This is a genomic window from Allorhizobium ampelinum S4 (assembly GCF_000016285.1).
GTDB classification, from domain to species: Bacteria; Pseudomonadota; Alphaproteobacteria; order Rhizobiales; family Rhizobiaceae; genus Allorhizobium; species Allorhizobium ampelinum.
On sequence record NC_011989.1, the window covers coordinates 3,610,542 to 3,668,212 of the forward strand.

Annotated in this window: 47 protein-coding genes and 2 pseudogenes (2 of these 49 cut by a window edge); 23 read left to right on the top strand and 26 right to left on the bottom strand. The window is 59.1% G+C overall.

The features are described 5' to 3' along the window. A protein-coding gene (locus AVI_RS16980; protein WP_015917523.1) for an RsmB/NOP family class I SAM-dependent RNA methyltransferase crosses the window boundary here: on the bottom strand, positions 1-1,193 show its 5' portion. 289 nt of this gene lie to the left of the window's left edge; only the first 1,193 of its 1,482 coding nucleotides appear in the window; it begins with the start codon at positions 1,191-1,193; its stop codon lies beyond the left edge, outside the window. Next, positions 1,184-2,212, bottom strand: a complete 1,029-nt coding sequence (gene htpX, locus AVI_RS16985) for a zinc metalloprotease HtpX (RefSeq protein ID WP_015917524.1) — start codon at positions 2,210-2,212, stop codon at positions 1,184-1,186. Before htpX ends, AVI_RS16980 begins: the two co-directional genes overlap by 10 nt. 109 nt (positions 2,213-2,321) lie before the next feature. Here htpX and AVI_RS16990 point away from each other — a divergent pair, with 109 nt between their 5' ends. The 6 genes from AVI_RS16990 (at position 2,322) to AVI_RS17015 (ending at position 7,998) form a co-directional block, all read left to right on the top strand. Beyond that, on the top strand, positions 2,322-2,552 hold the full coding sequence (locus AVI_RS16990) for a DUF1674 domain-containing protein (RefSeq protein WP_015917525.1): 231 nt from the start codon (positions 2,322-2,324) through the stop codon (positions 2,550-2,552). 194 nt (positions 2,553-2,746) lie between these two features. Then, a complete protein-coding gene (locus AVI_RS16995; protein WP_015917526.1) occupies positions 2,747-2,974 on the top strand; it encodes a hypothetical protein in 228 nt (75 codons plus the stop codon). Positions 2,975-3,257: 283 nt separating this feature from the next. After that, positions 3,258-4,733, top strand: a complete 1,476-nt coding sequence (locus tag AVI_RS17000; RefSeq protein WP_015917527.1) for a murein hydrolase activator EnvC family protein — start codon at positions 3,258-3,260, stop codon at positions 4,731-4,733. After that, complete coding sequence (locus tag AVI_RS17005) at positions 4,723-6,057, top strand: S41 family peptidase (RefSeq protein WP_015917528.1); 1,335 nt, start codon at positions 4,723-4,725, stop codon at positions 6,055-6,057. The genes AVI_RS17000 and AVI_RS17005 overlap by 11 nt, the downstream gene beginning before the upstream one ends. 183 nt (positions 6,058-6,240) lie before the next feature. Then, positions 6,241-7,431, top strand: a complete 1,191-nt coding sequence (locus tag AVI_RS17010; protein WP_234895250.1) for a divergent polysaccharide deacetylase family protein — start codon at positions 6,241-6,243, stop codon at positions 7,429-7,431. Positions 7,432-7,470: 39 nt separating this feature from the next. Beyond that, entirely contained in the window at positions 7,471-7,998 is a 528-nt protein-coding gene (locus AVI_RS17015; RefSeq protein WP_015917530.1) for an RNA pyrophosphohydrolase, read from the top strand. 6 nt (positions 7,999-8,004) lie between these two features. On the opposite strand, the gene AVI_RS17020 is transcribed toward AVI_RS17015, so the two are convergent. Beyond that, positions 8,005-8,763, bottom strand: a complete 759-nt coding sequence (locus tag AVI_RS17020; protein ID WP_015917531.1) for a ParA family protein — start codon at positions 8,761-8,763, stop codon at positions 8,005-8,007. A 278-nt stretch (positions 8,764-9,041) separates the two neighbouring features. On the opposite strand from AVI_RS17020, the gene AVI_RS17025 reads away from it, so the two are divergent. The 4 genes from AVI_RS17025 to AVI_RS17040 all read left to right on the top strand — a co-directional run bounded on the left by AVI_RS17025 (position 9,042) and on the right by AVI_RS17040 (position 11,636). After that, the gene (locus AVI_RS17025; protein ID WP_041697252.1) at positions 9,042-9,368 is read left to right on the top strand and encodes a PadR family transcriptional regulator; all 327 of its coding nucleotides are present in this window, start codon (positions 9,042-9,044) and stop codon (positions 9,366-9,368) included. After that, a complete protein-coding gene (locus AVI_RS17030) occupies positions 9,365-9,937 on the top strand; it encodes a DUF1700 domain-containing protein (protein WP_015917533.1) in 573 nt (190 codons plus the stop codon). Before AVI_RS17025 ends, AVI_RS17030 begins: the two co-directional genes overlap by 4 nt. A gap of 33 nt (positions 9,938-9,970) precedes the next feature. Further along, positions 9,971-10,678 (top strand): GIN domain-containing protein, encoded by a 708-nt coding sequence (locus AVI_RS17035; protein ID WP_015917534.1) that lies wholly within the window; start codon positions 9,971-9,973, stop codon positions 10,676-10,678. 454 nt (positions 10,679-11,132) lie between these two features. Then, entirely contained in the window at positions 11,133-11,636 is a 504-nt protein-coding gene (locus AVI_RS17040; RefSeq protein WP_139192599.1) for a hypothetical protein, read from the top strand. A gap of 374 nt (positions 11,637-12,010) precedes the next feature. Here AVI_RS17040 and AVI_RS17045 read toward each other — a convergent pair whose 3' ends face one another. From AVI_RS17045 to putA, 14 genes and pseudogenes are all read right to left on the bottom strand, one after another. Beyond that, positions 12,011-13,105: a protein-glutamate methylesterase/protein-glutamine glutaminase gene (locus AVI_RS17045; RefSeq protein WP_015917536.1), complete on the bottom strand. Its 1,095-nt coding sequence runs from the start codon at positions 13,103-13,105 to the stop codon at positions 12,011-12,013. Between the two features lie 7 nt (positions 13,106-13,112). Continuing rightward, positions 13,113-13,964 (bottom strand): CheR family methyltransferase, encoded by an 852-nt coding sequence (locus tag AVI_RS17050; protein WP_049777252.1) that lies wholly within the window; start codon positions 13,962-13,964, stop codon positions 13,113-13,115. 26 nt (positions 13,965-13,990) lie between these two features. Further along, positions 13,991-14,485: a chemotaxis protein CheW gene (locus tag AVI_RS17055; RefSeq protein WP_015917538.1), complete on the bottom strand. Its 495-nt coding sequence runs from the start codon at positions 14,483-14,485 to the stop codon at positions 13,991-13,993. 1 nt (position 14,486) lies between these two features. Further along, on the bottom strand, positions 14,487-16,307 hold the full coding sequence (locus tag AVI_RS17060; RefSeq protein WP_015917539.1) for a methyl-accepting chemotaxis protein: 1,821 nt from the start codon (positions 16,305-16,307) through the stop codon (positions 14,487-14,489). Between the two features lie 85 nt (positions 16,308-16,392). Beyond that, positions 16,393-17,715 (bottom strand): annotated as a pseudogene (locus AVI_RS17065) (methyl-accepting chemotaxis protein); the annotation flags it as partial. Positions 17,716-17,838: 123 nt separating this feature from the next. Then, positions 17,839-18,330 (bottom strand): annotated as a pseudogene (locus tag AVI_RS31835) (MCP four helix bundle domain-containing protein); the annotation flags it as partial. A gap of 144 nt (positions 18,331-18,474) precedes the next feature. Beyond that, positions 18,475-20,169: a methyl-accepting chemotaxis protein gene (locus AVI_RS17070; RefSeq protein WP_015917541.1), complete on the bottom strand. Its 1,695-nt coding sequence runs from the start codon at positions 20,167-20,169 to the stop codon at positions 18,475-18,477. 8 nt (positions 20,170-20,177) lie between these two features. Continuing rightward, positions 20,178-20,705 (bottom strand): chemotaxis protein CheW, encoded by a 528-nt coding sequence (locus AVI_RS17075; RefSeq protein ID WP_015917542.1) that lies wholly within the window; start codon positions 20,703-20,705, stop codon positions 20,178-20,180. After that, complete coding sequence (locus tag AVI_RS17080) at positions 20,702-22,759, bottom strand: chemotaxis protein CheA (RefSeq protein WP_015917543.1); 2,058 nt, start codon at positions 22,757-22,759, stop codon at positions 20,702-20,704. Before AVI_RS17080 ends, AVI_RS17075 begins: the two co-directional genes overlap by 4 nt. Beyond that, the gene (locus AVI_RS17085) at positions 22,756-23,124 is read right to left on the bottom strand and encodes a response regulator (protein WP_015917544.1); all 369 of its coding nucleotides are present in this window, start codon (positions 23,122-23,124) and stop codon (positions 22,756-22,758) included. The genes AVI_RS17080 and AVI_RS17085 overlap by 4 nt, the downstream gene beginning before the upstream one ends. A gap of 4 nt (positions 23,125-23,128) precedes the next feature. Beyond that, positions 23,129-23,455 (bottom strand): STAS domain-containing protein, encoded by a 327-nt coding sequence (locus AVI_RS17090; protein ID WP_015917545.1) that lies wholly within the window; start codon positions 23,453-23,455, stop codon positions 23,129-23,131. After that, on the bottom strand, positions 23,452-24,600 hold the full coding sequence (locus tag AVI_RS17095) for an HD domain-containing phosphohydrolase (RefSeq protein WP_015917546.1): 1,149 nt from the start codon (positions 24,598-24,600) through the stop codon (positions 23,452-23,454). The genes AVI_RS17090 and AVI_RS17095 overlap by 4 nt, the downstream gene beginning before the upstream one ends. A gap of 429 nt (positions 24,601-25,029) precedes the next feature. Further along, the gene (locus AVI_RS17100; RefSeq protein WP_041698284.1) at positions 25,030-26,250 is read right to left on the bottom strand and encodes a TIGR03862 family flavoprotein; all 1,221 of its coding nucleotides are present in this window, start codon (positions 26,248-26,250) and stop codon (positions 25,030-25,032) included. 67 nt (positions 26,251-26,317) lie between these two features. Then, positions 26,318-30,037, bottom strand: coding sequence for a trifunctional transcriptional regulator/proline dehydrogenase/L-glutamate gamma-semialdehyde dehydrogenase (putA, locus tag AVI_RS17105; RefSeq protein WP_041697258.1), 3,720 nt, complete (start codon positions 30,035-30,037; stop codon positions 26,318-26,320). A 142-nt stretch (positions 30,038-30,179) separates the two neighbouring features. Here putA and AVI_RS17110 point away from each other — a divergent pair, with 142 nt between their 5' ends. Beyond that, positions 30,180-30,641: an Lrp/AsnC family transcriptional regulator gene (locus tag AVI_RS17110; protein ID WP_417883650.1), complete on the top strand. Its 462-nt coding sequence runs from the start codon at positions 30,180-30,182 to the stop codon at positions 30,639-30,641. A gap of 130 nt (positions 30,642-30,771) precedes the next feature. Here AVI_RS17110 and AVI_RS31175 read toward each other — a convergent pair whose 3' ends face one another. Continuing rightward, a complete protein-coding gene (locus AVI_RS31175) occupies positions 30,772-30,936 on the bottom strand; it encodes a hypothetical protein (protein ID WP_085946601.1) in 165 nt (54 codons plus the stop codon). 298 nt (positions 30,937-31,234) lie between these two features. On the opposite strand from AVI_RS31175, the gene AVI_RS17115 reads away from it, so the two are divergent. Continuing rightward, the gene (locus AVI_RS17115) at positions 31,235-31,834 is read left to right on the top strand and encodes an IMPACT family protein (protein ID WP_015917551.1); all 600 of its coding nucleotides are present in this window, start codon (positions 31,235-31,237) and stop codon (positions 31,832-31,834) included. Between the two features lie 10 nt (positions 31,835-31,844). Here AVI_RS17115 and AVI_RS17120 read toward each other — a convergent pair whose 3' ends face one another. From AVI_RS17120 to AVI_RS17130, 3 genes are all read right to left on the bottom strand, one after another. After that, a complete protein-coding gene (locus tag AVI_RS17120; RefSeq protein WP_015917552.1) occupies positions 31,845-32,633 on the bottom strand; it encodes an SDR family NAD(P)-dependent oxidoreductase in 789 nt (262 codons plus the stop codon). Between the two features lie 11 nt (positions 32,634-32,644). Further along, positions 32,645-34,012 (bottom strand): aminotransferase class I/II-fold pyridoxal phosphate-dependent enzyme, encoded by a 1,368-nt coding sequence (locus AVI_RS17125; RefSeq protein WP_015917553.1) that lies wholly within the window; start codon positions 34,010-34,012, stop codon positions 32,645-32,647. A 114-nt stretch (positions 34,013-34,126) separates the two neighbouring features. Then, positions 34,127-41,698 (bottom strand): type I polyketide synthase, encoded by a 7,572-nt coding sequence (locus AVI_RS17130; RefSeq protein ID WP_015917554.1) that lies wholly within the window; start codon positions 41,696-41,698, stop codon positions 34,127-34,129. 529 nt (positions 41,699-42,227) lie between these two features. Between AVI_RS17130 and AVI_RS17140 the strand changes: the two genes are divergently transcribed. The 3 genes from AVI_RS17140 to AVI_RS17150 all read left to right on the top strand — a co-directional run bounded on the left by AVI_RS17140 (position 42,228) and on the right by AVI_RS17150 (position 45,492). After that, positions 42,228-43,382: an MFS transporter gene (locus AVI_RS17140; RefSeq protein ID WP_015917555.1), complete on the top strand. Its 1,155-nt coding sequence runs from the start codon at positions 42,228-42,230 to the stop codon at positions 43,380-43,382. 87 nt (positions 43,383-43,469) lie between these two features. After that, complete coding sequence (gene ispG / locus AVI_RS17145; RefSeq protein ID WP_015917556.1) at positions 43,470-44,720, top strand: flavodoxin-dependent (E)-4-hydroxy-3-methylbut-2-enyl-diphosphate synthase; 1,251 nt, start codon at positions 43,470-43,472, stop codon at positions 44,718-44,720. 106 nt (positions 44,721-44,826) lie between these two features. Continuing rightward, entirely contained in the window at positions 44,827-45,492 is a 666-nt protein-coding gene (locus tag AVI_RS17150) for a YiaD family glycine zipper/OmpA-like lipoprotein (RefSeq protein WP_015917557.1), read from the top strand. 90 nt (positions 45,493-45,582) lie between these two features. Here AVI_RS17150 and AVI_RS17155 read toward each other — a convergent pair whose 3' ends face one another. Both AVI_RS17155 and AVI_RS17160 read right to left on the bottom strand, forming a co-directional pair. Next, positions 45,583-46,221 carry a LysE family translocator gene (locus tag AVI_RS17155; RefSeq protein WP_015917558.1) on the bottom strand — a complete coding sequence of 213 codons (639 nt, stop codon included), beginning with the start codon at positions 46,219-46,221 and terminating at the stop codon, positions 45,583-45,585. 88 nt (positions 46,222-46,309) lie between these two features. Next, positions 46,310-47,206, bottom strand: coding sequence for a polyprenyl synthetase family protein (locus tag AVI_RS17160; protein WP_041697267.1), 897 nt, complete (start codon positions 47,204-47,206; stop codon positions 46,310-46,312). A 286-nt stretch (positions 47,207-47,492) separates the two neighbouring features. Between AVI_RS17160 and mtgA the strand changes: the two genes are divergently transcribed. The 3 genes from mtgA to rpmF all read left to right on the top strand — a co-directional run bounded on the left by mtgA (position 47,493) and on the right by rpmF (position 49,278). Further along, positions 47,493-48,161: a monofunctional biosynthetic peptidoglycan transglycosylase gene (gene mtgA / locus AVI_RS17165; protein ID WP_156753161.1), complete on the top strand. Its 669-nt coding sequence runs from the start codon at positions 47,493-47,495 to the stop codon at positions 48,159-48,161. Positions 48,162-48,234: 73 nt separating this feature from the next. Next, positions 48,235-48,894 (top strand): glutathione S-transferase family protein, encoded by a 660-nt coding sequence (locus AVI_RS17170; protein ID WP_015917561.1) that lies wholly within the window; start codon positions 48,235-48,237, stop codon positions 48,892-48,894. Between the two features lie 198 nt (positions 48,895-49,092). Beyond that, positions 49,093-49,278 (top strand): 50S ribosomal protein L32, encoded by a 186-nt coding sequence (gene rpmF, locus AVI_RS17175; protein ID WP_007604390.1) that lies wholly within the window; start codon positions 49,093-49,095, stop codon positions 49,276-49,278. A gap of 159 nt (positions 49,279-49,437) precedes the next feature. Here the strand turns inward: rpmF and phaR are convergent, their stop codons facing one another. Continuing rightward, entirely contained in the window at positions 49,438-50,013 is a 576-nt protein-coding gene (gene phaR / locus AVI_RS17180) for a polyhydroxyalkanoate synthesis repressor PhaR (RefSeq protein ID WP_015917562.1), read from the bottom strand. A 239-nt stretch (positions 50,014-50,252) separates the two neighbouring features. On the opposite strand from phaR, the gene AVI_RS17185 reads away from it, so the two are divergent. Together AVI_RS17185 and phbB are read left to right on the top strand one after the other, a co-directional pair. Then, positions 50,253-51,434: an acetyl-CoA C-acetyltransferase gene (locus AVI_RS17185; protein ID WP_041697271.1), complete on the top strand. Its 1,182-nt coding sequence runs from the start codon at positions 50,253-50,255 to the stop codon at positions 51,432-51,434. 346 nt (positions 51,435-51,780) lie between these two features. Continuing rightward, on the top strand, positions 51,781-52,506 hold the full coding sequence (gene phbB / locus AVI_RS17190) for a beta-ketoacyl-ACP reductase (RefSeq protein WP_015917564.1): 726 nt from the start codon (positions 51,781-51,783) through the stop codon (positions 52,504-52,506). A gap of 95 nt (positions 52,507-52,601) precedes the next feature. Here phbB and AVI_RS17195 read toward each other — a convergent pair whose 3' ends face one another. Then, positions 52,602-52,859 carry a YMGG-like glycine zipper-containing protein gene (locus AVI_RS17195; RefSeq protein ID WP_041697274.1) on the bottom strand — a complete coding sequence of 86 codons (258 nt, stop codon included), beginning with the start codon at positions 52,857-52,859 and terminating at the stop codon, positions 52,602-52,604. 34 nt (positions 52,860-52,893) lie between these two features. Further along, a complete protein-coding gene (locus tag AVI_RS29700) occupies positions 52,894-53,049 on the bottom strand; it encodes a DUF3309 family protein (protein WP_015917565.1) in 156 nt (51 codons plus the stop codon). 463 nt (positions 53,050-53,512) lie between these two features. Here AVI_RS29700 and AVI_RS17200 point away from each other — a divergent pair, with 463 nt between their 5' ends. The 3 genes from AVI_RS17200 to fdxA all read left to right on the top strand — a co-directional run. Then, the gene (locus tag AVI_RS17200) at positions 53,513-56,656 is read left to right on the top strand and encodes a helicase-related protein (protein WP_015917566.1); all 3,144 of its coding nucleotides are present in this window, start codon (positions 53,513-53,515) and stop codon (positions 56,654-56,656) included. A gap of 3 nt (positions 56,657-56,659) precedes the next feature. After that, complete coding sequence (locus tag AVI_RS17205; RefSeq protein WP_015917567.1) at positions 56,660-57,061, top strand: RNA-binding S4 domain-containing protein; 402 nt, start codon at positions 56,660-56,662, stop codon at positions 57,059-57,061. A 353-nt stretch (positions 57,062-57,414) separates the two neighbouring features. After that, positions 57,415-57,671: the 5' portion of a ferredoxin FdxA gene (gene fdxA / locus AVI_RS17210; RefSeq protein WP_041697276.1), read on the top strand. Its footprint extends 82 nt past the window's final position; only the first 257 of its 339 coding nucleotides appear in the window; the start codon lies at positions 57,415-57,417; its stop codon lies off the right edge, out of view.

Genomic DNA, 57,671 nt, shown 5'->3' on the forward strand with positions numbered 1-57,671 from the left:
CGCAGCAACCGTTCCTGCACACCCGCCAGCTTGACGATATCCTGCGGCCCCTTGGTATAAAACACATCGGGGTGCCGGCGCGTCGTGCCGGTGGAAGAACAGGGGGCATCCAGCAGCACGGCGTCAAAGCCCGGATGATCCTCGCCCAGATTGAACTCCATCAGGTCCTGATGAACCAGTTGCGCTGAAAACCCCAGCCGTTGCAGGTTGCCATTCAGGCGCTTCAGCCGGTTGGCCGATTGTTCGACCGCCGTCACCACCGCGCCCGCGGCAGCCAATTGCGCCGTCTTGCCTCCGGGCGCGGCACAGAGGTCCACGGCCCGCTTGCCTTCAAGGGACCCGAACATCCGCACGGGAAGGGCAGCCGCCGCGTCCTGAACCCACCAGGCCCCCTCTTCAAAGCCGGGAAGCGCTGAAACCGCTCCGGCAAAGCTTGCCAGCCGGATGCTGCCAGTCGGCAACACCACTCCATTGAGCTTTTCGGCCCACACTGCCGGATCGGCCTTGACGGTCAGGTCGATGGCAGCCGGGGTCAATTGGGCCTGTGCAATCCGCCGCGCTTCCTCCTCCCCATAGACTGCGATCAACCGTTCGAAGAACCAGTCGGGCATGCAGATGACATCTTCGACATCCGCCAAAAGTGCCTGCTTTTCACGGCCCAGCCTACGCAAAACCGCATTGACCAGCTTGGCGAACCGGCGGCTGCGCGGATCGCGATTGGCCTGTTCGACGGCTAGATCGACAGCGGAATGGTCGGGGACATCAAGGTAGACCATTTGCGCGGCGGCAACGATCAGCGAATGATAAAGCGCGCGCGCACCGTCGGGCAAAGGCGCGTCCAGCAGCCGGGCCAGCATGGCCTCGATGCGGGGCAGAAAGCGTAAGGAGGTGTTGAGAATGGCGCGCACCAGGCCACGATCGGCCTCCGACAGGGCGGCATAGGCGGGATTGCCATGGTCGCCGTCCATCATGCCATCCAGCGAGGTCTTGCGGTCGATCACCGCAGCCAGAAGACGGCTCGCGGCCATGCGCGCTTCCAGACCGGGCTTGTCGTCATGCACCTGCCTGCGGGGTCTGTCGGACTTCTGCCTGGATTGGCCATCCTGTTTGCCAGGGGTCCCAAGGCTGGACTCCCGATGGCCGGAGGATGATTTATCGGTTGGAGATTTGCCGCGTCTTTCGTTCAATTCCATGGTCCCTTCGGGGCGTCATTATCCTTGCCGCGTCGTCCGATTTTGGGAACGGAGCGCGTGCTTGCGCCTCCCTTAACACCCCAGGGATCATCCGTCGATCTTTCCGCACTGCTGCCCCAAGGGCCTGAAGCCGCAGGCTTGCTGTGCTGCGGGCGATAGACGTTTGCCTGACGCCCACCCATCTCCTGCGCCAAAGCTTGCAGCGCCGCGATCCGGTTGCTGGTATCGGGATGGGTGGAAAACAGGCTGTCCATCTTCTGGCCCGACAAGGGATTGATGATGAACATATGGGCTGTGGCCGGATTGCGCTCGGCCTGATAATTGGGCTGGTGAGCGCCAGCGATTTTTGCCAGCGCCGAAGCCAGCCATAGCGGATTGCCGCAGATTTCCGCGCCACGCCGGTCAGCGGCATATTCGCGGGTTCGGCTGATGGCCATCTGTACCAGCATGGCGGCAAAGGGCGCGACAATCATCGCCACAAGCGGACCGATAATGCCACCACCATTGCCGTTTTCGTCGCGGCGACCGCCGAAGAAGAAGGCAAAATTGCCCAGCATCGAAATCGCCCCGGCCAGCGTCGCGGTGATCGTCATGGTCAGCGTATCCCGGTGTTCGACATGGGCAAGCTCATGGGCCATCACGCCCGCCACTTCTTCCGGTGTCAACGCCTGCAACAAGCCGGTCGAGGCGGCAACGGCAGCGTTTTGCGGATTGCGGCCTGTGGCAAAGGCATTGGGCTGCGGATTGTCGAAAATATAGACCTTGGGCATCGGCAGCCCGGCATTTTGGGTGAGACCACGGACAATCTCATAAAATTCCGGCGCATTGCGCGGATCGACCTCCTGAGCGTGATAGGCCGACAACACCATTCGGTCGGAATTCCAATAGGAAAACAGGTTCATCGCCCCAGCGATGACCAGCGCGATCATCATCCCGCCCTTGCCGCCGATCAGGAAGCCGACGCCCATGAACAGGGCTGTCATGAAAGCCAGAAGCATGGCGGTGCGCATGATATTCATCGGGTCCTCCAAAAGGGTCCGGCAACGGAGAGGGTTTTCCAGCTCGCTGCGATGTCCTACATATGTAAAGACCATCGATCATTTTCAATTGCTACAGGATGGATGCCGAATGGACGAGCACCAGAACGACCGACAAGATTCCGGCACCGCAAACAGTGACGGCACCGACGCCGCACCGAAAACGCTGTCGCCTGCCGCAGTCCGTGCGCTGGCCGAAGCCGAGGAGCGCCGCAAGGCTGAGCAGGCCCAAAAACCGGCGCCGGAAGTCGGTGGACGCGGCGGCGCGGACCCGGCCCGGTTTGGTGATTGGGAAATCAACGGCCGCGCCATCGATTTCTAGTGGTCCGATTCCGACATTTGATCCTCGAGGGTGCAGCAAGGGGGAATCAAATGTCAAATTCATTCCACGAGTGCGTTTGCTCCAGGCGTGCGATCCTGCCACCACTCACATCTTTGTGAAACAATTATTTCATGAAACATTTTGCCATAGTCTGCGTTTATCGAGCGGAACTTAGGAAGTGTCAGAGGTAGACTATGAAGAAAATTGTTCTTGCTACGGCGTTTGCATTGACGACGATTATCGCCAATATCGTCCCTGCTCAGGCGCAATCGCCGAGAATGCCCCCACCGGACGATGATCGTCGTGGTCCGCCTCACCATATGCAGCGCCCGCCGCCACCGCCGCCGCATTGCAAGGTTCGCAAAGTCGTGCGCTGGCACCATGGCGAAAAAATCGTCAAGAGAGTTCGCGTCTGCCGTTAATGGTATGACGCACACCAATGCTCTATAATTGCCGCAATCACCCGTGATTGTTCAAGCTGAGGCCCGCACGTGGACATCACGTGTGGGCCACTTCTTTATTGAGAAGTCTACACTTTTCTCTGCTGTTCTTTTCGCTTTGGTGCAAATCGGTTAGCTTGGCGTAATCGTCTGGGTTTAGCGACGTCTATCGGGAAAAGCTGAAACAGATTTCCTCGTCCGGAGATAAAGCCCGGATAGACCGCAAAGAGCCAGGCAAAGAGACAGAGGCACGATCAAGACAGCGATGATATCCCACTCCTTCGCACGCAGGCGTCTAGCCACTCGAACACTGTCGTGCGGGGCAATCGCGTTTACTTGTGCGACAACTCTTTCCTCCGCCATGGCCCAGCAATTGCCAGCCCCGGACAATGCAGTCTCGACGCAGCCGTCCATCAATCCAACAAGCCCCAACGATATTGGCCCCCAGGCAGGTCCCGAAACTTCGAGCCAGACGAGCCCCGACGATCCAGCCGGGGCCTTGCGGGCCAAGCGCGAGGACGTTTCGCGTCAATTGCAGGATCTGTCGCAATCCATGCAGCTTTCCTCGGAAAAATCCGAGGAGTTGCGCAAGAGCATCGACGCGCTGGACAAGAGCAGCACCAGCCTGCGCCAGGCGCTGATCGATTCCGCCGCACGCCGCAAGGATCTGGAGCAAAAGATCGCCGATGGCGAAAAGAAGCTGGCGGACTATGGGGTCCGCCAAGACGTCATCCATAAATCCTTCCGGGCGCGGCGCGCCGTGCTGGCCGAGGTGCTGGGTGCACTGGAGCGCATGGGCCGCAATCCGCCGCCAGCTCTGCTGGTCACGCCGGAAGATGCCTTGGGAGCGGTGCGCACCGCCATTCTGCTGGGCGCTGTCGTGCCTGGCATGCGCAAGGAAACCGAGAAGCTGGCCAGTGACTTGCAGGAACTGACCAACCTGCGCAAGGCCAGCATCGATGAGCGCGAAAAAATGGTCGCCAGCCTGAAAAGCCGCCAGGAAGAAGAAGCCCGCATGGACATGCTTCTGGCTGAAAACGCCCGGCTGAGCCAGCAGAACAACGCCCAATTGCAAGAAGAACTGGCGCGCTCGCAGGAGCTTGCGCAGAAATCCTCGTCACTCCAGGGCCTGATCGGCAGCCTGGAAAACGAAATTGCCTCTGTGCGTCAGGCCACCGACCAGGCAAAGCTGGAAGAGGAAAAGCGCCGTCAGATGACCGATGCGCAACGGGATCAGGCCCGCCTTGAGGCCCAGACCACGCCGCCCGATAAAAACCGCATTGCCCCGGCATTTTCCTTTGAAGAGCTGAAAGCGAAGCTGGAACTTCCGGCTGTAGGCGATGTATTGCGGCAATTCGGCGATCCCGACGGCACCGGTCACGAGGCCAAGGGGATCGTTCTTGCCACTGCGCCAGCAGCCGTGGTGATTGCGCCCGCCGACGGCACGGTGGTGTATGCGGGACAGTTCCGCAGTTACGGGAAAATGGCCATCCTCAACACAGGCAACGGATATCACATAGTTTTGTCCGGCATGGACCGTGTCAACGTGCATGCCGGACAATTCGTGCTGTCCGGCGAGCCGATTGGTGCTATGGGTGAAAAGAGAGTCGTCAGCGCAGCTGCTTTCGCGCTGGAAACAGATCGCCCAACCCTTTACATAGAATTCAGAAAAGACGGTAACTCGGTTGATTCCCGACCATGGTGGGCGAAGGACGCCGGAAAGGTTCGCAATGATACGTAGGGCTTCTATAATGCTGGTTGGCGCGCTGATGGGCGCGACGGCGATGAGCGTTGTTTATTCGGCTGGCGTTCCTGCCCAGGCGGCAGGCAATTCCACTTACAAGGAACTGGCGATTTTTGGAGACGTGTTTGAGCGTGTCCGCGCTCAGTATGTCACGCCTCCTGACGAGAAAAAGCTGGTCGAAGCCGCCATCAATGGCATGTTGAGCTCTCTCGATCCCCATTCCAGCTACATGAACGCCCAGGAAGCGGCGGACATGCAGACCCAGACCAAGGGTGAATTTGGTGGCATCGGCATCGAAGTGACGATGGAAAACGACCTGGTCAAGGTCATCACCCCCATCGATGACACACCCGGCGCCAAGGCCGGCATTCTGGCTGGCGACATGATCTCCGAGATCAATGGCACCCCCGTGCGCGGCATGCAGCTGAATGACGCTGTTGAAAAGATGCGCGGCGCGGTCAATACCCCGATCAAGCTGACCATTTTGCGCAAGGGTGCTGACAAGCCGATCGAGATGAGCGTCATGCGCGAAATCATCCCGATCCGCGCCGTCAAGTCTCGCGTCGATGGCGATGTCGGCTATGTCAGGGTGATTTCCTTCACCGAAAAGACCTATGACGACCTGGAAGCCGCGATCAACAAGATCAAGAAGGAAGTGCCAGCCGATAAGCTGAAGGGCTTCGTTCTCGACCTGCGCCTCAATCCGGGCGGTCTGCTCGATCAGGCGATTTACGTCTCCGACGCCTTCCTGCAGAAGGGCGAAATCGTCTCCACCCGCTCGCGCGATCCGGAAGATACCCGCCGCTTCAATGCCACCGCTGGCGATCTGACCGATGGCAAGCCGCTGATCGTGCTGGTCAATGGTGGTTCGGCCTCGGCATCTGAAATCGTCGCTGGCGCGCTTCAGGATCTGAAGCGGGCAACAGTGGTCGGCACCCGCAGCTTCGGCAAGGGTTCCGTGCAGACCATCATCCCGATGGGCGACAAGGGCGCGCTGCGCCTGACGACGGCGCTCTATTACACGCCATCAGGCAAGTCGATCCAGGGGACTGGCATCCATCCTGATATCAAGGTGGAAGAGCCGCTGCCCGCCGATCTGCAGGGCAAGCTGCGCACCGAGGGCGAATCCTCGCTGCCGGGCCATATCCAGGGCCAGAGCGAGACGGAAGAAGGCTCCGGCTCGGTTGCCTATGTGCCGCCGGATCCGAAGGATGACGTGCAGCTTAACTACGCACTCGACCTGCTGCGCGGCGCCAAGACAGACCCGTCCTTCCCGCCCGACCCAAGCAAGGCCGTGCTGGAAAGCGCCAAGAAGAAGTAAGGATCGGTTGACGGTCCTCGAAATGCCGGCCTCATGGCCGGCATTTTTCGTTGACAGCGCCCTTCCCGTTGCACGCAGGCAAAGCTTGAACCGTATGGAAGGGAAAGGCATGGTCATCGACATGGCGAAGTGATTCGCGGCATGGAGAGGACAGTCCAATCCAATGTGTCGAAGGACATGACATTGAGCGCTGATCTGCACGCAGCTTTGGGCCAGAACCGCAAGAAGCGCCGCACGGGCGGTCCGAAAATCTCTCCCTTCAAGGCACTGACAGCGTCAAGCTCGGTCGCTCTTCTCGGCCTGTCCGTTTACACAACACTCACGCCGCTTCCGCTGCGCAATCCGCTACCGCTCGCCACCACCCCACCGGTGGCGGCTGCCGTCCCTGCCGAGGAGCCAGCCGCGAAAGCGCCCGGCCCATCCCGCAGCATGGAAGCCCGCGCCCCGACCTCTGGCGCTACAGTCGAGCGCTCGACCCTGCCGGACGGTTCGGTTGTCACCAAATATTCACCCGCCAGCCGGGACGGCTCCGGCCCGGCCCTGGTCACCACTCCGCATGTGGGCCAGGACCCGCGTGTGGCGGCCACGCCCAATCCGGACCTTCTGGAAAACACTCCAGAAGGGCAAATCCCGGTGACGGGCCGCGATGGACTTCGACCCGTCGAGCAATATGCACGGCCCTGGTCCGGCGCGCATGGAACGCGAGTGGCCATCGTCGTCAGCGGCCTCGGCCTCAGCCAAACTGGCACGCAACGGGCGATCAAGCACCTGCCGGAACAAGTGACACTAGCCTTTGCCGCCAGCGGCAACAGCCTGTCGCGCTGGATGCAGGAGGCACGGCGCGGCGGCCATGAGATCCTGTTGCAGGTGCCGTTGGAGCCGGTTGGTTATCCGGCAAACGATCCGGGCCGAGGCACATTGCAGGTTGGGCGCGCTGCCACCGACAATCTGCGCGACCTGCATAGGGCCATGGCCAGCATGACCAATTATACCGGGCTGATGAATTACATGGGTGGGCGCTTCCTGTCCGATAGCGGCGCGATGGACCCTGTCATGCGTGATATTGCGGCGCGCGGCCTGCTGTTTCTCGATGACGGCTCCTCGGCAAGATCCCTGACAGCGACGTTCGCCAAGGCGATGAACATGCCGTTTTCCGTCGCCGATCTGCAATTGGACGACCAGATACAGGAACAGGCCATCCTGAAACGGCTGGACGAGCTGGAGCGGATTGCCCGGCGCAATGGCTCTGCCATCGGTGTTGCCTCGGCGTTTGATGAAAGCGTCAATGCCATTGCCAAATGGGCGGAAGGCGCCAAGGCACGTGGCATCGAAATCGTCGGCGTTTCCGCCCTTGCCATGGAAGCGCAACAGTGATTTTTACAGGCGGCCAGAAGATCGCTCAATGAGGACACCATGACCCAGACCACCGTCAAAGCCGAGGATCTGCCCTATCGCCCCTGCGTCGGCATCATGGTGCTGAATGCGCAAGGACTGGTCTGGGCTGGCCGCCGCATTCCGCTGCTCAATTCCGAATATGATGGCTCGCCTCAGCTCTGGCAGATGCCGCAGGGCGGGATTGACCCCGGTGAAGATCCGAAAGAGGCGGCCTATCGCGAGCTTTACGAAGAAACCGGCATGAAAACCGTGACCTTGCTGGCCGAAGCGCCGAACTGGATCAATTACGATCTGCCGCCAGCCCTGATCGGCATTGGTCTTCGCGGCAAATTTCGCGGCCAGACACAACGCTGGTTTGCCTTTCGCTTCGACGGTGACGAAAGCGAAATCCAGATCAATCCGCCGCCGACCAGCCAGCATGCCGAATTCGATGAATGGCAGTGGAAGCCAATGGCAGAACTGCCGGACCTGATCGTGCCGTTCAAACGCGGCGTCTACGAACAGGTGGTCGCCGCCTTCAGGCATCTTTCCCCTGCCAATGCCTGACGGTTATCAGTAGGCGGCCCGCAGTAGTGGCATTTCCATAAATCCGCGATTGCCGTTATCGGCCCGGCTATTCGTCAGGTTATCGGCAACCGGCATGCGGATGGTTGGCACCAGCATTTCGACCTCGTCGCAATAGCGCTCGGCATTGGCGATGGCCTTGTCGAGATTGCTGACCCGCTCCGGGTCCAGGCGGTGCAGGCTGGTGCGATATTCAAACATATCGCGATAGGCGGCGCGCTCGATGATCGGCGTCGCCAGAACCCGCACCGACCGTTCAGCCAGAAGCAGTTTGACGGCGCGAAGCGCGCGGGTGGTGACCAGCGAATTGACCCGTGACAGAACCACGGAATGGGGAATGCGAATATTCCCCTTGCTGTAGAGATATTGCAGCAGTTCGATCACCTGCGCGCCGCCCTGGGCATCCATGGCACTGCCCTGGATGGGGATCAGCACATGATCGGAAAGGCCAAGCGCCGTCGCCAGCAAGGGTGATTGCGCGCCGGGCAGATCGACGATCACATAATCGGAGCTGCCACGATAAGCCTCGATGGTGCGTGCCAAGGCATTTACGGAGATATAGGTGGCGACGCGCATGGTGCCGGCATGACCGTCCGCGCCCTCGAACCAGCGGGAAATCCAGCGCTGTGGATCCGTATCGATCACCGAGACCCTATAACCCCGGCGCACCAGTTCCGTCGCAAGCAACAGAACCGCCGTGGTCTTTCCGGCACCGCCCTTGGTATTGGCGAAGGTAATGATGGGCATGAGAAACCTCGGTCAGCCATAACGGAGCCAGGCATCGCTCCCCAAGGCCCAAACACATCGGGCAACCCATTCGCATCGGGCAGATCCATTGTGACGCGACATGGTTAATCAGGCGTTATTTATTCGACAAAATGCGACAATTCCCCTGGGCTTTCCAGGTTCGTTCACAACCATAAGCCCGACACCCCTCAATCACCCGTCTCCTTCCAAAAAACGCAAACCACTACCTTGCATAAGCAGATAGCTTGTTATATTCAAAATACAAAGCTGAGGTGCCCATGACTGACTCGATCCAGGTTCAATTGCGGAAAGGGGCCCTCGACCTCTGCGTCCTGGCCGTGCTGTCTCACGGCGAAAGCTATGGCTACGAAATCGCCAGTACCTTGGTCAGCGCCGTCGGCATGGGAGAAGGCACGATCTATCCGCTGATGCGCCGCATGCAGAATGACGGATTGGTGGCCACCCGCATCGTTGAGTCCAGCAATGGGCCACCGCGCAAATATTATCGGCTCACGGAACAGGGCCGAACAATTTTCGAAGCTCATCGCCGCGACTGGCGCTCCTTTGCAAGCGCCGTCGATACACTTCTTGAGGATTTGCCATGACCAAGGATGCCTTCTTACGCATGCTGAGACTGGGGCTGGCCGGTTTGCCTGCTCAAGAAGTGGACGACATCGTCGCCGATTATCAGGCTCACTTTGCCGAATCAGCCGCCTCCGGTCGCAGTGAACAGGAGGTTGCGGCGGCCTTGGGCAATCCGGCCAGAATTGCCAGAGAGCTCAGGGCCGAAATGGGGCTGCGCCGTTTCGAATCCCATTGGAGCCTGTCGAACATGCTGGCGGCCATGATGGCGCTGGCGGGGCTCGCCATCGTTGACATCCTGTTTTTACTGCCCCTGCTCACTGTGGCGTTCTTTACCGTGTTCGGCCTTGGAATTGCGGTCACGGCCATCGGAGCGGCTGGCGTGAAGATCATCATTACCACGATGCTGTTTCAGTTTGATGGACCAACAACAGAAACACTGTCGCAACTGCTGATCGGCGCGGGCCTTGTGAGCGGGTTCCTGGGCGGTGGCGCGTTGTTGTTGATGGGGCTTGGCACCGGTATCCGCATACTCGGCCACTATGCGCGGCTGCATTTTCGCCTGGCTCAATTAAGCCCGGATCACGCTTGAGCTTTCCCTGACACCTCATTGAAGGAACGGACAATGACGAGGAAATTGGCATTCGTTGCAACGACGGGACTGATTGGTGCAGTCGTTTTTCTAACATTGGGTATCGGGATTTCAGGAGAAAATTGGGGTGGAGCCCGGCAATTGTGGGCAACAACATCCTCCACCTGCGGATCGGTCCAATCCACCAGCCAGCAGGTCACGCTGCCCTTTACCGCCAGCGACAGTCTCACCATCGATTTGCCGGCTTCGGTCCGCTATCAGCCTGGCGATAAGGCGGAAGTCATCGTCAGTGGCGACCCTACCCTTGTTGGGCATGTTCGAATGGATGGCCATCGGCTGAGCCTGGATTGTCATCTGGGCTGGTCGCAATCAAAACTCGATATCAGCGTGTCGGGACCTGCGATAACAGACTGGAAACTGCTTGGAAGCGGCAACCTATCCCTATCGCACATCAACCAGCCTCAATTGCGACTGGATATCAAAGGGAGCGGCAACGTTTCCGCGACGGGAGCTGCCGACACGGTTGATGTGGACATTTCAGGGTCGGGTACCGCCCAGCTCAGGAGGCTGACGGCTCAGTCCGCACGGATCGTGATCCTTGGCAGCGGGAACGCAGACATGACCGCGCTGAAAGATGCGGATGTGTCGATTTCCGGGAGCGGCAATGTTGATCTCTCCGGTCACCCGACATTGCGGCGTTCAGAAATCAACGGCAGCGGTCGCATCGTGCAAGCTCCTTAACCTCGTCGAGCACTTCAAACTCGACTGCATTGTTTCGCGCCCACCCCCCAAAATTCCCTGTTCCCCTCCCGCCGACAATACCCTATGGTTGCATCAGGATTGGTCGGAACGGGGCCGGTCCCGGAGCCTAGAAAACTCCTCTACAAACGGCCGGTGTCGGCCGTTAAATGACACCCCTCAGCCATAGGTTTGTGGCTGAGGCGGTGGGCCATGTTTATATGGTCCGCTCCCACCATTCTATATGGTCGGGGAGGCCTCGACGCATGTCCAGAGCTTCGGCTTAAAGGTCGGGGCGGTCGTTTTGTAGCGATTTTTCTAGCTCCCCGGCCACCAGAGGCTCACGCCTCCGGTGGTCGATCGGTTTCCAGGTGCGGGAGGATGGACAATGACCGATTACAATCTCTGGGCTGATCTTTTCGATACATGGCAATCCTCATCCAATTGGATCAAGGCTTTGCTGATTATCACCCCACCTGCTTTCGGATTGGGCGTGTTGGGGCTGCTGCTGCGCCACCGGGCGCGGTTGCAAACAGAGCCGCCCTTGTCAGGCCATTATCAGTGGATGAAGGAGCAGCCGACTGGAGACAGCATCGCCGCTGAAACAGTCGACATGCTCCTGCTGAATTCGCTGATGGATTTGCAAGCCCGGCTGGAGGAGGCAAAGCAAGCACTCCAGCACCCGGATCTGAAGCATTTCCAGGACAAGTGTGAAGCGATTTTGCGTTCGGAAATGCCTGAAAACAAAGAGAGGGAGAATTTGGGCGGCTCAATGAAAAGCGGACACGCTCTCATACCCTCGTTGCCTCCCGCAGCCAGAGACAATGAAGAGATCCGCAGCCAAATTCACCAGATCATTGTCGAAAAATACCGCAACAACCGCCCCCCGGAAGAAGCGCTGCATAGTGCGCGACAGGTCTTCCTGGATCAGGATACCGAGCGGAACGCCCCGGCACCGTGAGCGATTGTATCGTGCAGAAAATCGGACTCCAGAGTACACGACACAAACGGTTCTCGGCTTTGCCGCCCCCTCTTGCCTCTGCCGCCACCTTCTCCCCGATGGGGAGAAGAAACCTGCGGCATCCCCTTGTGCCTTCTATGCGCAGCAAAGGCCGATAAACTCCTTTGTCCGCAGCCTTAAGATGAGGCTCAGTGTTGTCGTGTTGACCTCTTCTCCCCAGCGGGGAGAAGTCCCCGGCAGGGGGATGAGGGGGGCGAAGCCAATTGATCAAGTTGCGTCGTATACTATGAAAACCGAACAAGTCCGATGCTATATCTTTCTGTTTTCGTTTGTCTTATCGGGAAAACCGGTCGCCAATTGTCCGAAGACCAACTCTAGCGCCTCCGGTCCTCCGCCAAAATTTCCGGCGCAATCTGGTGCAGCGGCACGGTACGGTCCACGCCGCCATGGGCGATGGCTTCCTTGGGCATGCCAAAGACAATGCAGCTTGCCTCATCCTGGGCAAGCGTGAAGGCTCCAGCTTGGTGCATTTCCAGCATGCCGCGCGCGCCGTCATCCCCCATGCCGGTCATGATAACACCCATGGCATTGGCGCCTGCCGAGCGGGCCGCCGAGCGAAACAGCACATCCACCGACGGACGGTGGCGCGACACCAGCGGGCCTGATTTGACCGACACATGATACCGCGCCCCTTGGCGCTCCAGCATCATATGGCGATCCCCGGGCGCAATCAGCACATGGCCGCGCAGCACCGGATCGCCGTTTTCCGCTTCCTTGATTTCCATTTCGCACAGGCCGTTTAGTCGCTTGGCAAAAGCCGCGGTGAATTTTTCCGGCATATGCTGCACGATGACGATGCCTGGCGCGTTGGCAGGCATTTTTTCCAGGAACTCCCGAAGCGCCTCGGTGCCGCCGGTCGATGCCCCCACACAGACCACCATTTCAGTGGTTTTGGCCATGGCACGGCCTGACGGTGGTGGCAGCATGGCATCCGCAGTCAGTTTCTTTGCTGGCTCACCGCTGGCGGAGGCACGATCCGTGACAATCGACTTTCGCGTCCCGAGCCGCGCCTGGGCCGCACTTTTCACCACCTGGCAAATCCGTTCGGCCTGCTCAGCCAGGTGATCCGCCGCGGCAATTTTCGGCTTGAGAATGATGTCGACGGCGCCCGCCTCCATGGCCTGCATCAGAGTTTCACTGCCGGCCTCCGTCAGGGAGGAGCACATCACCACCGGAATGGGGCGCTGCGACATCAGCTTGCGCAGGAAGGTGATGCCATCCATTCGCGGCATTTCCACATCCAGCGTGATCACATCCGGAATTTCCTCGGCAATGCGCCGGGCGGCGACGAAGGGGTCGGAAGCGGCTCCGATCACCTCGATGTCCGGATCCGATTGCAGGACATTTGTCAGGATTTGCCGGACACTGGCTGAATCGTCGACAATAAGGACGCGAATTTTCTTCGGCATCTGACAATCATACCTTCCTGAAAACCGTATTGGCCAATTGCTTGAGCGGAAGATCCAACCCAGTAATTGATTCGGAATGGCCTATGAACATATAGCCCCCTTGGCCAAGGCAATCGCATAGGCGTCGCAGCACATTGAACTGCGTCTTTTTATCAAAATAAATCAATACATTACGGCAGAATATAATATCCATCGGCTCCCCCACCTGATAGCTGTCGTCCATCAGGTTCAGCCGGGCAAAACCGACATGGGTGCGAAGTGCCGCCGCGATCCGTACCTCGTTCCGCTGCTTGTCACGCGCGTGCATCACGTATCGGGCCGCCATGGTGCGCGGCACCGGCTCCAGCATTTCGGCAGGGTAGACACCCCGGCGAGCCTTCTGCAGCACGTCGGTCGACAGATCTGTTGCCAGAATATGATAGTCCATCCCGCTGCGGCGTTCCATATATTCCGCCAGCACCATGGCAAGCGTATAGGGCTCCGCACCGATCGAACAGGCCGAACTCCAGATGCGAACCCGACGCACGCCCCTGGCCTCCAGATCCGGCAAGGCCTTTTGCGTCAAATAGTCGAAATGGTTGGGCTCGCGGAAAAAGTCCGTCTTGTTGGTGGTAACCGCATCGATCAGATGGACGGATTCGGTCGCAAGGCCGCCCTCTTCGAAAATATAATGGCAATAGCTGTCGAAGTCCGTAAAGCCGGTGGCGCGCAAGCGCCTGCGCAACCGGCCTTCCAGCATCGTCGTCTTGGTTTCCGGCATCTTGATGCCGCTATATTCAAAAATGTAGTTCGACAGACGCCTGAAATTTTTCGGGCTGATTCTGTGGTCTCCAACAACTGCTTCTGCCAATGCATTCACGCTGGCGGCCTCCCTGTAATGGTTTTTCACGCGACGGCAAAAGCCGGTGCAGAAGAAGAGGCAAGGGCAGTTTCATCGCCCGAAAACAACCGCGCCAGATCAATGATCACCACAAAGCCCGCCTCACGGCGCACCACGCCCTGGATATAATCTGAGCGCCAGCGGATGCCGATATCGGGCGCCTGCTCGATGTCGGCATGCCGGAAGGGAATGACCTCGAAGACCTTGTCGGCCACCACCCCGACCGCAAGACTGCGATCGGAAAGTGGCACATCCATCACCAGAATCCGGGTGTGCGGCGTCTTCACCGTGCGCGACATGCCGAGCCGCAGACGAAGATCAATGACCGGCACGCCCTGGCCCCGGACATCCCGCAGGCCCAGAAGATAATCCGGTCCATGCGGGATCTTGAACGGATCCTCGTGATCGAGAATTTCCCGGACCACGGTAACGGGCACGGCAAACACTTCTTCACCAAGGCTGAAGGTGACAAATTGCGATTCTGACGATTGTCCACTCATGTTACGCGCTTTCCTGAAAGAGGCGATCCTCCTCATCCGGACCGCCCATGGAGAGATCGAGGGCAAAGCCCTTGGCTCTCGCCTGCTGGGCAGCAACCGTCTGAGACGACGTCGGTGTACGGGGTTTTGCCGGTGCAGCCGTCCGGGCTGGCGCTGCGCGAGCAGCAACAGTCCGGGTCTGTGGTGCAGGCTTCTTCTGATGCGCACCATCGACCTTGAAGAAGGCGATGGAGGTTTGCAGTTCCTCGGCCTGAGCAGCCAGTTCTTCAGAGGTTGCCGACATTTCTTCCGAGGCACCCGCATTCTGCTGCGTCACCTTGTCGAGCTGCTGGATCGCTTCGTTGATCTGGCTGGCGCCGATATCCTGCTCACGGCAAGCCGCCGAGATCTCGGAAATCAATTCCGCCGTCTTTCTGATGTCAGGAACAAGCCGCGTCAGCATTTCACCGGCTTCCGTTGCCACCTGTACCGTCTGGCCCGATAGCGTGCTGATTTCAGCCGCTGCCGCCTGGCTGCGTTCGGCAAGCTTGCGCACTTCAGAAGCAACCACTGCAAAGCCCTTGCCATGCTCACCCGCACGGGCCGCTTCAACCGCCGCATTCAAGGCCAGAAGGTCGGTCTGACGAGCGATTTCCTGGACGATCGAGATCTTCTCGGCAATCGTGCGCATCGCACCGACAGCCCGGTTCACAGCTTCGCCAGAGGCTTCCGCATCCTTGGAGGACTGGCGGGCAATCTTTTCCGTCTGGGCGGCATTGTCGGCATTCTGCTTGATATTGGCCGCCATCTCTTCCATCGAGGCGGAGGCTTCTTCGGCAGACGATGCCTGTTCCGTCGCGCCCTGGCTGACCTGCTCGGAGGCAGACGACAGCTGCTGGCTACCCGAAGACACATTGTCGGATGCCGACAAGGCATCAGCGACCACGCCGCGAAGGCGCTCAACCATCAACTGAAGAGACTGGCCAAGCGTGTCCTTATCGGACAGGGATTTCGGCGCCACCGTCAAATTGCCATCGGCAATCTGATTGGCGACAGCTGCCGTTTCCCTGAGATTGCCGGTCATGATCTTGACGCTATCGACGACATCGCGGATTTCATCATTGGTCCTGATCTCGATATCCTGACCGAGATCGCCGATAGCAACGGCATCTGCAACGGCCTTGATCTTTTTCAGGCCGGAATTGATGCCCATGGCAATCCACGCAGCAATAGCAATCGACAGAACCAGCAAGGTAACCAAGCCGGCAATCAGACTATTGCGGGAGAAGTCATATTGCTCGTTGGTGGCTTCATCGGTCTGCTTGAGATCCGCGGAAATCTGTCCGTTTAGGGCACCCAGACTTTGCAACAGGCTTGCTGTCAGCTTGGCACCATCGCCCATGGAAATTTCACCCGCCTGCTTGTTGCTGGCATCCGTATTCTCGATGGCAAGCTTGAGGATGGAATCCTGCATGGTGATCCAACCGGGCAAGTGGGTCCGGAATTGCGCGACTTTTTCCTTGATCAACGGATTGGTGTCCGCATCCAGTTTCACCAGGAGATCATTGATAAGCGCACGGCGCTCTTTCACGCCGCCGACATATTCATCAATCTTGTTTGGGTCCACATTGATGATGGCGTTTTTCTCATCGCGGATCGAAGACAAGACAGCATCCGACAAATCGCTTGAATTACGCAAATTCGCTGCGGGACCAGCGATGATGTCACTGATCGCACTATTGAGTGACGAAAGGTTGATGATCGCCATCGTTGCCATGGCGCCTGACATCAGGATGATAAGGCCAAAGGCAAGGGCCAGTTTTAGTTTGATCGTGAATCGCATGGTAGTCCCCCAGATATTTCCGCGTATTTAAGCGTGGTAGGACAGCCAATTTCTCGCCTGTCCCGGTCTTTGTTGTAGGCCGATTTCACGCGTGCTGGCGGAAATCGTGATCTTCGTCATCCGGTCCGCCCATGGAGAGGTCGAGGGCAAAACCCTTGGCTCTCGCCTGCTGAGCGGAAACGGTCTGTGCTGCCGAAGGCCTGCGCACAACAGCCGCCGCTGTCGTGATTTTGGCCGGTCTTGCAGGCTGCGACGTATAGTTTTGGGCCGCCTTCTTCTGCGCCTTCAGTCCATCCACCTTGAAGAAGGCGATGGAAGCCTGGAGCTCCTCGGCCTGAGCGGCGAGTTCTTCAGAGGTTGCAGACATTTCTTCCGAGGCACCCGCATTCTGCTGCGTCACCTTGTCGAGCTGCTGGATCGCCTCGTTGATCTGGCTCGCACCGATATCCTGCTCACGGCACGCTGCCGAGATCTCGGAAATCAGGTCCGCCGTCTTTCTGATGTCAGGAACCAACCGGCCGAGCATTTCACCGGCTTCCGTTGCCACCTGTACCGTCTGGCCCGACAGCGTGCTGATTTCAGCTGCTGCTGCCTGGCTGCGCTCGGCAAGCTTGCGCACTTCAGAGGCAACCACCGCAAAGCCCTTGCCATGCTCACCCGCACGGGCGGCTTCAACCGCCGCATTCAAGGCCAGAAGATCGGTCTGGCGAGCGATTTCCTGGACGATCGAGATCTTCTCGGCAATCGTGCGCATCGCACCGACAGCACGGTTGACCGCTTCGCCAGAGGCTTCCGCATCCTTGGAGGACTGGCGGGCGATCTTTTCGGTCTGGGCGGCATTGTCGGCATTCTGCTTGATATTGGCTGCCATCTCTTCCATCGAGGCGGAAGCTTCTTCGGCAGACGACGCCTGTTCCGTCGCGCCCTGCGACAGCTGTTCAGAGCTTGAGGACAGTTCCTGGCTGCCGGAAGAAACGTTGTCAGACGCCGACAAGGCATCGGCAACAACACCCCGAAGACGCTCCACCATGCTCTGCAAGGCAAGGCCCAGCGTGTCGACATTGGAGCGCGGCGTCGTCGTCACCGTCAAATCACCATTGGCAATCTTATCGGCAGTAGCTGCCGTTTCACGCAGATTGACGGTCATGGATCGCATAGCGATGCCCAACGAATCCTTGCTCGAGAGGGGCGTGATATCCTGAGACAAATCACCTTCGGAGATGCGGTTTGCCAAAGCGGCAGTTGCTCGCAGATTTTCCGTCATCCCGTTAATCGTCGTGACAAGATCCTTGATCTCGTCATTGGTTTTCACTTCAACGGTCTGGTCCAGATCGCCGATGGAAACGGCATTGGCAACAGTTTCGATCTTGCGAAGCCCGGCGCTGATGCCAAAAGCAATCCACAAGGCAGCCGCAATTGCGAGAAGCGTAGCAATCCCCGCGACAACGAGAACCATGGTCCTCGTCTCGGCATAGAGAGTATCTGTATCCTCATCCGCTTTGGCCATGCCCTGCTTCTGAATTTCGACCAGTTTTGTAATGGCTTCAGCCATATTGGTCGCCAAAGCTCGCAGGTCGCCATTCGAAAGCGCTATGGCATCATTCACTTTGCCGGCCGCCTGGATATCTGGAAGACGAGCCGCAGATTCTCTGAAATCCAGAGCATTCTTGATCACGGACTCCCAGTAGGGTTTGCCCTGCTGACTTGCAATCGCAAGACCTGCCTGTCCCAAGCCGATCATATCTTTGATGTTGGTGTCGGATGCCAGATAATATGCCTTGGCTTCCGCATCATCCTTGGAAAGCAGGGCATTTTTCTGGGCGCGAATGGCTTCTGACATTTTGCTGGAAGCCGACAATGCGTATTCGAGCCGTTTAGCCGGTCCGGCGATAATATCAGACGCAGCCTGGTTGATCGTCCCGATGCTGGAGATGCCATACAATGCGACCGCAATCAGCATGGCGATCATAAGCCCGAAAGCCAATGCAAGTTTGAGTTTTATTGTGAAGCGCATGTGCGTCATCCCTAAATTAATTTGAGAAGCAAGCCCGGGCCGAACAACATCATTCGTTCAAAGCGGGTAAGATCCGGCTCGGCGCACATACATGCCTGTCGGGTGCCATCGGGCCGCTAATCGGCCCGATGCGAAATCGAATAGGAGCCTAGGTCATGCCGACTGACGAAAATCCAGATCCTCCTCATCCGGACCGCCCATGGAGAGATCGAGGGCAAAGCCCTTGGCTCTCGCCTGCTGGGCAGCAACCGTCTGAGACGACGTCGGTGTACGGGGTTTTGCCGGTGCAGCCGTCCGGGCTGGCGCAGCACGAGCAGCAACAGTCCGGGTCTGTGGTGCAGGCTTCTTCTGATGCGCACCATCGACCTTGAAGAAGGCGATGGAGGTTTGCAGTTCCTCGGCCTGAGCAGCCAGTTCTTCAGAGGTTGCAGACATTTCTTCCGAAGCGCCCGCATTCTGCTGCGTCACCTTGTCGAGCTGCTGGATCGCCTCGTTGATCTGGCTGGCACCGATATCTTGCTCACGGCAAGCCGCCGAGATCTCGGAAATCAATTCCGCCGTCTTGCGGATGTCAGGAACCAACCGGGTCAGCATTTCTCCGGCTTCCGTTGCCACCTGTACCGTCTGGCCCGATAGCGTGCTGATTTCAGCCGCTGCTGCCTGGCTGCGTTCGGCAAGCTTGCGCACTTCAGAGGCAACTACTGCAAAGCCCTTGCCATGCTCACCCGCACGGGCGGCTTCAACCGCCGCATTCAAGGCCAGAAGATCGGTCTGACGAGCGATTTCCTGGACGATCGAGATCTTCTCGGCAATCGTGCGCATCGCACCAACCGCACGGTTGACCGCTTCGCCAGAGGTTTCTGCATCCTTGGAGGACTGGCGGGCGATCTTTTCAGTCTGGGCCGCATTGTCAGCATTCTGCTTGATATTGGCCGCCATCTCTTCCATCGAGGCAGAAGCTTCTTCGGCAGATGACGCCTGTTCCGTTGCGCCCTGGCTGACCTGCTCGGAGGCAGACGATAGCTGCTGGCTACCCGAAGACACATTGTCGGATGCTGACAGCGCATCGCCAACCACGCCGCGAAGACGCTCGATCATCGTGTTGACATATTGCAGCATGTCACCGATTTCATCGCGTGAGCGGATTTGGGCAAACTCCGTCAGGTCGCCATCGGCAACCTTGCGCACAGCCACAACCGCACGATTGATACCGCCGGTGACGCTGATGACAATCCAGACCGCTGCCATAACGGCAATAACGGAGGCGGCAATCGACAGGGACAAAAGCATCAACCGGGTGCTGGCATATTCGGCATCGCCGGCAGCGTCAGCATCGCGCAGGCGGGACTGTTCCAGGCTGACGACTTGCGACAGGAGATCGTCGATTTCATTGACAGCCTTGCGGTTTTCACCCGTCGAGACTCTCAGTGCGCCCGCAGTATCGCCAGCGATTGTCAAAGCCTTGATCTGGTCGTCGGTCTTTCGGAAGTCGGCTTCCACGACGGCAAGCTTGTTCCAGAATACCTTGCCTTCTTCCGTCGCCTTGGCCATCACGGCTGCAAAAGCCTGGTCGAATTCGGCACGCGACGCATTGGCCTTGACGATACTGGATTTTATTTCGTCCTCGGATTGCGCCAGCTGAACATTCTTTTGCTGACGCAATTGCTGAAGTTGCTCCATCTGGAGCTGTTGAGCCAAGCGCAACCGTTCCACAGGACCTTCAAGCGTATTGCCCATGGCATCGTTCATCGAGCCCAGACTTTGAATTCCGAGAACCGAACTGGCAATCAGCAACGCGACGACGATGCCGAAAGCCAACCCCAGCTTCATTTTGATTGTAAACCGCATAACAGACCTCAATTTGTTGCCAGACCAGCCGCTGAAGCGGCGATCCGGTCACTGGTGCTGGAGAAAATTGCCTGGAGATTGGGGAGAATGATGAACTCTCCATCCCGTTTGACCAGGCATTCAATGAAGTCGGGACGCCAACGCATGCCGACGCTGGGGGGCGGTTCGCTGGCGGAGTGCGCCAATGTCGTGACTTCGAACACCCGGTCCGTGCGAATGCCGGTCAGGGTGGTTTCGCCATCGAGATCAAGCTCAATGACGATGATACGGCTGTCGATGGTCGGCTCCGTCGCTTCCATGCCGAAGGCCAGCCGGATATCGGCCAGCGGAATGACCTTGCCGCGGAAGTTGATGACGCTGGAGACGAAAGGCTTTGCGCCGGGCACTTTGGTTTCCGGCAGGAGATCGATAATCTCCTGCACGGTGATGGCCTCAATCGCAAACGTCTCACCGTTCAGATTGAACGTCAGCACGGCGACTTCGTCGCGGTCCGCCCAGAAATGCTGGAAATCATGTTTGCCGGGTACGATGCTCATCCTGCTACACGCAATTGCGCCTCCTGCTGTTGGCCTGCGTTGACCAGATGCGTCACATCCAGGATCAGCGCGACACTGCCGTCACCCAGAATGGTCGCACCCGAGAAAGTCACGACGTCGTGGTGAAGCTTGGACATGGATTTGATGACGGTCTGGTGATCGCCAATGATCTGGTCGACCACCAGGCCGACGCGCTCATCGCCGGTCGAGATCACCACGACCTTCTGGAACGGATCAGGCTGCGTTCCCGTGCGGAACAGATCCCTGAGCCGTAGGAAAGGAACCAGACTGTCGCGCAGCGAAATGAAACTGCGGCCCCTGGAGCGCAGATCGTCCTCGATCGACAGTTCCAGGCATTCCTCGACCGCCGACAGCGGAATGACGTAGCAGCCAGTACCGACGCGCACCAAAAGACCGTCAATGATCGCCAGCGTCAGCGGAATGCGCAGGGAGACTTCCGAGCCCTTGCCGTTTTCACTGCGGATGTCGATCACCCCGCGCAGGGCCTCGACGGTTTTCTTCACCACATCCATGCCGACGCCACGTCCGGAAAGATTGGTGATCGTCTGGGCGGTGGAAAAGCCCGGCTGGAAGATCAGCTGCAACAATTCCTGGTCCATCAGCTGCTGGCCCGGCTGGATCAGCCCCGAGGATTCCGCCTTGGCCCGGACCCGGTCACGGTTGATGCCACGGCCATCGTCCTTGATGGTGATGATCACTTCGCCGCCGGATTGATGGGCCGACAGCACCACCTTGCCCGCCTTGTTCTTACCAGCCGCCAATCGTTCTTCCGGCGGCTCGAGCCCGTGGTCGATGGAATTGCGCACCAGATGCACCAGTGGATCGGCCAGCCGCTCGATAACGGTCTTGTCCACTTCCGTGGTTTCGCCTTCCGTCTCCAGTTCGATGACCTTGCCGGTCTCGCGAGCAAGATCGTGGACAAGGCGACGGAAGCGGGTGAACAGGCTGCCAACCGGCACCATGCGCAACACCATCATCGTATCGCGCAACTCCCCGGAGAGCCGCTCAACGTCTTCCGAAACGGACCGCAGCATGATGTCGGCGCTGGTATTGGCCAGCTGCGACAGGCGGGACTGGGCAATCACCAGCTCACCGACCCTGTCCATCAATTCGTCAAGCCGCTCAGCCGGAACGCGGACATTTTCGGCGGCGCGGCCATGCTTGGCGTCATTGGAACCAGTCTGAGCAGCGGCAGGTGGAGCGGCCTGAGCCTGGCTTGGCGGCTGCTTGTTGTCAGATGCCACCGGCACGGCAACAGCCTGTTCGGCTGGATCATCGGCGGCAATGGTCTCGGAAGAGACAGCGGTCGCTTCCTCAGTCAGTTCGAGATCCATGTCATCCATGACGAAGATGAAGACATCCTCGATATCCGACTTCGGCTTTTCGGTAACAAGCTCCACGCTCCAGCCGATATAAAGATCGGCAGGTGAAATCTCCTCAAGACCCGGGATAGCGCTCAAATCCGCTTTAACGGTGCATTTTCCAAGGTCGCGAAGCTCATTCAGAAGGCCGAGTGGATTGGTGCCATTGACCATGGAATTGGCTGGCAGCCGGAATTTCATCCGCCATGTCGTCGTTGCCGACCGGGCTGCCGGCTGCGGCTTGGCGGCTCCGCCATTGCCGGGCTTTGCAGCCGGCAACGCATGCGCATTGCCACCATGGTCGCCGACCGCGTCCTGCAACTTGGCCAGCAGCCGCTCTCCAGCGGCTTCATGATCGCCATTGGGTGTGGCAACCAAAGCCTTCATATGGTCCTGGGCGTCGAGAACGGCTGCAACAAGCTCGGCGGTTGCCGGTACTTCACCCTTGCGGACGCGGTCGAAAGCGGTTTCGCAATGGTGGGTGAAAGCGGCCAGAGCCTCGAAGCCAAACATGGCTCCGGATCCCTTCAGGGTATGAAGACCGCGGAACACCGAATCGATCTGATCTTGATTGGACAGGTCATGCAAGAGGTCGAGCAGGCCATTTTCGATCTGCTCGAACAGCTCTGCTGCTTCTGTCCTGAAAACCTGAATGGGATCCAGATTGGTCATTTGCCGAGAACCTTTCTAGCAATTTTCACCAGCTGTTCGGCATCGAACGGCTTGGTGATCCAGCCGGTCGCACCAGCGGCCTTGGCCCTGTTTTTCATGTCGGCGTCGGATTCGGTTGTCAGGAAGATGATCGGAATACCCGTATGGGCCGGAGACCGGCGCAGAGCCTCGATCATCGCCAAACCGTTCATGTTGGGCATGTTGAGGTCGGTAACGATCAGATCGAACTGCGATGACTTGGCCTTGTTCAGACCATCCAATCCATCGACGGCTTCGGTCACCTTGTAGCCGGCATTGGTCAAGGCGATCTTCGTTGTCATGCGGATGCTGGCGGAATCGTCAACGGTGAGAATATGGGCACTCATGGCATTACCTTTCATGTAACCAGAAAAATCGAGCCGACGGATCCATGTCGGTCAAGAAGCCGCTACGCTCCAGCGTGGACAGAACACCACCAGCCGCAGCGCTTTGCAGCGTGAGGTCCTGGCCATTCGTTTGCGCAGACATGCGTGCCGCTTCAATCAATTGAATAAAACTCAGGTCAACCTCTGCGTCTACGGGGATATCGATAACGACGGCCTGACCAGTCGAAAGGCCTGTCAGGAGCTGATCCCGGGTGGTCTGCACAGTGCGAATGGTCAGCGCCTGTGGCAAGGCAATGGTCTCATGCGGCAATGTTTGCGTTATCATCGTCATTCCCGTCCTGCTGGCTGGGGTGTTGATCGGTATTTCGTCTGCTTCTGGAGGCAAAGGGCGTTTTCAGGATGGGCGGCATCTAGCGACGGCGCCCCTTTCATATGGATCCTCATATCTGTCTCACGCGCTCCCATGACTGAGGCAATTTTTGACCATTGCCGCTCAAACGCTTCGACGCAGTCCGGATCGAAATGACGACCCTTTTCGCACCTGATGTGATCCAGCGCGTCTTGCAGCGACCAGGCTGGCTTGTAGGCACGGGGCGAACACAAAGCGTCGAACACATCCGCGAGCGCGACAATGCGCGCTTCCAGCGGAATGTCCCGTCCCGACAATCCCTTCGGATAGCCGGTTCCATCCCATTTCTCATGATGCCCACCAGCAATCCGCTCGGCGACCCGCAACAGATCGGAGGTCCCGTTCTCCAGGATCTTCACGCCGATATCGACATGCCTGCGCATCATGTCCCGTTCGCTGTCGGTCAACCGACCGGGCTTGGACAGGACACCATCGGGAATGCCGATCTTGCCGACATCGTGCAGCGGAGCCGCCAGATAGATCTTGCGCTGCCGGTCCTCATCGAGCCCAAGATCCTGCGCCAGCAGCCTGGAGATCTGCGCCACACGCGAGACATGATCACCAGTTTCCCCGTCGCGATATTCCATGGCTCGGGCCAGACGCCAGATCAGTTCCTCTTCGCTGGCAACAAGTGCCGCGGATTTCGCCGTCACGGCAGCAGCAAGGCCATCAGCCCGCAACGACAGTTCGACCTGGGCACGCCGCAGGCTCAAAAGGTTCCGCGCACGGGCCTTCAACTCGACCGGATCGGCGGATTTCCGCAGAAAATCCGTCGCCCCAGCTTCCAGCGCATTCAAGCAGACTGCCGTTTCAGTTTCCGAAGTGATCATCAAAATTGGCACCAGCTCATAGGTCGGCATGGCACGCAAAGCGGTAATCACCTCGAGACCGGAGCGCTTCGGCATATTGTAATCCACCAGCACCAGGTCGAATTGCCGGGTCTCACAAACGCGAATGGCTTCCTCTGGATCGGCGAAAGTTTCCACCTCCAGACCTGTAATTTCAAGGAGTTCCAGACGCAGTGCCAGCAATGTGGATCGGCTGTCGTCTATCACAACGGCATGCAAGGGAAGCTCCATTCCGCCATGACGGCTTGGGCAGGCACGGTGACATGCGCATGTTCCCATGCGATGCGACAAGCCATCTCAAGCACTGTTAATATCTGTGAATTTTTTGGGACCATTCCGCATCATGCGGGGAGCGAATTCCGGAACATTGTGGCAGAGCCCTAAATATTTCCAGATTTCTGAATCGAATTCTCACGTTAGTAAGTTAAGATAGAGCTAACACTGTTAGGCCACAACTATATTTAATTGACAGCTCTAATAAGCCATAGGATTTTGGGGTTTATTAACGCGTTGTTTTCGTTGATTCATCCCATATTTTTTTGACAAAAAACAACCAATGGGCGTAAAAAACTTCCTGACGTCGACGGATCACATGCCCCGAAAACAGACAGGATCAGACCCGCCAATTGTGGCATACCATACTTTGCCTCAACCACCTGCATCATCGGTGAGCCAGCGAATCACGCCAACAGCCGCCGCCCGGCCGGTGGCAAAGCAAGCGGTCAACAGATAGCCGCCGGTTGGCGCTTCCCAATCCAGCATTTCTCCGGCCAGGAACAGGCCAGGCCGATCCACCAGCATGTAATTGCTGTCGATCCCACTCCAGTTGACACCACCTGCCGAGGAAATCGCTTCCGCCAGCGGTCTTGGCCGCAGCAGCGGCACCGGCAAAGCCTTGATGAGACCCGCAAGCGATGTGGCATCCCGGGTGGCGATATCGGGTGCGACCTCCCGCAACAGCGCTGCCTTGACGCCATCCAGAGAGGCTGCCTTACGAAGCCTTGTCGAGAGACTGGCCTTTGCGGGTTGACGGGTGAGATCCTCCGCCAGTTTTTCAAGCCGCTTGCCGGGTGCAAGATCGAGCAGAAGCTCTGCCTTGCCATGATGGCGAAGATCATCGCGCAGGGCTGCCGCATGGGCATAGACCAGGCTACCCTCGATCCCATGCCGGGAAATGACGAATTCGCCCTGACTCTGACCCGACCTAGACGTGGCGACAACCGATTTGATCGGCTGGCCGGCAAACCTTTCACGGAACACATCGCTCCAGGCGACGTCGAAGCCGCAATTGGCAGGCTTGAAATCCGTGACTGCAACGCCGGTGCCGCGCAGCCACGGCACCCAGGCGGCGTCCGAGCCCAGACGCGGCCAACTCGCCCCGCCCAGCGCCAAAACCACCGCATCTGCCATAACAGTGACATCGCCATCCGGCGTTGCAAACCGATAGCCATTTTCCGAAAAGCCGGTCCAACGGTGGCGGGTGCGGATCATCACGCCCCGATCCTGCAATGCCTTGATCCAGGCCCGAAGCAGTGGCGAGGCCTTCATCGCCTTTGGAAAGACCCGGCCCGACGAGCCGATGAAGGTCTCCGTTCCAAGATCCGCCGCCCAGGCGCGCACATCGTCCGGCGTAAAATCATCGAGAGCAGCCTTTAAATGGCTTCCGGCCTCCCCGAAGCGGCTCGAAAACCGTGCATACTCTTCGGAATGGGTGATATTCAGGCCCGATTTCCCGGCCAGGAGAAATTTCCGGGCCAGTGTCGGCATTGCTTCATAGATCGTTACGGTCAAACCAGCCCGTGACAGACAATCCGCCGCCATCAGCCCCGCTGGCCCCCCGCCGATGATTGCAACCGTCTTCCCTGTCATGCCCATGCCTTGCGTTCCACTATCAGGCGTTTTTGGGCAAAGCACAGGTGAAAAGCAAGCGGAACCCTCAGCCGATTGCCATCAGGCTGGCATTGCCTCCGGCAGCCGCCGTATTGGTGGACACCGAAACCTCCTCGACCAGCCAGTTCAGGCAGTAGGCATCATCAACACCAATTTTCTTAGCCAGCTTATCACTGGAAGCCACCTGGGTCAGGACCAGTGGACCGGACAGGGCGGCAATGGCTCTTGCCTGCTCGATAATCTGCTCCCCCTCGCCTTCCAGCAATGCGCCTGCGAAAGGACCGGCCTCAGCCCAGCCTGACGCTTGGACGAAATGGACACGGGCAAGCACACCATCCGGCAGGCCCGCCAGCGCTTCGTGGAGATCGGTGCTTGTGTCGATGACCATGCTATTGCCCGTCGCCAGCGCGCTGGCCACTTGCCGGTAAAGCCCCTGCCTGGTGCGGGACAGCAGCAGAATGGTGCCACGCGGATGCAGGGCATACAGATTGCGCTCGCCGACTGGCCCAGGCAGATCCTGAACCAAACCGACCGCCGAAAGGCTGCCGAGGCTGCGTGCTGCTTCCGCCGCTGCCGCTTCACCCTGCTCGTCAAGCCATTTGGCAAAATCCAGCAGGCCCGGATCAACATGAACCGAACTATGCTGCGGCGGCACCGGCGGCTTTTCAACCAGGCGGCCCAGATAGAGCGGGCCGCCAGCCTTCGGCCCGGTGCCGGACAGGCCACGGCCACCGAACGGCTGCACGCCGACCACCGCGCCAATCACATTGCGGTTGATGTAGAGATTGCCTGCCTTCACCCTTGAAGTTACATGGGCAATGGTCTCATCCAGCCGTGTATGCAGGCCGAAGGTCAGGCCATAGCCGGTGGCGTTGATCTGGTCGATCAGGCGGTCGAGATCGTTGCGCCGGTAGCGCAGCACATGCAGGACCGGGCCAAATACTTCCCGCTTAAGATCAGACAATGCGCCGATCTCGATGATGGTCGGCGCAACGAAGGTGCCGTGCTCCGTCCCCTCGCCCGCACCGATCTGCTCCACCGCCTTGCCCCTGGCGCGCATGGCAGCAATATGTGCCTCGATCACGCCCTTGGCCTCGGCGGTAATCACCGGGCCGATATCGGTAGACAGCCGGTCGGTGCGGCCCAAGGTCAGTTCACGCAGCGCGCCTTTCAGCATGGCAAGAATGCGATCCGCCACCTCCTCCTGAAGGCACAGAACCCGCAGCGCTGAACAACGCTGACCGGCGCTGTCGAAGGCCGAGGCAATCACATCCGCCACCACCTGTTCGGCAAGCGCCGAGGAATCGACAATCATCGCATTTTGGCCACCGGTCTCGGCAATCAGCGGGATCGGCCTGCCATTGGCCAGCAGACGCGCGGCAAGCTCCCTCTGGATCAGCTTGGCAACCTCGGTCGAGCCGGTAAACATCACGCCTGCCACCTGCGGCGAGGCGACCAATGCCGCCCCGATCCGCCCGTCACCGGGCAGAAGCTGGAGGGCAGCACCGGGGACACCTGCCTGATGCAGGAGGCGCACGGCCTCAGCGGCGATCAGCGGTGTTTCCTCGGCGGGCTTGGCCAGAACCGGATTGCCTGCCACCAGTGCTGCCGCCACCTGTCCGGTGAAAATCGCCAATGGAAAATTCCAGGGGCTGATACACACAATTGGCCCCAGTGGCGCATGTACCGGCCCCAGGGTGCGACGCGCCTGCTCGGCGTAATAGCGCAGAAAGTCGATGGCCTCGCGCACTTCGGCAATGGCATTGGCCGCCGATTTGCCCGCCTCGCGCATGATCAGCCCCAGCAATACCGGCAACCGCGCCTGCATCAGGTCGGCAGCCTCGTCCAGCATCCGCGCCCGCTCCAAAGGCACCGTCTGTGCCCAGATCTGAGCATGAAGCGCGGCATCGGCCACGGCCTGACGCGCCTCTTCCTCGGTTGCTTCCCTGATATTGCCAACCCCATCACGGTGGTCGCCGGGATTGACGACAGAACGCACAGGCCCGGCACTTGTCCCCGCAATCAAAGCGGGCACCGCATCCCAAGACGAGAGAGCGGTTTGGCGCAAGGTCTCGCCAAGCGCCTGCAACACCGCTTCATTGCTGAGATCAAGGCCTGCGGAATTTTTGCGGCCTTCGAAAAGATCGGCGGGCAAGGCAATCCTGTCATGCTTTGCCCCCGGCTGCGGCATGGCGAGCACGGTTTCGGTTGGATCCGCGATCAACGCATCCACGGATATGGCCGGATCGGCGATCCGATTGACGAAGGAGGAATTGGCACCATTTTCCAACAGGCGGCGCACCAGATAGGCCAGCAGCGTCTCATGCGTACCCACAGGCGCGTAGATCCGGCAGGGGCGGCCAAGCTTCGCCTTGCCCACCACTTCGTCATAGAGCGGTTCGCCCATGCCATGCAGGCACTGAAACTCGTAGGAGCCGGTTTTGAAATCAGGGCCGGCCAGATGATAGATTGCCGCCAGCGTCTGGGCATTGTGGGTGGCAAATTGCGGAAAGATCACATCCCGCGCCGCCAGCAGCTTTTTGGCGCAAGCGATATAGGAGACGTCGGTGTGGACCTTGCGGGTATAGACAGGAAAATCCGCCAGTCCATCGACCTGCGCCCGCTTGATCTCGGCATCCCAATAGGCCCCCTTGACCAGCCGCACCATGATCCGGCGCTCGGCGCGGCGGGCAAGATCAATGATGAAATCCAACACGAAGGGGCAGCGCTTGCCATAGGCCTGCACCACGAAGCCCATGCCATCCCAGCCCGACAAAGCCGGATCGAGGCAGAGGTCTTCCAGCAGATCCAGCGACAGTTCCAGCCGGTCGGCCTCTTCGGCATCGATATTGAGGCCAATATCATAGTGCTTGGCCAGCAGCGCCAGCGCTTTGACCTGCGGCAGCAATTCACCCATCACCCGCTCAGCCTTGGTGCGGCTGTAGCGCGGATGCAGGGCCGACAGCTTGATGGAAATGCCGGGACCATCATAAATGCCGCGTCCCGCCGAAGCCCTGCCGATGGCATGGATCGCCTGCTGATAATCCCGGAAATACCGCGCCGCATCGCCAGCCGTGGTCGCCGCCTCGCCCAGCATGTCGTAGGAATAGCGAAAGCCCCTGACTTCCAGCGGGCGGGCGCGTTTCAGCGCCTCCTCGATGGTTTCGCCGGTGACGAATTGCTCCCCCATCATCCGCATGGCCATATCGACGCCCCGGCGTATGACCGGCTCGCCACACCGGGCAATCAGCCGGGTCAGAGCTGCGGACAGACCACGATCATTGACGGTCGAGGTCAGCTTGCCGGTCACCACCAGTCCCCAGGTGGCGGCATTGACGAACAGCGACCGGCCACCGCCGAGATGGGCTTTCCAATCGCCCTCGGCAATCTTGTCGCGGATCAGCGCATCGCGCGTCGCGTGGTCGGGAATGCGCAGCAGCGCTTCGGCCAGGCACATCAGCGCCACGCCTTCCTGGCTGGACAGCGAATATTCATGCACCAGCCCTTCAACGCCGCTGCCCCTGTGCTTGGCGCGCAGGGCTTCGATCAATGTGCGGGCGGTGCCCTCAACGGCGCGGCGCATCGCATCCGGCAAGCGGGCCGCCGCCAGCAGCGGTGACAGGCATTCCGGCTCCGGTCGGCGATAAGCCGCCGTGATCGCCTGACGCAAAGGGCTTGGCTGACGCACCGGCGGCGCGAAAGCGGCAAAGATCGGATCTGGAGAGGATGAAACGGCCTGCGATGCGACGGAAACGGTCTGGTTCATCACTGTTATCCTGGCTCGACGGAATTTTTGGCGATAACCGGATCATACCATGGGGCAAGCTCGATCAGCGAACTTGAATTCATGGACAATCTAGGTAAATTCTCTAAAAAATTGCAGGTTTTCAGGAGATATGATGGCCAAAATGGAATCGGACAGTGGGATCGACCAATTTGACATGAAAATTGTCGAAGCCCTGTCGCAGGATGGTCGGATGTCGATCACAGACTTATCCGAACGGGTCGGACTATCGAAAACACCCTGCCAGGTGCGCCTGAAACGGCTGATGGATGAGGGCTATATTCTCGGCTTCCGCGCCGTGCTGGATGCCCGTAAATTCGGCCTCGACCACATCGCCTTCGCCAAGGTGAAACTGTCCGACACCCGCGAAACGGCATTGACGGAATTCAACACAGCGGTCCGCAAAATCCGGGAAGTGGAGGAATGTCATATGATCGCCGGCGCCTTCGACTATCTGTTGAAGGTGCGCACCGGCGATATCCGTCGCTATCGGCAGGTTCTGGGTGAGAAGATCTCCAGCCTGCCGCATGTGGCGAGCACATCGACCTTCGTCGTCATGCAGGCGGTCAAGGAATATGGGCGGTAACGGTTTTGTCTTGCCGACCTACAGCGCCGTGCGTTTTATAAAACGCACAAAGGACGCTGTAACATTTTAAATCTGCTGCATAATTTTCTCTTTAAATCGATTCCGATTTAAGGAATTATGCAGTAGCCCGTCAGTGCACTGTGCCGGGCTGCGGATGGCTGTCGTCGAGAATGCGGTAGACTTCGTAAAGGGCCTTGACGAGGACATCGGTGAGCGAATCGATTTCCTGGCTCAGAACCAGAGCCGCCAGGTTGGAGGTTTCGATGGTCGCTTCCGGTTCAAAATCGTCAGACATAGGCCTATCCTGTTTCCCCGGGATCATCCCGGCTTTCTGCTGGCAGCGACCAACGTCCTCATGACGCGAAAAGACGCCGCAACACTGTCATTTTCAAAGGAGTTCGATCAGGCCGGCCAAGGCAGGCAGTCAAACTGCCGGATCAAAGCCTAAAACCCGAGCCGGATCTCCAAGCTCTCCCTGATAACCCTAGAAGCCTTCGCTTGCGTGGAACTGGATCGTCTCCTTTTCTCTGATGAGCCGCTATCGCGGCAACGATCGGTCTTTTCTTGCGACTCAAATCACGTCACAAAAGGCGATGTTTACCCTTCCCGGCCTACACAGCTATGAACAGGAGATCAAGAAGAGCCGGTTTCGCGCCATCGCTTTTCCGATCTCCCATGAAAATGACATCCGTCCCCTTCTGGAGGGGGAATCCGATGCTAGCGCCAACCACAATTGCTGGGCATGGCGGCTGGGGCAGACCTATCGCTTCAACGACGATGGCGAGCCTTCCGGCACTGCGGGAAAACCGATCCTGCAAGCCATCGACGGCCAGACGCTGGATGGCGTGCTGGTCATCGTCACCCGCTGGTTCGGTGGCATTCTTCTGGGCAGTGGCGGCCTGATCCGGGCCTATGGCGGCACGGCGGCGCAATGCCTGCGGCAAGCCGAAAAGGTGGAAATCATCCTGCGGGCAACAAAGACCATCCGCGTCGGCTTTTCCGATCTGGCACTGGTCAAGGCCCGGCTGACCACAGTCGCAGATCTGCTTATCGTCCAGGAAATCTTTACCGATACCGGTGCCGAACTGACCCTCGCCATCCCGGAGGAACGGCTGGAAGCAACCCTTGGCATGCTCAGTGACGTGAGTGCCGGACGAGTTCAGGTGCTCAAGGACGAGATTGGCGCGCAGTGACGCTGCACTGTCAACGGCGGCTATACCACCAATATAAAACCGGACGCACCAGAGACCCGAAGCGAGCGAGCAACAGGAGCGTCATGCCGAAGACAATCTCACGGCGGCCTTTTTGCAGCTGGCGAACGATGCGTGCCGCCACAGCGTCGGCATTCCAGGGCTTAACGGTCCCCATAACGCGCTGTGCCTGGGGCGAGCGCATGGGCAATTCTGCGGCCAGTTGCGGCGTATCGGTATCGGGTGGAAAACAGATCGCCACCCTCAGCTTGGTACCAACCGCTTCCATGCGCAGTGAATCGGCGAGCCCCACTAGCGCCGCCTTGGAGGCGCAATAGGGACCATAGCCATGCAGACCAATGAATGCGGCCCCGGAGGAAACCAACAGCATGGTGCCGCCCCGTACGCTCATCCCCGCCCACAAGGCTTTAACGGCATGGATCGTCCCCATGACATTGATGTCGAGTTGCTGGCGCGCATCGGCAACATCCATGGCTTCCATGCTGGCCGGATGAACGATACCGGCACAGGTGATCAGCAGATCGCAGGGTCCGAAACTATCCTCAGCAGCCAATAAGGCAGCAGACAGAGTCTGATAATCCGTTACATCCGCAGCATGAAGTCCAATATGTGAAAAACAGGCTTCCGGCAGCTGGCTGCGAGCCGTCTCAAGACGCACAAGCGAGCGAGCAACAAGACTGACCTTTGACCCCGCCAACAGATAGGCTTTCGCCAAGGCCAGCCCGATCCCGCTCGATCCGCCGGTAATGATCACATGGCGCGGCGGGTTGCGGCTGTTCACGCTCTTGTCCTTCAGCGCTGCGCCAATTGCAGCATGACCTTCTGGACATCCATCGAGCCCATGCCGAAATTCTCGGCCTTCAGCCGATCCAGAATGTCAGCCACTTTATCGACGCTGCGGGTAATCTGTTCCGGCGTATGGGCGCTGGTGATGAAGAACCGCAGGCGCGCTAAGCCTTCCGGCACCGCCGGATAGATGATCGGCAAAGCATTGATGCCCGCCTCGAACAGTTCATTGGAAAGCTGCACAGCGCGCACCGAATCCGCAACGATCACTGGCACCACCGAAAAACCTTCGCTAAGCCCGGTATCCAGCCCCCGTAGCTTGGCCTGCTCCAGGAAAAGCTGGCTGTTGCGACGCAAAGCCTCTACCCGGTCCGGCTCCTCGTCCAGCACCGACAGGCTGGCGATGGCCGCCGCCGCCAGCGCCGGCGCCAGGCCGACACTATAGACGAAACCACCGGCCTGCGCCTTCAACAGCGTGATCAGCGCCTCGCTGCCGGCAACATAGCCGCCGCAGCTACAGGTGGTTTTCGACAGCGTCCCCATCCAGATATCGACATCGGCGGGATCGAGATTGAAATGTTCGAAAATGCCGTGGCCACGCTGTCCAAGTACGCCCAGCGAATGGGCCTCGTCCATCATCAGCCAGAAATTATACTGTTTTTTCAAGGCAAGAAGGCCCGGCAGATCGGCAACATCCCCATCCATGGAGAAAATGCCCTCCGAGATCACCAGGATCCGTTCATGCAGGGGGGCGAGGCTCGCAAGAATACGGTCCAGATCCGCCATGTCATTATGCTTGAAGAAGCGGCGATTGGCGCCCGACAGCTTGATGCCGGTCAGGGCGCTGTTGTGAATGAACTCGTCATGGATCACCAGGTCTTTCGGCCCCATCAGGCTGCCAATGGTGGTGACATTGGTCAGATAGCCGCTGACGAAACAGATGGCGTCCTCGGTCTGGTAATTTTTGGCAAAGGCCTTTTCCAGCTCGGCATGAATGGTGCGCTCACCGGCAACGACCCGGCTGGCGGAGGCCGAAATACCGAACTGATCGACAGCCGTCATGGCAGCGTCGCGAATGCGCGGATCGCTGTTCAAGCCGAGATAGTCATAGGAGGCAAAATTGTCGTAAGCGCGCCCGTCAATATCGGCCGTGGCCCCGGAGGCGCTCTCATGCGCCCGGTAAAACGGATTGGGCATGTTCAGCTGCTCGCTGACGAGCTTCTGCATCACCACCTGCTTATATTCAGGCAGGTCGGCAAAACCAGGCTGGCTGCGCGACACGCTCTGCTGGCTGCGGCTGGCCCGGCTCCGGTCCACATCCTTTTGTACGCCACGCATACGGGCCAGCAGATCCTGACGCTTGTTCTCATTCATCCGCAGAAAACCCTAGAATTTTAGTCAATCGTCTATCACCTATGCCGAACAGAACGATGTTTATCAACATAAACATGAACAGCAGTGTAACGGATAGCAAGAACCACGCCAGTTTTACTGGGTCTGCCCAGTGTGGCGGCGATGCAGATCGTCCATGATCTTGCTGTCCTCAGGCGTCGCCTCATCCTTATCGCCCGTCCGCCCGCGCAGACTGACTTTTTCATAGAGGCGGCGCGTCAGGTCCCCGACAGTGGCGTTGTCGGCAAGGCTGCTGAGAGGAATGTCAAAGCCGGTATTCTGCTCGAAATTCATCCCCAGCTCGACAGCCATCAAACTGTCCAGCCCGATATCCTTCAGCACGCTGTTCAGCCCGATGCTTTCCTTGGGCACCCGCAGCGTATCGGCAATTTCACCGGCAAGCACCGTAAACAGCACCTCCTGAGCCGCAGCTGGCGCCTTGCCATCAATCAGCGCCACCAGATCAATCTCGCCACCCTCACCGCTGCCAACATGCTGGTTACTGCGGCGCATGATCAGCGAAAACAAGGGTTCGTTGACCACGGCAAGCGAATGCGCAGCAGCCCAGTCGAATTCGGAAATCATCACCACAGCCGCATCGACGGAGCCGGTATCGGCGCTGATATAGCGCCCGACCGCCGACAGCGCATCGCGGGCATCCAGCGCCGTCTTTCCGATCCGTCGTCCAAGCCGTTCATTAACCTGCGCATTACGGGCCAGATAACCGGCATCGCCGATTGCTCCGAAGCCGACGGCAAGACCAGCCAGCCCCTCGGCGCGACGCGCCCGCGCCAAACCTTCCAGGAAGCCGTTGGCGGCGACATAATTGCCCTGGCCGGGATTGCCGACATAGGTGGTGATCGAGGAAAACAGAATGAAATTGTCGATCCCGTCCTGCCGGGTCAACCGGTCCAGAAGGGCTGCACCCTTGGCCTTGACGTCGATGACCGGCTGGTTGCGCACGCGCGTCAGGTTGGAGATGAAGGCATCATCCAGCACCATCGCCGCATGGATAACGGTCTTCAACGGCGCAATAGTGCGCAGCTCAGTCAAAAGCGCCGACAAGGCAGCTTCGCTGGTAACATCACAGCCACGAATATAGGCCGTTACGCCCTGCTTGGCCCAGCGGTCAACCACGGTTTGCGTCTCCGCATCAACCAGCCCGCGCCGCGTCGATAAGGCGATATGGCGCGCGCCCTGCTCTACCAGCCAATCGGCGGCGGCAAGGCCGAAACCGCCGATACCGCCGACCACCAGATGCATGCCATCCGCATCAACCACCATCCGGCGTGCCGACTTTACCGCCACGCGGTCACGACCCGCAACCGGCGGCAGCACGACGATCTTGCCGATATGGCCGGCATTCTGCATCAGGCGGAAGGCATCGCCGATCTCATCGTGTTCAAAGGCACGGAACGGCAGCGGCGTGAACACGCCCTGCTCGAACAGGCCACCGATTTCGGCCAGCATGCGGCGCGACAGATCGGGATGCAGGACCAGCAATTGGTCGGCGTCGATGCCGAAATAGCTGACATTGCGACGGAATGGCCGCAGGCCGATCTTGCTGTCGGCGTAATAATCGCGCTTGCCAAGCTCAAGGAAACGCCCGAACGGCTTAACCAGCGACAGGGATTTTTCCATCGCCTCGCCAAACAGCGAGTTCAACACCAGATCGACACCTTCGCCGCCGGTCACGTCAAGCACATCGCCGACAAAACCGAGCGAGCGGCTGTCGAACACATGGTCCGCCCCCAGCGTTTCCAGGAAACGCCGCTTTTCTTCTGTGCCAGCCGTGGCAATGATCTTGGCACCGAAATGCCGGGCGACCTGCAAGGCTGCAAGCCCAACGCCGCCAGCGGCACCGTGAATGAGGATGGTTTCGCCCGGGCGCACCCGCCCAAGCTCATGGATGGCATAATAGGCGGTCAGGAAGACCACCGGAATGGTCGCCGCCGATACCGGGTCCACGCCATCCGGCAGCTTCGCCACGCCAGCCCGCTCAACCTTGACATGGGTGCCGAAAGCCGCAGCGGCGATTGCCATCACCTTGTCGCCGAGGGCAAGATCGCTCACCTTGGCGCCCACAGCGACCACCTCACCGGCAAATTCCATGCCGATAGAGGCCCCGGCAAAGCCGTCCTCAAGCGCTTCTTCCGGCAGCAGGCCCATGGCCCACATCACGTCGCGGAAATTCAAGCCTGTCGCTGCGGTCTTTACCAGCACTTCGGTCGGGCCGATGACTGGGACCGGGCAGCTTTCCCAGCGAATGCTGGCGACCTGCGACGGCACCTGCTGGCGAATGACTGCCGCCTCAAAAGCATCCGTACGCTGCGCCGTCAGCGAGGCAGGACCAGGCACGGCACGAATCTCAGCCATCCGCCCGGTTTCCGGCTCCACCAGCCATTCGCGGTTGTCGCCCTTGGCGGCCAGCAGGCGCATGCCCCAGTCCAGCATGATTTCCAGCGTATTGCTGGAGGGGCCGGTATCGACGACCTGCATGTCGAAAAGATCGAACTCATTGCGCAACACACGGGCAAAGGCCCAAAGGCCTGCATTGACAGGCCCGGCGTGACTGGAGCGGGTCAAGTCCTTGCCGGTCATGCCGGTGACGGGCGCACCGCCGGGCAGAACCAGAGTGACCGGAAGCGCCCTCACAGCATCAGACGCTGATGCCGCAACATCGCCAAGCGCCATGGCCAGCGCACTAAGAGCGCCGACCCGGTCCTGCAACAGCAGCGATCCATCCGCAGCCGCATCGGTATCCGGCATCAGCCAGACCATTCCGCCCAAGGCTGATCCAGCCTTGCCCAGTGCGTCGGCCAGCATCGACCTGTCCGTTTCAAAGCTGCCTGACAGACACAGCAAAGACACCTGGGAACCACCAAGCGCTCTTGCTGCCGCCAAAAGCCGGGCAAGATCCGCAGTTTTTTCATGAACGATGATCACCGGCCCGCTGGCCACAACCTCGTCCACCGATCCACCGTCCTGACGCGTCGCATCATATGGCTCAGCCACGTCAGCCCGGCCCTGGGCTTCCGCCACGATAAGGCTACCGCCATCCACCTGCAATTGCCGGGCATGGGCCGCAGCAAAACCGGCCTGTTGCAGGGATTTCATCCAGTCTTCGCTACCGCCAAATCGGCCGAGCGGAAATTCCTCCGAAACCGTCCTGTCGAACCAGCCATCTAGTAGACCGAAGGCGAAATCATGCAACAAGCCGGGCGCTGGTTGCACGGCGACAAGGCGACGGGCCGAGGCCAAGGCGCCATGACTGAGCCGTGCCAGCATTTCACCATCCAGCAAGCGGCAAAGATCGGCATGGGCGCTGGCAATTAGATCGACCGGCGCTTTCAGCAGAGAAAGTTGGTCCAATCCCTTTGCGTCCACGACAGTGACGCGCGGATCAGCCTCGAAAGACAGTTCCAGATTACGGCGCAGGCCTGCCTCAGGCTCGTAAATCACCAGATTGCCGCCAGCCGCACGAACCAGATCGGCGAGCTTGCGGCTGAGATGAAGCGAGCTGGCGCCAAGCTCGACCACCAGCGGCGGCGCATCGGCATCCAGCGTCGAGAGACAGTCGACCACCGCCTTCAACAACACCCTATGACTCTCGGTGGCGAGCGTGGAATGAACGGCGAAATGGTCCAGCGTCGCTTCGCTGATCACCCCGTCCCAATCCGGAACCGCCTCCACAACACCTGCAGGTTGATCGAGCGATGCATTAACGGCTGTCAGCACGTCATTGATCATCACCAGTTCAACGGTGCGTTCCGGGAAATCCCGATAGAGTTCCCGGATCAGCTCGAAAGCGGGCGGAAGATCGCTGCCATCTTCAAGCATCCAGCTGCCATCCGCATACTGGGCAAAGCCGCTATCGGTCAGACTGTGCAGGGCATTGGTCAGGAACCGCCGCAACCGCACATCGCCCGGCAGATCGACCAGCGACACGCGCCGATCTTGACCGGCAAGGCGCTCGGCCAGCGCATAGAAGGCGCTGAGCACGCAGGCCTGGATCAGCACCGTGGCATTGTCCAGCTCACGCTCCTGACAGGCGAAAACATCGCCCAACGGTGCAACCAGGGCCACACCCTGATCTTTCACCAGGGGTAGGGCAATGGTTTCATAATGATAGGCAAGTCCGTCAAGCGTCTTATGCTGTTTCAGATAGGTGCGTCGGAACCGGCTATCGCTCAAGCTGGCGATCCGCTCGCCCGTCTCACCATAGAGATGAAAATTGGCTTTGATCGAACTATCACTGATCCGTTCGATCTCGATCACCGCCCGATGGACCGGGCTACCGAGAACCCGCGTGCGGACGCGTCCGAAACGCACGGGAATATAAGGCGCTCCGCCCTGTTCGCCGCTGAAGCGGCCAAACAGCGCCACCAACCCGTGGAACATCGCATCAACCGACATTGGGTTGAGATTATAGCGCAGCAACGGGTGGCCCGGCGCGGCTGCCGGCTTCAGGAACACTTCGACAAGCCGCTCGCCATGGCAGATCGCCTTTTCCAGCAATTGGAAGCGCGGCCCGTAATCCAGGCCGAAATTGCGCGCCGTCCGGTAGGCGGCAGATTTATCCAGCTCCGATGTCGGGCTGGACAGGTCGAAATCCACGGCATCGTCCAATTCGGAGGCCGTGAGCTTGCGAACCCGGGCAACCGCATTCACCGTCCAGTCGTCATCGCTCAGCCGCTCACGGGAGCGGATCTGGAGATCGCCGGTCGCGGCGGAAATCAGCGTGGAAAGTTCGATGATCCGGCTGTCGCTCAATTCCAGCGGTCGCATGATCTCGACATTGCTGATCTCCAGCTGGTCGGAGCCGAAATGCGCCTGCGCCGCCGAAATGGCAATTTCCACAAAACCACTGCCCGGCAAAATAGCGCGGCCATCGACCACATGTTCCGCCAGATCCGGAAACAGATGCGCGTCGAGATGGTTTTTCCAATGCCCGCCATTCAAATCGACTCGCCAGCCGCTTAACCGATAGGCCGTCTGGCCGAACCGGCCATAGAGATCGACGCGGTCGCTGGTCGGCTCCGGCCGCAGATCCGCCCGCTCGAAAGGCACGCCCGGCAGGACGATATCGGCGCGGCGCGGACCGAAGACCTTAGCCTCATCCACCTTGGCGCCACTGGCGACAGCGCGCGCCAAAGCCCGCGCCACCGGATCAACCGTCTCATCCAGAGCCTCACGGCTAAGGCTGGCACTGACGGCAACCGTCGAAGACACATGCTGCGCCGTTTCCGACACATAGCCGCCAAGGATCGCACGCGGAGAAATTTCAACGAATACACTGCAACCAAGCGCGATGGCCGCTTCCGTCGCCCCTTGGAACTGCACCGGCTGGCGGACATTCTTCCACCAGTAATCCGAGGTCAGCGCGGTGCCCTCCAGTTGCTCGCCCGTCACCGTGGAGATGAATGGAAGGGCGGTCTGGCGCGGGGTAATCAGCGGCGGATCGGCCGAAAAAGCAGCCTGCGCCTTATCGATCAGCGGATGATGGAAGGGATAATCAATGTCCAGCACCTGGGCTGGCACCCGCTGCTTGCGGGCATGTTCTCTCAGCGCCCGGACCGCGTCTTCACGACCAGACACGGTCACCGAATTGGGTGCATTGATCGCGGCAATCGTCAGGTCATCAAAGCCAAGCTCGGCCAGCATGGCGCGCGCATCGGCCTCGCCAAGTTTCAGGGCCGCCATCGTGCCTTCACCGGCCAACACCGCCTGATGCTGCGACCGTTTGGCGATCACACAGACGGCATCCTTCAGCGACAGCGCACCCGATACATAGGCGGCAGCAACTTCACCGACCGAATGACCGTAAACAGCATCCGGCACCAGACCGGCAAGTTGCAGCGCATCCGACAGCGAGGCCTGGATGGCAAACAGCATGGGCTGGGCAAGCCTGGTATCTTTCAATCGGGCTTCCAGATCCGGATCGGTCAGTGCCGCAACGAGGTCAAGGTCCGAATGCGCCGTAAACAGCGCGGCGATCCGCTCATAGCTCTCGCGGAATCGGGCATTTGCCCGGTAAGCATCGAGGCCCATGCCCGCCCATTGAGCGCCATTGCCAGAAAACACAAACGCGAGCTTACCGTTGCGCGACGAGGCTTCACCGATTTCGCCGCCGGTCTTCGCTGTGGCAAGCCGTTCCTGCACCGCCTTGACGATGGCATCCGCGCTGCCACTGGCAACGAAGCGGTGCCGGAGCGGCGCACGGTTGGAGGCGGCCGCCGAGATCAGGTCTTCCAGATCACCATCGCTGCCAGCTGCCGCAAAGGCCTTGTCGTAACTGTCCAGCAACGCTTTCAGGCTTTCCTGAGAATGGGCGCTGGCCATGAACAAGCGACCGGCACCGGCTGGATTAGCCGCGTCTTGCGCCAAATCAGGTCTCTGCGGATCGGCAATCACCACATGCGCATTGGCGCCGCCAAAGCCAAAGGAATTGATCCCGGCAAGGCGCGGCGCACCATCGCGTGCCAGTGCAACGGCCTGCGAGGCAACCCGGACGTTCAGTCCATCGAAATCAATTGTGTCATTTGGCTCGTTGAAATGCAGCGAGGCTGGCAGCAGGTCGTGCTGCAAGGCCATCATCGCTTTCATCACGCCAAGCAGGCCGGATGCGGGTTCGGCGTGGCCGATATTGGTCTTAATCGAGCCGATCCACACCGGTTCCTTGCGGCGCTGGCCGATGACCGTGCCAAGCGACCAGACTTCCGCGGGATCGCCGACCTTGGTGCCGGTGCCATGCCCTTCGATAAAGGCCAGCCGATCCGGGTCGAGACCATTGCCGTCATAGACGGCATGCAGCAGAACGGCCTGCGCCTCACGCGACGGCAGCGAAATGCCGTTGGTGCGCCCGGCCGCATTGGTGCCGCTGGCAACAATAGTCGCGTGGCTGCGGTCGCCTTCGCGCCGGGCCTTATCGCTAGAGCGCAGCACCAGCACGGCACCGCCTTCGGCGCGAACATAGCCAATACCGTCATTGGCATAGGCCTTGCACAAACCGTCTATCGACAGCATCCGCGCCTGCGCGAAGCCGACGAAAGGCAGGGGATGGACCAGCACGTTGACACCGGCAACAATGGCGGTGTCAACCTCGCCAGACGCAATCGCGCGCACCGCGTGATCGAGTGCGACCAGCGATGACGAACAGGCCGTATCGACCGTCATGCTCGGACCATTCAGGCCGAAGACATGCGAGATACGGTTGGAGACCACCGAGAGCGTATTGCCGGTCATGAAATGCGGACCGGGACCAGCCGGATCTTCCGCCGCCAGATTGGCATGGTCGAAACTGGAGGCGCCGACATAGACCGCGACATTCTGGCCAGCCAAACTGTTAGCGGGGATATTGGCGTCTTCCAGCGCCCGCCAGGTCAATTCCAGCAGGATGCGCTGCTGCGGGTCCATAAAAGCCGCCTCGCGCCGTGACATGCCAAACAGGGCGGGATCGAACTGATAGATTCCATCCATCACACCGGCAGCGAAGGTGTAATATTTTCCAGGCGTGCCGATTTCGGGATGCCAGTAGCGCGCAATATCCCAACGATCCCCGGGCAAGGTCGAGACAGTGCATGCGCCGGCACGCAAAAGATCAAACAACTCTTCGGGAGATCTTGCCCCCGGTGCCACGCAGGCACGCCCTATAATCTCTACTGTCATCTATTCGTACGGATCTCAACAGTTTAGCGAGGTCTGATAGCCTTTCAGATGTCCTCAGATATAATTATCCTTCACTTAGAGAAGCGACATAGGGGCGTCAATCAGGATTCACATAGGCAGGCCTCCGCCTCATGAAAGAAAAACGCCGGAAACTTATGGCGTAGAACGATTTTTTTTAACCTGATGAGACGTGGCAGCCAGAGAGAAACCCGCCCCGCAAACCACTTCGATCCTGCCGGATATGAGAGCGAAAACCCACATGCCCGTTCCGAATTTCCTCTTAAAATGAGCAGGTTATCCGATACCGTTCGTGCCTTTGTCCTCATGGACGATTTCGTCGTTTCTTGACAAAAAGGATGGCGGTTTTAGACCTTTGAAAGGACGCCGCCAAATTGCAATGTCGGTATCAACACCCACCTGAACAAACATTCCCAACAGGACGATACGATTCGTGACAGCGCAAACCCGGTCTGCGCTTGCAAATCTAATCGATTTAAGAGAGTTTTCGCGCATTCGGAGGAGTGCAGACATGCAGCAAGGATTTTTCACCAGGGAACGTCTGGCCGTTTCACTTCTGTTCCTGATGAACGGCTTCATTATCGGCTCATGGGCGCCCAAAGTGCCTGAATTTGCCCGCAATCTCGACCTGAGCGAAGCGCAGCTTGGTCTGATGATCCTCGTTCTGGGGCTCGGCTCGCTCGCCTGCATGCCGGTGGCTGGTGCCCAGATCGCCCGCTACGGCTCACGCCGGGTCACGCTCGCCTGCGCGCTGATATTTCTACCCACGCTGCTCCTGCTGACGGTTGCGCCCAATATTCCCTTGGCGGCCCTGGCGATTTTCCTGTTTGGCGGCTTCATGGGCGCCATGGATGTGGCGATGAATGCCAATGCGGTCGAGACAGAAAGACAGATGGGGCGCTCGATCATGTCGTCCTGCCATGCCTTCTGGAGCCTCGGCGGCCTGATTGGCGCCAGCATAGGCGGACCGCTGCTGGCCATGGCCGGATCGACGGTGCATAGCCTTGTCGCCACGGTCCTCGCCGCCCTGATGCTGTTTGCTGCCTGGCCGATCACCCTTCGCGACCAGCCCCATCCCGATGCCGAGCATCGCAGGGCGCGCCTGCCGATGACGCCGCTGCCCTGGCTTCTCGGCCTCGTCGCACTGTTTTGCATGATCCCGGAAGGTGCGGTGCTCGACTGGGGTGCTTTTTATCTGCGCAATGAACTGGGCGGCTCCATTGCCACCTCAAGCTATGCCTATGCCGGCTTCTCCTTGACCATGGCGATCATGCGCTTTGCCGGCGACATCGTCCGCGACCGGCTGGGGGCGGTGACAACCATGCGGATTTGCGCCCTGATCGCCATGATCGGCACGGCCATTTCCGGCTTTGCTGCCGATCCATGGACCGCCGTCATCGGCTTTGCCATCATGGGTATCGGCATTTCCAACCTGGTTCCCATCGCCTTTTCCGCCGCTGGCAACCTGCCGGGCATGGCGCCGGGCGTCGGCCTGTCGGTGGTCAGCGCCATGGGCTATTCGGGTATTCTGGTGGCCCCATCGCTGATCGGTTTCGTCGCCGAGCATACGTCACTGGCGCTGGTGTTTCGCGTGCTCCCAGTGCTGATTCTGGTTGCCTTGCTGCTCTCCGGCCTTGCCCGGCATGCCGACCGGCCCCAAGTTTGATCGACACAAGCCGCTGTCACGATGTTGACAAGCGAACATGATTGATCCACCTGAAAGCGAATTATCCGCAAGATCGGGATGACCACCATGGCGCCAGCCGAAGACTTTGACCCGAAACCACGCCGCGCATCCGTGGCCGTCGATGTCGGCGGCGTCATTGTCGGGGGCGGCGCGCCTGTCGTCGTCCAGTCGATGACCAATACCGATACCGCCGATATCGACGGCACGGTGGCGCAGGTCGCAGCCCTGCATAAAGCCGGATCGGAAATCGTCCGCATCACCGTGGACCGCGACGAGAGTGCGGCTGCCGTGCCGAAAATCCGCGACCGTCTGGAGCGGCTCGGCCTTGATGTCCCTCTGATCGGCGACTTTCACTATATCGGCCACAAGCTTCTGGCCGATCATCCAGCCTGTGCCGAGGCGCTGGCCAAATACCGGATCAATCCGGGCAATGTCGGCTTCAAGGACAAGAAGGACAAGCAGTTTGCCGATATCATCGAGATGGCGATCCGCTATGACAAGCCAGTGCGGATCGGCGTCAACTGGGGCTCGCTCGACCAGGAACTGCTGACCCAGTTGATGGACGAGAACCAGGCCAAGGGCTTTCCGCTCTCGGCCCGGCAGGTAACACGTGAAGCGATCTGCCAATCGGCGCTTCTGTCTGCCGAACTGGCCGAAGAGATCGGCCTTTCGCGCAACCGCATCATCCTGTCGGCCAAGGTCAGCCAGGTGCAGGATCTGATCGCTGTCTACTCCATGCTGGCCTCGCGCTCCGACCATGCGCTACATCTGGGCCTGACGGAAGCGGGCATGGGCTCGAAAGGCATCGTCGCCTCATCGGCGGCCATGGGCTATGTGCTGCAACAGGGCATCGGCGACACCATTCGCGTTTCGCTGACGCCAGAGCCGAACGGCGACCGGACCCGCGAAGTGCAGGTGGCACAGGAACTGTTGCAGGTCATGGGCTTTCGCCAGTTCATCCCGGTCGTTGCGGCCTGTCCGGGCTGCGGGCGCACCACGTCTACGGTGTTCCAGGAACTGGCGCAGAAGATCCAGAGCGATATCCGCAAGAACATGCCGGTCTGGCGGGAAAAATATCCTGGTGTTGAAGGGCTGAATGTCGCGGTCATGGGCTGCATCGTCAATGGCCCGGGGGAAAGCAAGCATGCCGATATCGGCATTTCCCTGCCCGGCACCGGCGAAAACCCGGCGGCACCGGTGTTTATCGACGGTGAGAAGGCATTGACGTTGCGCGGTCCGAAAATCGCCGAGGATTTCGAGGCTCTGGTGATCGACTATATCGAAAAACGTTACGGTCAGCGGTCGGCAGCGGAGTAAGAGAGCCGTTCTGTCAGCAAGCAGTTCTGTAGCAGGTGGGATGTTTTCTTCATATTGCCGCAATTGCTATGTTCAGGATGAAATGAACCTACGGAGCCCTATCCCGATGCTGAAGAAATTCATCCTTCTTGCCCTGACTGCTACCTATCTGAGTGCCTGCACCACCACAGACCCCTATACGGGCGAACAGAAAATGTCGAACACCGCCGGTGGCGCGATGATTGGCGCGGGCCTGGGCGCGCTCGGCGGCCTGGCGGTCGGCGGCGGCGGCCACGGCAAGCGCAATGCCGCCCTGATCGGCGCTGGCATCGGTGCGCTGGCAGGCGGCGCCATTGGCAGTTACATGGACAATCAGGAAGCCGAACTGCGCGCCCAGCTTCAGGGCACCGGCGTGTCCGTCACCCGCCAAGGCGACCGGATCATCCTCAACATGCCGTCCAACATCACTTTCCCGACCGATCAGGATCAGGTGTTGCCGCCGTTCTATCCAACGCTGAATTCGGTCGCCATCGTGCTGAAAAAGTTCAACCGCACCCTGGTCGATGTCAACGGTCATACCGACTCGACCGGCGGCTTGCAGCACAATCAGGATCTGTCGCAGCGCCGCGCCGAATCGGTGCTGAACTATCTCGGCTCGCAGGGCGTCGATCCGCGCCGCATGTCGGCCATGGGCTTTGGCCCCAGCCAGCCGATTGCCACCAACGCCACGCCACAAGGCCGCGCTCAGAACCGTCGCGTCGAAGTGGCGATTTCGCCGCTCAAGGACAATTGATCGCAGCCAAGGCCGCAGCCCAGTCGAAACAAAGAAAGCCGCCGAAAGGCGGCTTTCTTGTTAAAGGCTGGCCTGTCACAAGCAGCCCTATCACAAGCTGGTTGTTAGCATTTTCACGCCCGCCGCACCGAACAGAAGCGCCAGAACGCCATCCACATAGCGCCTGCTGGCCCGATAGACATGCACGGCCCGGGCGGTCGAAAACACCAGAGCATAGCCGCAGAAGACTGAAAACCCGGTCACCAGACATCCACCGACCACGAGCACCACGGACCCCAGTGAGGCATCCACTGGCACGCCTAGAGAAATAATCGCCAGCCAACCGAAAATCGCTTTTGGATTGGTCAAGTGAATGAGATAGCCACGCAGAAAGATTGACCCATAACGGTCCCGCTTGACCGCCTCGACCTGCTCCCCGGCAGGCTGTTGTTTTCGCAAGGCAGACACTCCGGCCTTGATGGCGAGATAGAAAAGATAAAGCCCGCCGGCGATTTTCAACAGGATGAGGGCCTGGCCGTAATGATGCAGCAACGCGGCAAGGCCAAAGGACGCAGCCATGGCCCAGGTAAAAGAACCTGCAAATATGCCAAGCGCAATTACCAGACCCGACCGGCGCCCTTGCGATATGGCCGTCGAGATAATCGCCATATTGGCCGGGCCGGGACTGATCACCGCCACCAGATAGACGAGATAGGCGGAGAAAAACGGCGCAAAATGATCGGCAATCATGTCAGGCGCTTTCAGGAGAGAATAACGGTCCCTGAGCCCTAAAACATCAAACCGCAATCCGCACCTGAAAACCTGTCACAGTGGCAATTCAATTCTTGCGATTGGCGACAAAACGGGCGGCAGCCATCAACACTGCGGCGCGTTCGCCATAGGGAGACAGCAACGCGACCGCCTGATCGACCAGCCGATCCAGCTCGGCTTCCGCCCAGGCCTGGCCCTTGAGGGCGACGAGTGTCCCCTTGCCGCGCCCGGCATCCTTGCCCGTCGCCTTGCCCATGGTCGCAGCATCAGCCGTCAAATCGAGGAGATCGTCGGCAAGCTGGAAAGCCCGACCGATCAACTCGCCGAACTGGCGAAGCCGCTCCCGGTCCTCGTTCGATGCCCCGGCAATCACTGGTCCAGCCTCGCAGGCGAAGCGCAACAGTGCGCCGGTTTTCATCGCCTGCAATGTGACGATGCCGACCTCGTCCGGAGCGTGTTTCTCCGCGGCCAGATCCAGCGCCTGCCCGCCCGCCATGCCGCCAAGCCCGGCAGCCCGCGCCAACGCCAGAACCAGCGCGGTCTTGGCAGCGTCCGGCAATGTGGTTTGTGGTGAGGCAATGATCTCAAAGGCAAAAGTCAGCAGGCTGTCACCGGCCAGAATGGCCGTCGCCTCGTCAAAGGCGATATGCACAGTTGGCTGGCCACGACGCAGATCGTCGTCATCCATGGCGGGCAGATCATCATGCACGAGAGAGTAGCAATGCAGGCATTCCAGCGCCGCTCCAACCCGCAAGGCGGCATCGTCCTGGCCATGAAATAGCCGAGCGCTTTCCACCACCAGAAATGGCCGTAGCCGCTTGCCGCCGTTCAGCACGGCATGGCGCATTGCCGCCAGCAATTGACCCGGCCTGGCGATTTCATCCGATAGAGGCTCAGGTTGCAAAAGCTCGGTCAGCAGCGCCTGGATGCGCGTGGCTGTATCGCGGAGATGATCGTCAAACATCGCATGCCTCAGGTTTGCCGGCTGCTCTTTGCCATGCGCCCCCAGAAGGTGCAAGATACAATGAGTATTGAGGACTATCTGTGGGGTATCGGTCCGCCAAATGGCCTTGGTCTAGCGCTTAGCCTTATTCACGGCTAAGAAAACAAATGCGCAAATCAAGCAGGCGTCGGGGCAGGTGACAGGATTGACGACGGACAACGCACCTGATGCTATCGACCCTCTGGACGCGACTGTGCCCGGACAAGACGAGCACCTCGACCAGGAGGGCGAAAAAGGAGACCGGCGGCTGGTGCTGCATCGAATAGCCAAGGCACTGCTTGCTGTTGCCCTTTTGCCTTTCGCACTGATGGCGCTCTATCTGCTGCCCTTCATTCACCCCCCTTCCACCTTGATGCTGGCCGATCTCGTTGTGTTTCGTGGCTATGACCGGCAATGGGTGCCGCTGGAGCGCATATCGCCGAACCTGATCCGCGCGGTGATGATGTCGGAGGACGGGCAATTCTGTAGCCATAGCGGCGTTGACTGGGTGCAGATGCGCTCGGTGATCGACGATGCGCTGGACGGCGAGGAAACCCGTGGCGCCAGCACCATCACCATGCAGACGGTGAAGAACCTGTTTTTGTGGAACAGCCGGTCCTTTATCCGCAAGGGCATGGAAATCCCCCTGGCACTGACCGCCGACAAGGTCTGGTCGAAACGCCGAACGATGGAGATTTACCTCAATATCGCCGAATGGGGTCCTGGAATTTACGGCGCTGAGGCCGCAGCACTCCACCATTTCAAAATCCCCGCCGCCCGGCTTTCAGCCCGTCAGGCCGCCCTGCTCGCCGTTTCGCTGCCAAATCCCATCGACCGGAATGCCGGTAAACCGGGCCCCGGTCTACGACGGCTCGCTGCCATGGTGGAGCGCCGCGCCCGGGGTGCCGATCCATATATCAGCTGCATTGATAAGTGATGTCAAAACTTGGCATTGGCTTTGAGCTGTATGCTCCGGTTAGAATTGCCGGACATTTCAGGAGATAAAACCGATGACGGACCTAACCCTTTATATTGCCAATAAGAATTATTCCTCCTGGTCGTTCCGGCCCTGGATCGCTCTGACCGCAGCCGGGATCGACTTCAAAGAGGTGCTGATCCGCTTCGACTTTCCAGCCGGCAATCCGGGCATCAAGGCGATATCCCCGACCGGCCAGGTGCCAGTCCTTGTGCATGGGGATGTGAAGGTCTGGGAATCGCTGGCCATTATCGAATATGCTGCGGAGCTTTTCCCCAATGCCGGTATCTGGCCATCGGCGCAGTCGGACCGGGCTGTTGCTCGAGCAATTTCGCTCGAAATGCTGGCTGGCTTCCGGGCCTTGCGCAATGCCTGCCCGATGAATTTCCGTCGCCCGCCACAGGCGCTTGCCTTCAGCCCTGAGACACAGGCAGCCGTGATGGCGGATGTCTCCCGCATCGAAACCATCTGGCGCGAGCAATTGGCCCGTTCCGGCGGTCCTTTCCTGTTTGGTGCCTTCAGCGCTGCGGATGCCATGTATGCACCTGTGGTCAACCGTTTTTCAGCCTATCAACTGACCTCTGATCCGGTTAGTCTTGCCTATATGGATCGCATGCAGGCCCATCCCGCCTGGATCAAGTGGCGCGATGCTGCCCTGGCCGAACCCTGGATCGTGCCGGAGGACGAAGCCTGAACCGATTGCTCGATGCCTGCAAAGGCCGGGCAGAGGCGACGTTTTGCGACCGCACGATGTCAAAAAAATCCCGCCGGGGACTGGTCAAACCCCTGGGCGGCATGTATAAGGCCGCCAAATTCGAAGATCGGATGAGTGATTGTGCGGCTCCAAAAGGGCCGTTTCATCGGTTTTCGACCGTCACGTGGAGTAATTGAAATGGCTGTACCAAAAAGAAAAACAAGCCCGTCCAAGCGCGGTATGCGCCGTTCTGCCGACGGTCTGAAGGCTCCGACCTATGTCGAAGACAAGAATTCCGGCGAACTGCGCCGTCCGCACCATATCGACCTGAAGACCGGCATGTATCGCGGCCGTCAGGTTCTGACGCCGAAGGAAAGCGCATAAGCGCTTTTTCTATCTGACTATATAAAAAAGGCCGGTTTTTCCGGCCTTTTTCTTTGCCATTTTTTGATTAAACCGCCTGCTTGCAGCGTCTTTTACAGATATTACAAACCGCGCGGTGCAGGAAAACACCCCTGCACAACGCCGTTGCGGCACCAGTTGTCAGAGCTTATCGAGCTTGGTTTGCAGATTGCGCAACTGCTCCTTCAGATCGTCGATATCCTTGGTTTCCGGCCGCTTCGTCTCGCGTGCTGGCGTCGGCGTCATGAAGGGCGAAAACATCTGCATGGCCTGATGGAACATCTCGGTATTGCGCTTGACCTGCTCCTCCATCAGCTGGATCGGCGCCTGTAAATTCTTGGCAAGCGGTGTCTCACCAAAAGCGCGGGTCATCTGGTCGCGCATCTGGGATTGCTGCTCGGTAAAGGCTTTCATCGAATGTTCGAGAAAGCTTGGCACCACCATCTGCATCTGATCGCCATAATAGCTGATCAACTGGCGCAGGAAGGAAATCGGCAGCAACGTATTGGTGGTCTTGGCTTCCTGCTCGAAAATAATCTGGGTCAGGACAGAATGGGTAATATCCTCGCCGGATTTTGCATCCTGCACGGTGAACTCCTCGCCCTTTTTTACCATCTTGGCCAGATCTTCCAGCGTTACATAGGTACTGGTCCCCGTGTTGTAGAGGCGGCGATTGGCATATTTCTTAATGATGATTTCGCCATCGGTCTTGGCCATTGTGTCTCCTAACCCGGCTTATGTCGTTATTATTGCTCTTCCCTGAGAGGGAAGTGTAATCGCAAATCGACGGGCGTGACAATCTCTTTGTGCGTCGCGGGATTGCGCTATCGAAAGCAGCGATAGCCATCCGCTGAAATGCAACCAAAGACTGAAATTTCCCAATGCTTTGAGTTTGACTTCTCAGGGAAGCTTTGACAGTCTCAGCCGCAGCAAAGAACACTATCGAGGAGATACCCATGTCTACGCCTTCCATCGTCATTGCCAGCGCGGCTCGAACGGCAGTTGGCTCTTTCAACGGGGCATTTGCCAACGTTGCCGCGCATGATCTGGGTGCGACCGCGATCAAGGCCGTGCTGGAACGCGCCGGCATTGAGGCCGCCGAAGTCGACGAAGTGATCCTCGGCCAAATCCTGACCGCCGGCCAGGGCCAGAACCCCGCCCGCCAGGCCGCCATGAAGGCTGGCATTCCGCAGGAAAAAACTGCCTGGGGCCTAAACCAGCTCTGCGGCTCCGGCCTGCGCGCCGTGGCACTCGGCATGCAGCAGATCGCCACCGGCGACGCCTCCATCATCATTGCTGGCGGCCAGGAATCCATGTCGCTTGCTCCCCACTGCGCCCATTTGCGCGCCGGCACCAAGATGGGCGACATGAAAATGATCGACACCATGATCAAGGACGGCCTGACCGATGCCTTCTACGGCTATCACATGGGTGTCACCGCCGAAAATGTTGCCCGCCAGTGGCAGTTGACCCGCGATGAGCAGGACGCCTTTGCGGTTGCCTCGCAAAACAAGGCTGAAGCCGCCCAGGCCGCAGGTCGGTTCAAGGACGAAATCGTCCCGGTCACTGTGCCAGGCCGCAAGGGCGATGTGATCGTCGATGCCGATGAATATATCCGCGCAGGTGCGACCCTGGACAGCATGACCAAGCTGCGTCCCGCTTTCGACAAGGAAGGCACCGTCACCGCCGGGAATGCATCTGGCATTAATGACGGAGCCGCCGCCGCCCTGCTGATGACCGAAGCTGAAGCCGTCCGTCGCGGCATCCAGCCATTGGCGCGCATCGCCTCCTGGGCCACAGCTGGCGTCGATCCGAAGATCATGGGCACAGGTCCGATCCCCGCATCCCGCAAGGCGCTTGAAAAGGCTGGCTGGAGCGTGAACGATCTCGATCTCGTCGAGGCCAACGAAGCCTTTGCCGCCCAGGCCTGCGCCGTCAACAAGGATCTTGGCTGGGATACGTCAATCGTCAATGTCAATGGCGGCGCCATTGCCATCGGCCACCCGGTCGGGGCGTCTGGTGCCCGTATTCTCAACACCCTGCTGTTTGAAATGAAACGGCGCGGCGCAAAGAAGGGTCTGGCGACCCTGTGCATCGGTGGTGGCATGGGCGTTGCCATGTGCATCGAAGGTCTCTGAGCCTATCGAGCCAGAAGCCCGATGGGGAACCATCGGGCTTCTGATATCGTAAACGGTGAGGGTATCGCCTGATCGCCACCCTTTTCTTTTACCGGATGGAATCAACGGAACTGGTTTCAGCGGCGGACCGCATGCGCACCGCCAAGACAATAAACGAGCCGGGAACCGATCCGGCCATATTTTACCTGCATCATTCCAGTTCAATGTTTCCGGCGTCAAACCGTAGTGACTGGCGTTCTCTGTGTATTTCGCAGAAACACCCATTGAATTGGGGGATGTCACTCCTTGCCCCCTAGGGTAACGGAGAGACGTAACACAAGAAAACACTTATTGAGAGGAGACTGGAATGAGCAGGGTAGCTTTGGTAACCGGCGGAACACGTGGCATCGGCGCAGCAATTTCAACGGCATTGAAGGCAGCTGGATATACGGTTGCCGCCAATTATGCTGGCAATGACGAGGCCGCAAAGGCATTTGAAGCCGAAACCGGCATTCCGGTCTTTAAATGGGACGTCTCCTCCTACGAGGCTTGCAAGCAGGGCATTGCTACCGTCGAGGCGGCCCTCGGGCCGGTTGAAATCCTGGTCAACAACGCTGGCATTACCCGTGATGCCATGTTCCATAAAATGACGCCTGAGCAGTGGAACGATGTGATCGGCACCAATCTGAGCGGTCTGTTCAATGTCACCCACCCGGTCTGGACGGGCATGCGCGACCGCAGCTTTGGCCGCGTCATCAACATTTCCTCCATCAACGGCCAGAAGGGCCAGATGGGCCAAGCCAATTATTCTGCCGCCAAGGCTGGCGATCTCGGCTTTACCAAGGCGCTTGCCCAGGAAGGTGCGGCGAAGAATATTACCGTTAACGCCATTTGCCCGGGCTATATCGGCACGGAAATGGTCCGGGCGATCCCGGAAAAAGTCTTGAACGAGCGGATCATTCCGCAAATTCCAGTCGGACGCCTCGGCGAACCGGAGGAAATTGCCCGTATCGTGGTGTTTCTCGCGTCCGATGACGCCGGTTTCATCACCGGCTCAACGATTTCCGCCAATGGTGGCCAATTCTTCGTCTGACTGCATCGGCTTTGCTCCACCCGCTATTGCCTTATCCCAACAAACAAAAGCCGCCGGATCGCTCCGGCGGCTTTTCGCATTCAAATCTATGCCGCTTAGCGGCAGCGGCGCTCGTATTGGCGACCGTAACGGTCACGGTAAACGCAGTAGCCACGACGCTCTGTTGACTGGCCAATCAAAGCGCCAATCACACCACCGCCGACGGCACCCACCGCAGCACCACCAACCGAATTGGTAGCAACACCACCGATGACCGCGCCGGATGCTGCACCAATCGAGGCACCGCGCTCCGTCGGCGTACAAGACGCAATCATCGGCAAGAGCATGGCGACTGCAATCACTGTCTTTTTCATAAAAACTTCCTCTTCTTCCTGGCCTGGATAACCGTCAGATACGGCCCATAAGCAGCAGAATAATGATGATGACCACAACCAAACCCAAGCCGCCGGACGGACCATAGCCCCAGTTGCGGCTATGACCCCAAGTCGGAAGCGCCCCAAGCAGCAACAATATGAGGATGATGACGAGAATTGTGCCTAGCATGGTGTTTCCCTTTACTTTTCAGCATGTCTTAATTCATGTGACCCTATAATGATCCTGGTCCTGTATTGTTCCACCCGGTCTGCCCTTTCCTCTACAAGGCACTGTTTCAAACACCGGCACTGTTTTCGGTTGTAAGTGGCCTCCATCATCTTGCTCGCCTCAGGCCAGTGACCCACAAGATGAAGCTTGGAACAAAACATGAAAGAGGAGGAGTCAGTGATTCGTCGCCGATTCGTTCTTTAGCTGTTCCGAATCAAAGCCCGGCGCGCAAAACAACCAAAATACACCACAACCGGAGGTTATTTCCCTCCTATTCGCCTCTGGAACCGGAAAAGCAGCTCCAGGGCAATTCTTTTCTTGCCTTTGCGCCAAGGCATCGCCATGTGTGGTCCCGAAGGAAGATAGGCTGTTGCCATCTTCTTTTGACAGTGCAGTCCGGAGCGACGATTTGACTTCGCAACCCATGATCCTGAGCGGCCGCAGCGTGATTGCTGTGCTGGGGCCGACCAATACGGGCAAGACCCATTATGCCATCGAGCGCATGGTTGCCCATGGGTCAGGTATGATCGGCCTGCCTTTACGGCTGCTGGCGCGCGAAGTTTACACCAGGCTGGTCGAGCGGGTCGGCGCGGCGCATGTCGCCCTCATCACGGGCGAGGAAAAGATCACCCCGCCCAATACACGGTTTTCTGTCTGCACCGTCGAAGCGCTGCCGCGCGAGACCAAAGTCGCGTTCGTGGCCATTGATGAAATCCAGTTGGCGGGCGATCTCGAGCGCGGCCATATTTTTACCGACCGGCTTTTGCATCTGCGCGGACGCGAGGAAACCCTGTTGCTAGGCTCGGCGACCATGAAGCCGATCCTTCAGCATCTTCTGCCGGGTATTACTGTCGTTGAGCGTCCACGCCTGTCGCAGCTGTTTTATGCTGGCGAAAAGAAGATCACCCGGCTGCCGCAGCGCACGGCAATCGTCGCCTTCTCCGCCGACGAGGTGTATTCCATTGCCGAATTGATCCGTCGCCAGCGCGGCGGGGCGGCTGTGGTGCTCGGCGCACTCAGCCCGCGCACCCGCAATGCCCAGGTCGGCCTCTATCAGTCCGGCGATGTCGAATATCTTGTGGCGACCGATGCGATCGGCATGGGCCTGAACCTCGATGTCGATCATGTTGCCTTTGCCCAGGACCGCAAGTTCGATGGCTATCAGTTCCGCAATCTCAATCCCGGAGAACTGGGCCAGATTGCCGGGCGCGCCGGACGCCATCTGAAAGATGGCACGTTCGGCGTCACAGGACGGGTCGATCCCTTTGAGCCGGAACTGGTGGAACGGTTGCAAAGCCATCATTTCGATCCGGTCAAGGTGCTGCAATGGCGCACCGCCCAATTCGATTTTTCCTCGATTGCCAACCTGCGCCGCAGCCTCGATGCCGCCCCTAAGGTGGCGGGACTGGTGCGGGCGCTGCCAGCAATCGATCAGCAGGCGCTAGATTATCTGGCCCGCTATCCGGAAGTCCAGGACCTTGCTTCGTCGCCAAATCGCGTCTCGCTGCTGTGGGATGCCTGCGCATTACCGGATTATCGGCGAATTACCCCGGCACAACATGCCGATCTGATTCTTACCCTCTATTCCGACCTTGCCCGGCACGGTAGTGTGAACGAAGATTTCATGGCAGAGCAGGTGCATCGCTCCGACCGGACAGACGGCGAGATAGATACTCTTTCTGCGCGCATTGCGCAGATCCGAACTTGGACGTATGTGTCGAACCGGCCAGGTTGGCTTGCCGATCCGACACACTGGCAAGAAAAGACGCGGGAAATCGAAGATCGATTGTCTGACGCGTTACATGAAAGGTTGACGAAACGCTTTGTTGATCGCAGGACATCTGTGCTTATGAAGCGCTTGAGAGAGAATGGGATGCTGGAAGCTGAAATCAGTGTGAACGGTGATGTCTTCGTTGAGGGACATCACGTGGGCCAACTCTCCGGATTCCGGTTTACGCCGATCTCTGGAACCGAGGGGCCGGACGCCAAGGCGGTGCAAACTGCTGCCCAAAAGGCGCTTGGCCTGGAATTCGAAGCGCGGGCTGCAAGATTGCATGCTTCGGGCAATGGGGATCTGGCGCTCAGTTCCGACGGTCTCGTCCGGTGGCTGGGTGATCCCGTCGCCCGGCTGACCGGCTCGGATCACATCATGCGCCCCCGCATTCTGCTGCTGGCGGACGAACCGCTGAGCGGCAATGCGCGCGAGCACGTCGTCGCCCGCATCGAGCGCTTCGTCAATCATCATATCTCGACCATTCTGAAGCCACTCGACGATCTGTCGCGGGCCGAGGACTTGCAGGGCCTCTCCAAGGGATTGGCCTTCCAGCTGGTGGAAGGGCTTGGAATTCTGTTCCGCCGCGACGTCACCGAAGAGGTCAAGTCGCTGGACCAGGATGCACGCGCCTCCATGCGCCGCTACGGCGTGCGCTTCGGCGCCTATCACATCTTCATGCCAGCCCTGTTGAAGCCAGCACCGGCCGAGCTGATCACCCTGCTCTGGGCCTTGAAGAACGATGGCCTGGACAAGCCAGGCTATGGCGATCTCATTCCGGTTCTGGCCGCAGGCCGCACCTCAGTGGTGACTGATCCGAGCTTTGAGCGCAATTTCTATAAGCTGGCGGGCTTCCGCTTCCTGGGCAAGCGGGCCGTGCGCATCGATATTCTGGAGCGGTTGGCGGATCTGATCCGTCCATTGTTGCAATGGAAGCCGGGCACCACGCCGCGCCCGGACGGGGCTTACGATGGCCGCCGCTTCACCACTACCACGGCCATGCTCTCCATCCTCGGTGCGACACCCGATGACATGGAAGAAATCCTGAAAGGCCTCGGCTACCGCGCCGATGCGGTCAAGGCAGAAGAGGCCCAGGCCTTCCTTGGCACCCAGGATGACAAGCCTGCCGCAGCAGCTGCCAATGCACCAACGCAGACAGCCGAAAGCGTCGAAAAAACCGACGAAGACGATGCGGATCAGCATGGTGAAGCCTCAGCGACGGAAACTGTCGCTGCTGAACCGGCAGTGCTCGAGACCGTTCCAAATGCTGAGATCAGCGCCGAAGCAACGACAGAAGCATCGGCGGAGGTCAAAGAGGCCGAAGTTGCAGCGACCGAGGCTCCATCCGCTGACCTTCTTGCCAATCCGGAAGGACCAACCGAACCCAAGCCGGTTCTGCTGTGGCGTCCTGGTGGACGCAACGACAACCAGCGCCAGGCCGGACGTCCACAACAGGGCGACCGCCGTCCGCAGGGTGCAAAGCGCGCCCCGCAGCAGGGCGAGCAGAAGCCGGACGCTCGTACCGAAGGTGCCCGTACAGAAGGTGGACGTGACCGCGACGACAAGCGCCGCGAGGGTGGCCATCACGGCAAGCCCCGCGACCGGGACGGCAACCGCGACAAGCACGCAAACCGGGGCGACCGCGATGATCGCGGTCCGCGTAAAGACCGCGACAGGGACACAAAATCAACCCAGCCGCAGCGTTTCGAGGCAAAGCCGCCACGCAAGGAAAAGCCGATCGATCCGGATTCTCCTTTCGCCAAACTGGCTGCCTTGAAGGAGCAGATGAAGAAGTAAGCCATGAGCGAACAACAGCCACTCGCCGGACCCTCTCAACGGATCGACAAGTGGCTGTTTTTTGCGCGAATTTTCAAATCCCGAACGCTGGCCCAGCAGCAGATCGTCTCGGGCCGGGTACGGGTCAATGGCAAACCGGGCAAGCAGCCCAGCATCATTGTCCGGCCCGGCGACGTGCTGGATATCACCCTTCCAAATCACGACATGAAACTTGTCGTTCGCCAGCCCGGCACGCATCGCGGCCCTTACGAGCAGGCGAAACTGCTCTATGAAGACCAGTCACCGCCGCGCCCGCCCCGAGACGCCATGACCGCTTTCGAACAGGCACAAAGACTTCCCGGCTCAGGCCGTCCGAGCAAGCGCGAGCGCCGGCAAGTGGACCGCCTGATGGATGGCGACGATTGACACGAAGGGCCACCGAAAATGACCGGCCGTTTTCCATTTTCGAATATCTCAAGCCTTTGATGCATTGGAGATATTCGAAATCTGCGGAAGGCGAGCATACGCTGTATCTTCAAGCCTGGTATCAGAGCTGGCCGGTCTGGTTTAAGAGTCGCCTGACGCGACACTAGGAAAATCGACCTCTATCGCATCGAGATAGGGATGATTTATCCTTGCTAACAGTTCTGGAAAGCAGTAGCTCACTGCCCTTGTGGAAAAAGCTGTGCATGATATGGGACAGTCGATTTTTCCTTGCCTAATCCGTTCCTGCAAGACGCGGCGTCGCACTCGCCATCGAGAGATCTCTGGAGTACCGCATGACGTATATCGTGACTGACAACTGCATACGCTGCAAATATACCGATTGCGTGGAAGTATGCCCGGTCGACTGTTTTTACGAAGGTGAGAATTTTCTGGCCATCAATCCCGATGAATGCATCGATTGCGGTGTATGCGAGCCGGAATGTCCGGCGGAAGCCATCAAGCCGGACACGGAGCCGGGTCTCGATAAGTGGCTGAAAATCAATGCGGAGTTTGCCCAGGTCTGGCCAAACATCACCACCAAGCGCGATGC

Coding starts and splice junctions, on each gene's coding strand:
- htpX (WP_015917524.1), bottom strand. CDS start 2,212: ATGAATATCATGCGCACCGCCATGCTTCTGGCTTTCATGACAGCCCTG.
- AVI_RS16990 (WP_015917525.1), top strand. CDS start 2,322: ATGGACGAGCACCAGAACGACCGACAAGATTCCGGCACCGCAAACAGT.
- AVI_RS16995 (WP_015917526.1), top strand. CDS start 2,747: ATGAAGAAAATTGTTCTTGCTACGGCGTTTGCATTGACGACGATTATC.
- AVI_RS17000 (WP_015917527.1), top strand. CDS start 3,258: ATGATATCCCACTCCTTCGCACGCAGGCGTCTAGCCACTCGAACACTG.
- AVI_RS17005 (WP_015917528.1), top strand. CDS start 4,723: ATGATACGTAGGGCTTCTATAATGCTGGTTGGCGCGCTGATGGGCGCG.
- AVI_RS17015 (WP_015917530.1), top strand. CDS start 7,471: ATGACCCAGACCACCGTCAAAGCCGAGGATCTGCCCTATCGCCCCTGC.
- AVI_RS17020 (WP_015917531.1), bottom strand. CDS start 8,763: ATGCCCATCATTACCTTCGCCAATACCAAGGGCGGTGCCGGAAAGACC.
- AVI_RS17025 (WP_041697252.1), top strand. CDS start 9,042: ATGACTGACTCGATCCAGGTTCAATTGCGGAAAGGGGCCCTCGACCTC.
- AVI_RS17030 (WP_015917533.1), top strand. CDS start 9,365: ATGACCAAGGATGCCTTCTTACGCATGCTGAGACTGGGGCTGGCCGGT.
- AVI_RS17035 (WP_015917534.1), top strand. CDS start 9,971: ATGACGAGGAAATTGGCATTCGTTGCAACGACGGGACTGATTGGTGCA.
- AVI_RS17045 (WP_015917536.1), bottom strand. CDS start 13,105: ATGCCGAAGAAAATTCGCGTCCTTATTGTCGACGATTCAGCCAGTGTC.
- AVI_RS17055 (WP_015917538.1), bottom strand. CDS start 14,485: ATGAGTGGACAATCGTCAGAATCGCAATTTGTCACCTTCAGCCTTGGT.
- AVI_RS17060 (WP_015917539.1), bottom strand. CDS start 16,307: ATGCGATTCACGATCAAACTAAAACTGGCCCTTGCCTTTGGCCTTATC.
- AVI_RS17070 (WP_015917541.1), bottom strand. CDS start 20,169: ATGCGGTTTACAATCAAAATGAAGCTGGGGTTGGCTTTCGGCATCGTC.
- AVI_RS17075 (WP_015917542.1), bottom strand. CDS start 20,705: ATGAGCATCGTACCCGGCAAACATGATTTCCAGCATTTCTGGGCGGAC.
- AVI_RS17080 (WP_015917543.1), bottom strand. CDS start 22,759: ATGACCAATCTGGATCCCATTCAGGTTTTCAGGACAGAAGCAGCAGAG.
- AVI_RS17085 (WP_015917544.1), bottom strand. CDS start 23,124: ATGAGTGCCCATATTCTCACCGTTGACGATTCCGCCAGCATCCGCATG.
- AVI_RS17090 (WP_015917545.1), bottom strand. CDS start 23,455: ATGACGATGATAACGCAAACATTGCCGCATGAGACCATTGCCTTGCCA.
- AVI_RS17100 (WP_041698284.1), bottom strand. CDS start 26,250: ATGACAGGGAAGACGGTTGCAATCATCGGCGGGGGGCCAGCGGGGCTG.
- putA (WP_041697258.1), bottom strand. CDS start 30,037: ATGAACCAGACCGTTTCCGTCGCATCGCAGGCCGTTTCATCCTCTCCA.
- AVI_RS17110 (WP_417883650.1), top strand. CDS start 30,180: ATGGAATCGGACAGTGGGATCGACCAATTTGACATGAAAATTGTCGAA.
- AVI_RS31175 (WP_085946601.1), bottom strand. CDS start 30,936: ATGTCTGACGATTTTGAACCGGAAGCGACCATCGAAACCTCCAACCTG.
- AVI_RS17115 (WP_015917551.1), top strand. CDS start 31,235: ATGTTTACCCTTCCCGGCCTACACAGCTATGAACAGGAGATCAAGAAG.
- AVI_RS17125 (WP_015917553.1), bottom strand. CDS start 34,012: ATGAATGAGAACAAGCGTCAGGATCTGCTGGCCCGTATGCGTGGCGTA.
- AVI_RS17130 (WP_015917554.1), bottom strand. CDS start 41,698: ATGACAGTAGAGATTATAGGGCGTGCCTGCGTGGCACCGGGGGCAAGA.
- AVI_RS17140 (WP_015917555.1), top strand. CDS start 42,228: ATGCAGCAAGGATTTTTCACCAGGGAACGTCTGGCCGTTTCACTTCTG.
- ispG (WP_015917556.1), top strand. CDS start 43,470: ATGGCGCCAGCCGAAGACTTTGACCCGAAACCACGCCGCGCATCCGTG.
- AVI_RS17150 (WP_015917557.1), top strand. CDS start 44,827: ATGCTGAAGAAATTCATCCTTCTTGCCCTGACTGCTACCTATCTGAGT.
- AVI_RS17155 (WP_015917558.1), bottom strand. CDS start 46,221: ATGATTGCCGATCATTTTGCGCCGTTTTTCTCCGCCTATCTCGTCTAT.
- AVI_RS17160 (WP_041697267.1), bottom strand. CDS start 47,206: ATGTTTGACGATCATCTCCGCGATACAGCCACGCGCATCCAGGCGCTG.
- AVI_RS17170 (WP_015917561.1), top strand. CDS start 48,235: ATGACGGACCTAACCCTTTATATTGCCAATAAGAATTATTCCTCCTGG.
- rpmF (WP_007604390.1), top strand. CDS start 49,093: ATGGCTGTACCAAAAAGAAAAACAAGCCCGTCCAAGCGCGGTATGCGC.
- phaR (WP_015917562.1), bottom strand. CDS start 50,013: ATGGCCAAGACCGATGGCGAAATCATCATTAAGAAATATGCCAATCGC.
- AVI_RS17185 (WP_041697271.1), top strand. CDS start 50,253: ATGTCTACGCCTTCCATCGTCATTGCCAGCGCGGCTCGAACGGCAGTT.
- phbB (WP_015917564.1), top strand. CDS start 51,781: ATGAGCAGGGTAGCTTTGGTAACCGGCGGAACACGTGGCATCGGCGCA.
- AVI_RS17195 (WP_041697274.1), bottom strand. CDS start 52,859: ATGAAAAAGACAGTGATTGCAGTCGCCATGCTCTTGCCGATGATTGCG.
- AVI_RS29700 (WP_015917565.1), bottom strand. CDS start 53,049: ATGCTAGGCACAATTCTCGTCATCATCCTCATATTGTTGCTGCTTGGG.
- AVI_RS17200 (WP_015917566.1), top strand. CDS start 53,513: ATGATCCTGAGCGGCCGCAGCGTGATTGCTGTGCTGGGGCCGACCAAT.
- AVI_RS17205 (WP_015917567.1), top strand. CDS start 56,660: ATGAGCGAACAACAGCCACTCGCCGGACCCTCTCAACGGATCGACAAG.